This window comes from Pseudarthrobacter sp. DSP2-3-2b1 (assembly GCF_049895945.1).
Taxonomy (GTDB): domain Bacteria; phylum Actinomycetota; class Actinomycetes; order Actinomycetales; family Micrococcaceae; genus Arthrobacter.
The window spans coordinates 55,713-110,986 of the sequence record NZ_JAFCTI010000010.1 but is presented as its reverse complement, the minus strand read 5'-3'; the positions used below and the strand labels follow the sequence as shown (position 1 = coordinate 110,986).

The 55,274-nt window shown below is 64.9% G+C and carries 56 protein-coding genes and 3 tRNA genes (1 of these 59 only partly in view); 18 read left to right on the top strand and 41 right to left on the bottom strand.

Annotated elements, in window-relative coordinates; genetic code table 11:
• Positions 1–90: 90 nt before the first annotated feature.
• The 3 genes from ACP7AX_RS13535 to ACP7AX_RS13525 form a co-directional block, all read right to left on the bottom strand.
• A complete protein-coding gene (locus tag ACP7AX_RS13535) occupies positions 91–513 on the bottom strand; it encodes a DUF3151 family protein (protein ID WP_131684600.1) in 423 nt (140 codons plus the stop codon).
• 2 nt (positions 514–515) lie between these two features.
• On the bottom strand, positions 516–1,535 hold the full coding sequence (fbaA, locus tag ACP7AX_RS13530) for a class II fructose-bisphosphate aldolase (RefSeq protein ID WP_164202582.1): 1,020 nt from the start codon (positions 1,533–1,535) through the stop codon (positions 516–518).
• Between the two features lie 301 nt (positions 1,536–1,836).
• Complete coding sequence (locus tag ACP7AX_RS13525; RefSeq protein WP_426226968.1) at positions 1,837–2,523, bottom strand: TrmH family RNA methyltransferase; 687 nt, start codon at positions 2,521–2,523, stop codon at positions 1,837–1,839.
• Positions 2,524–2,575: 52 nt separating this feature from the next.
• Between ACP7AX_RS13525 and ACP7AX_RS13520 the strand changes: the two genes are divergently transcribed.
• The gene (locus ACP7AX_RS13520; protein ID WP_426226966.1) at positions 2,576–3,406 is read left to right on the top strand and encodes an HAD-IIA family hydrolase; all 831 of its coding nucleotides are present in this window, start codon (positions 2,576–2,578) and stop codon (positions 3,404–3,406) included.
• Here ACP7AX_RS13520 and ACP7AX_RS13515 read toward each other — a convergent pair.
• From ACP7AX_RS13515 to ACP7AX_RS13450, 14 genes are all read right to left on the bottom strand, one after another.
• Positions 3,403–4,449, bottom strand: coding sequence for an alpha/beta fold hydrolase (locus ACP7AX_RS13515; RefSeq protein WP_426226964.1), 1,047 nt, complete (start codon positions 4,447–4,449; stop codon positions 3,403–3,405). The two genes, ACP7AX_RS13520 and ACP7AX_RS13515, sit on opposite strands and share 4 nt — an antisense overlap.
• A gap of 105 nt (positions 4,450–4,554) precedes the next feature.
• Positions 4,555–5,175 (bottom strand): hypothetical protein, encoded by a 621-nt coding sequence (locus ACP7AX_RS13510; RefSeq protein ID WP_426226962.1) that lies wholly within the window; start codon positions 5,173–5,175, stop codon positions 4,555–4,557.
• Positions 5,176–5,266: 91 nt separating this feature from the next.
• Positions 5,267–6,025, bottom strand: a complete 759-nt coding sequence (locus tag ACP7AX_RS13505; RefSeq protein WP_426226960.1) for a GAF and ANTAR domain-containing protein — start codon at positions 6,023–6,025, stop codon at positions 5,267–5,269.
• Positions 6,026–6,132: 107 nt separating this feature from the next.
• The gene (gene pyrE, locus ACP7AX_RS13500; RefSeq protein ID WP_426226958.1) at positions 6,133–7,980 is read right to left on the bottom strand and encodes an orotate phosphoribosyltransferase; all 1,848 of its coding nucleotides are present in this window, start codon (positions 7,978–7,980) and stop codon (positions 6,133–6,135) included.
• A 77-nt stretch (positions 7,981–8,057) separates the two neighbouring features.
• The gene (locus ACP7AX_RS13495; protein ID WP_426227062.1) at positions 8,058–10,355 is read right to left on the bottom strand and encodes a gluconokinase, GntK/IdnK-type; all 2,298 of its coding nucleotides are present in this window, start codon (positions 10,353–10,355) and stop codon (positions 8,058–8,060) included.
• 76 nt (positions 10,356–10,431) lie between these two features.
• Positions 10,432–11,661: a D-mannonate dehydratase ManD gene (gene manD, locus ACP7AX_RS13490; protein WP_131684608.1), complete on the bottom strand. Its 1,230-nt coding sequence runs from the start codon at positions 11,659–11,661 to the stop codon at positions 10,432–10,434.
• A 35-nt stretch (positions 11,662–11,696) separates the two neighbouring features.
• Positions 11,697–13,103, bottom strand: coding sequence for a glucuronide transporter (gene uidB / locus ACP7AX_RS13485; protein ID WP_426226956.1), 1,407 nt, complete (start codon positions 13,101–13,103; stop codon positions 11,697–11,699).
• Between the two features lie 254 nt (positions 13,104–13,357).
• Positions 13,358–14,782 (bottom strand): mannitol dehydrogenase family protein, encoded by a 1,425-nt coding sequence (locus ACP7AX_RS13480; RefSeq protein ID WP_426226954.1) that lies wholly within the window; start codon positions 14,780–14,782, stop codon positions 13,358–13,360.
• Positions 14,779–16,185, bottom strand: coding sequence for a glucuronate isomerase (gene uxaC / locus ACP7AX_RS13475; protein WP_131684610.1), 1,407 nt, complete (start codon positions 16,183–16,185; stop codon positions 14,779–14,781). Before uxaC ends, ACP7AX_RS13480 begins: the two co-directional genes overlap by 4 nt.
• Positions 16,186–16,271: 86 nt before the next feature.
• Positions 16,272–17,327 carry a LacI family DNA-binding transcriptional regulator gene (locus tag ACP7AX_RS13470; RefSeq protein ID WP_426226951.1) on the bottom strand — a complete coding sequence of 352 codons (1,056 nt, stop codon included), beginning with the start codon at positions 17,325–17,327 and terminating at the stop codon, positions 16,272–16,274.
• Between the two features lie 25 nt (positions 17,328–17,352).
• On the bottom strand, positions 17,353–18,519 hold the full coding sequence (locus tag ACP7AX_RS13465; protein WP_426226949.1) for a Gfo/Idh/MocA family protein: 1,167 nt from the start codon (positions 18,517–18,519) through the stop codon (positions 17,353–17,355).
• 26 nt (positions 18,520–18,545) lie between these two features.
• Positions 18,546–19,415, bottom strand: coding sequence for a sugar phosphate isomerase/epimerase family protein (locus ACP7AX_RS13460; protein ID WP_426226947.1), 870 nt, complete (start codon positions 19,413–19,415; stop codon positions 18,546–18,548).
• Positions 19,416–19,463: 48 nt separating this feature from the next.
• Positions 19,464–20,477 carry a Gfo/Idh/MocA family protein gene (locus ACP7AX_RS13455; RefSeq protein WP_426226945.1) on the bottom strand — a complete coding sequence of 338 codons (1,014 nt, stop codon included), beginning with the start codon at positions 20,475–20,477 and terminating at the stop codon, positions 19,464–19,466.
• A complete protein-coding gene (locus ACP7AX_RS13450) occupies positions 20,474–21,331 on the bottom strand; it encodes a TIM barrel protein (RefSeq protein WP_131684618.1) in 858 nt (285 codons plus the stop codon). The genes ACP7AX_RS13455 and ACP7AX_RS13450 overlap by 4 nt, the downstream gene beginning before the upstream one ends.
• Positions 21,332–21,549: 218 nt before the next feature.
• Between ACP7AX_RS13450 and ACP7AX_RS13445 the strand changes: the two genes are divergently transcribed.
• Both ACP7AX_RS13445 and nadE read left to right on the top strand, forming a co-directional pair.
• Positions 21,550–22,563, top strand: a complete 1,014-nt coding sequence (locus ACP7AX_RS13445) for a LacI family DNA-binding transcriptional regulator (protein WP_426227060.1) — start codon at positions 21,550–21,552, stop codon at positions 22,561–22,563.
• 33 nt (positions 22,564–22,596) lie between these two features.
• Positions 22,597–23,418: an ammonia-dependent NAD(+) synthetase gene (gene nadE / locus ACP7AX_RS13440; RefSeq protein WP_131684619.1), complete on the top strand. Its 822-nt coding sequence runs from the start codon at positions 22,597–22,599 to the stop codon at positions 23,416–23,418.
• 42 nt (positions 23,419–23,460) lie between these two features.
• Here the strand turns inward: nadE and ACP7AX_RS13435 are convergent, their stop codons facing one another.
• The gene (locus tag ACP7AX_RS13435) at positions 23,461–24,375 is read right to left on the bottom strand and encodes an alcohol dehydrogenase catalytic domain-containing protein (protein ID WP_131684620.1); all 915 of its coding nucleotides are present in this window, start codon (positions 24,373–24,375) and stop codon (positions 23,461–23,463) included.
• Between the two features lie 120 nt (positions 24,376–24,495).
• Positions 24,496–25,281: an IclR family transcriptional regulator gene (locus ACP7AX_RS13430; RefSeq protein WP_426226942.1), complete on the bottom strand. Its 786-nt coding sequence runs from the start codon at positions 25,279–25,281 to the stop codon at positions 24,496–24,498.
• 208 nt (positions 25,282–25,489) lie between these two features.
• Here ACP7AX_RS13430 and ACP7AX_RS13425 point away from each other — a divergent pair, with 208 nt between their 5' ends.
• The 6 genes from ACP7AX_RS13425 (at position 25,490) to ACP7AX_RS13400 (ending at position 30,649) form a co-directional block, all read left to right on the top strand.
• A complete protein-coding gene (locus ACP7AX_RS13425) occupies positions 25,490–26,206 on the top strand; it encodes a CoA transferase subunit A (RefSeq protein ID WP_426226940.1) in 717 nt (238 codons plus the stop codon).
• A gap of 41 nt (positions 26,207–26,247) precedes the next feature.
• Positions 26,248–26,934: a 3-oxoacid CoA-transferase subunit B gene (locus ACP7AX_RS13420; protein WP_426226938.1), complete on the top strand. Its 687-nt coding sequence runs from the start codon at positions 26,248–26,250 to the stop codon at positions 26,932–26,934.
• Complete coding sequence (locus tag ACP7AX_RS13415) at positions 26,931–28,142, top strand: thiolase domain-containing protein (RefSeq protein ID WP_131684624.1); 1,212 nt, start codon at positions 26,931–26,933, stop codon at positions 28,140–28,142. The genes ACP7AX_RS13420 and ACP7AX_RS13415 overlap by 4 nt, the downstream gene beginning before the upstream one ends.
• A gap of 183 nt (positions 28,143–28,325) precedes the next feature.
• The gene (locus tag ACP7AX_RS13410; protein WP_426226936.1) at positions 28,326–28,499 is read left to right on the top strand and encodes a hypothetical protein; all 174 of its coding nucleotides are present in this window, start codon (positions 28,326–28,328) and stop codon (positions 28,497–28,499) included.
• Positions 28,500–28,648: 149 nt separating this feature from the next.
• Positions 28,649–29,653, top strand: coding sequence for an alpha/beta hydrolase (locus ACP7AX_RS13405; RefSeq protein WP_426226934.1), 1,005 nt, complete (start codon positions 28,649–28,651; stop codon positions 29,651–29,653).
• A 117-nt stretch (positions 29,654–29,770) separates the two neighbouring features.
• Positions 29,771–30,649 carry an alpha/beta fold hydrolase gene (locus tag ACP7AX_RS13400; RefSeq protein ID WP_426227058.1) on the top strand — a complete coding sequence of 293 codons (879 nt, stop codon included), beginning with the start codon at positions 29,771–29,773 and terminating at the stop codon, positions 30,647–30,649.
• A 43-nt stretch (positions 30,650–30,692) separates the two neighbouring features.
• Here ACP7AX_RS13400 and ACP7AX_RS13395 read toward each other — a convergent pair whose 3' ends face one another.
• On the bottom strand, positions 30,693–31,442 hold the full coding sequence (locus ACP7AX_RS13395) for a glycosyltransferase family A protein (protein WP_426226932.1): 750 nt from the start codon (positions 31,440–31,442) through the stop codon (positions 30,693–30,695).
• A 146-nt stretch (positions 31,443–31,588) separates the two neighbouring features.
• On the opposite strand from ACP7AX_RS13395, the gene ACP7AX_RS13390 reads away from it, so the two are divergent.
• Positions 31,589–31,792: a cold-shock protein gene (locus ACP7AX_RS13390; RefSeq protein WP_013599688.1), complete on the top strand. Its 204-nt coding sequence runs from the start codon at positions 31,589–31,591 to the stop codon at positions 31,790–31,792.
• Between the two features lie 91 nt (positions 31,793–31,883).
• On the opposite strand, the gene ACP7AX_RS13385 is transcribed toward ACP7AX_RS13390, so the two are convergent.
• The gene (locus ACP7AX_RS13385) at positions 31,884–33,017 is read right to left on the bottom strand and encodes an acyl-CoA dehydrogenase family protein (RefSeq protein ID WP_131684690.1); all 1,134 of its coding nucleotides are present in this window, start codon (positions 33,015–33,017) and stop codon (positions 31,884–31,886) included.
• 166 nt (positions 33,018–33,183) lie between these two features.
• Between ACP7AX_RS13385 and ACP7AX_RS13380 the strand changes: the two genes are divergently transcribed.
• On the top strand, positions 33,184–33,699 hold the full coding sequence (locus ACP7AX_RS13380; protein ID WP_131684626.1) for a MarR family transcriptional regulator: 516 nt from the start codon (positions 33,184–33,186) through the stop codon (positions 33,697–33,699).
• 9 nt (positions 33,700–33,708) lie between these two features.
• Here the strand turns inward: ACP7AX_RS13380 and ACP7AX_RS13375 are convergent, their stop codons facing one another.
• Positions 33,709–34,365 carry a VTT domain-containing protein gene (locus ACP7AX_RS13375; protein WP_131684691.1) on the bottom strand — a complete coding sequence of 219 codons (657 nt, stop codon included), beginning with the start codon at positions 34,363–34,365 and terminating at the stop codon, positions 33,709–33,711.
• A 61-nt stretch (positions 34,366–34,426) separates the two neighbouring features.
• Positions 34,427–35,008, bottom strand: a complete 582-nt coding sequence (locus tag ACP7AX_RS13370; RefSeq protein ID WP_131684627.1) for a helix-turn-helix domain-containing protein — start codon at positions 35,006–35,008, stop codon at positions 34,427–34,429.
• Positions 35,009–35,074: 66 nt separating this feature from the next.
• On the opposite strand from ACP7AX_RS13370, the gene ACP7AX_RS13365 reads away from it, so the two are divergent.
• Entirely contained in the window at positions 35,075–36,049 is a 975-nt protein-coding gene (locus ACP7AX_RS13365; protein ID WP_426226927.1) for an NAD(P)/FAD-dependent oxidoreductase, read from the top strand.
• A 15-nt stretch (positions 36,050–36,064) separates the two neighbouring features.
• On the opposite strand, the gene ACP7AX_RS13360 is transcribed toward ACP7AX_RS13365, so the two are convergent.
• From ACP7AX_RS13360 to ACP7AX_RS13345, 4 genes are read right to left on the bottom strand one after another with little or no spacing between them, the layout of a single operon-like run.
• The gene (locus ACP7AX_RS13360; RefSeq protein ID WP_426226925.1) at positions 36,065–36,841 is read right to left on the bottom strand and encodes an enoyl-CoA hydratase; all 777 of its coding nucleotides are present in this window, start codon (positions 36,839–36,841) and stop codon (positions 36,065–36,067) included.
• Positions 36,838–37,809 carry a 3-hydroxyisobutyrate dehydrogenase gene (mmsB, locus tag ACP7AX_RS13355; RefSeq protein WP_426226923.1) on the bottom strand — a complete coding sequence of 324 codons (972 nt, stop codon included), beginning with the start codon at positions 37,807–37,809 and terminating at the stop codon, positions 36,838–36,840. The genes ACP7AX_RS13360 and mmsB overlap by 4 nt, the downstream gene beginning before the upstream one ends.
• A complete protein-coding gene (locus ACP7AX_RS13350) occupies positions 37,802–38,893 on the bottom strand; it encodes an enoyl-CoA hydratase/isomerase family protein (RefSeq protein ID WP_426227055.1) in 1,092 nt (363 codons plus the stop codon). The genes mmsB and ACP7AX_RS13350 overlap by 8 nt, the downstream gene beginning before the upstream one ends.
• Before the next feature lie 29 nt (positions 38,894–38,922).
• A complete protein-coding gene (locus ACP7AX_RS13345; protein ID WP_131684631.1) occupies positions 38,923–40,422 on the bottom strand; it encodes a CoA-acylating methylmalonate-semialdehyde dehydrogenase in 1,500 nt (499 codons plus the stop codon).
• A 141-nt stretch (positions 40,423–40,563) separates the two neighbouring features.
• Between ACP7AX_RS13345 and ACP7AX_RS13340 the strand changes: the two genes are divergently transcribed.
• Positions 40,564–41,370, top strand: a complete 807-nt coding sequence (locus ACP7AX_RS13340; protein ID WP_131684632.1) for an exodeoxyribonuclease III — start codon at positions 40,564–40,566, stop codon at positions 41,368–41,370.
• A 34-nt stretch (positions 41,371–41,404) separates the two neighbouring features.
• Positions 41,405–42,406, top strand: a complete 1,002-nt coding sequence (locus ACP7AX_RS13335) for a hypothetical protein (RefSeq protein WP_426226920.1) — start codon at positions 41,405–41,407, stop codon at positions 42,404–42,406.
• A gap of 55 nt (positions 42,407–42,461) precedes the next feature.
• Here the strand turns inward: ACP7AX_RS13335 and ACP7AX_RS13330 are convergent, their stop codons facing one another.
• From ACP7AX_RS13330 to ACP7AX_RS13310, 5 genes are all read right to left on the bottom strand, one after another.
• Positions 42,462–43,526, bottom strand: coding sequence for a LacI family DNA-binding transcriptional regulator (locus ACP7AX_RS13330; protein ID WP_426226918.1), 1,065 nt, complete (start codon positions 43,524–43,526; stop codon positions 42,462–42,464).
• A gap of 146 nt (positions 43,527–43,672) precedes the next feature.
• Positions 43,673–43,924, bottom strand: a complete 252-nt coding sequence (locus ACP7AX_RS13325; RefSeq protein WP_131684635.1) for a hypothetical protein — start codon at positions 43,922–43,924, stop codon at positions 43,673–43,675.
• A complete protein-coding gene (locus tag ACP7AX_RS13320) occupies positions 43,921–44,817 on the bottom strand; it encodes a carbohydrate ABC transporter permease (RefSeq protein ID WP_426226915.1) in 897 nt (298 codons plus the stop codon). Before ACP7AX_RS13320 ends, ACP7AX_RS13325 begins: the two co-directional genes overlap by 4 nt.
• Positions 44,814–45,851, bottom strand: coding sequence for a carbohydrate ABC transporter permease (locus ACP7AX_RS13315; RefSeq protein ID WP_426226913.1), 1,038 nt, complete (start codon positions 45,849–45,851; stop codon positions 44,814–44,816). The genes ACP7AX_RS13320 and ACP7AX_RS13315 overlap by 4 nt, the downstream gene beginning before the upstream one ends.
• A 7-nt stretch (positions 45,852–45,858) precedes the next feature.
• Positions 45,859–47,145 carry an ABC transporter substrate-binding protein gene (locus ACP7AX_RS13310; RefSeq protein ID WP_426226911.1) on the bottom strand — a complete coding sequence of 429 codons (1,287 nt, stop codon included), beginning with the start codon at positions 47,143–47,145 and terminating at the stop codon, positions 45,859–45,861.
• A gap of 139 nt (positions 47,146–47,284) precedes the next feature.
• On the opposite strand from ACP7AX_RS13310, the gene ACP7AX_RS13305 reads away from it, so the two are divergent.
• Positions 47,285–49,120 (top strand): glycoside hydrolase family 13 protein, encoded by a 1,836-nt coding sequence (locus ACP7AX_RS13305; RefSeq protein ID WP_426226909.1) that lies wholly within the window; start codon positions 47,285–47,287, stop codon positions 49,118–49,120.
• Positions 49,121–49,167: 47 nt separating this feature from the next.
• Here ACP7AX_RS13305 and ACP7AX_RS13300 read toward each other — a convergent pair whose 3' ends face one another.
• The 8 genes from ACP7AX_RS13300 to ACP7AX_RS13265 all read right to left on the bottom strand — a co-directional run bounded on the left by ACP7AX_RS13300 (position 49,168) and on the right by ACP7AX_RS13265 (position 51,975).
• Positions 49,168–49,779 carry a hypothetical protein gene (locus ACP7AX_RS13300; protein ID WP_131684640.1) on the bottom strand — a complete coding sequence of 204 codons (612 nt, stop codon included), beginning with the start codon at positions 49,777–49,779 and terminating at the stop codon, positions 49,168–49,170.
• Positions 49,776–50,345, bottom strand: a complete 570-nt coding sequence (locus ACP7AX_RS13295; protein ID WP_426227053.1) for a hypothetical protein — start codon at positions 50,343–50,345, stop codon at positions 49,776–49,778. Before ACP7AX_RS13295 ends, ACP7AX_RS13300 begins: the two co-directional genes overlap by 4 nt.
• A 74-nt stretch (positions 50,346–50,419) precedes the next feature.
• Positions 50,420–50,800 carry a hypothetical protein gene (locus tag ACP7AX_RS13290; protein WP_426226907.1) on the bottom strand — a complete coding sequence of 127 codons (381 nt, stop codon included), beginning with the start codon at positions 50,798–50,800 and terminating at the stop codon, positions 50,420–50,422.
• Positions 50,797–50,988, bottom strand: coding sequence for a DUF2273 domain-containing protein (locus ACP7AX_RS13285; RefSeq protein WP_426226905.1), 192 nt, complete (start codon positions 50,986–50,988; stop codon positions 50,797–50,799). The genes ACP7AX_RS13290 and ACP7AX_RS13285 overlap by 4 nt, the downstream gene beginning before the upstream one ends.
• Positions 50,985–51,467 (bottom strand): Asp23/Gls24 family envelope stress response protein, encoded by a 483-nt coding sequence (locus ACP7AX_RS13280; protein ID WP_426226903.1) that lies wholly within the window; start codon positions 51,465–51,467, stop codon positions 50,985–50,987. The genes ACP7AX_RS13285 and ACP7AX_RS13280 overlap by 4 nt, the downstream gene beginning before the upstream one ends.
• A gap of 144 nt (positions 51,468–51,611) precedes the next feature.
• Positions 51,612–51,687 (bottom strand) — tRNA-Phe (locus ACP7AX_RS13275).
• Between the two features lie 49 nt (positions 51,688–51,736).
• Positions 51,737–51,810: transfer RNA gene (locus ACP7AX_RS13270), tRNA-Asp, on the bottom strand.
• Positions 51,811–51,902: 92 nt separating this feature from the next.
• Positions 51,903–51,975, bottom strand: a tRNA-Glu gene (locus tag ACP7AX_RS13265).
• Between the two features lie 167 nt (positions 51,976–52,142).
• On the opposite strand from ACP7AX_RS13265, the gene ACP7AX_RS13260 reads away from it, so the two are divergent.
• Positions 52,143–53,162 carry a PHP domain-containing protein gene (locus ACP7AX_RS13260; protein ID WP_426226901.1) on the top strand — a complete coding sequence of 340 codons (1,020 nt, stop codon included), beginning with the start codon at positions 52,143–52,145 and terminating at the stop codon, positions 53,160–53,162.
• A 5-nt stretch (positions 53,163–53,167) separates the two neighbouring features.
• Here the strand turns inward: ACP7AX_RS13260 and ACP7AX_RS13255 are convergent, their stop codons facing one another.
• Positions 53,168–53,860: a thioredoxin domain-containing protein gene (locus ACP7AX_RS13255; protein WP_131684645.1), complete on the bottom strand. Its 693-nt coding sequence runs from the start codon at positions 53,858–53,860 to the stop codon at positions 53,168–53,170.
• 125 nt (positions 53,861–53,985) lie between these two features.
• Between ACP7AX_RS13255 and ACP7AX_RS13250 the strand changes: the two genes are divergently transcribed.
• Both ACP7AX_RS13250 and ACP7AX_RS13245 read left to right on the top strand, forming a co-directional pair.
• Positions 53,986–54,960, top strand: a complete 975-nt coding sequence (locus tag ACP7AX_RS13250; protein ID WP_426226899.1) for a DMT family transporter — start codon at positions 53,986–53,988, stop codon at positions 54,958–54,960.
• Between the two features lie 40 nt (positions 54,961–55,000).
• A protein-coding gene (locus ACP7AX_RS13245; protein WP_131684647.1) for a metallopeptidase family protein crosses the window boundary here: on the top strand, positions 55,001–55,274 show its 5' portion. 155 nt of this gene lie beyond the right edge of the window; the window shows 274 of its 429 coding nt (coding positions 1–274); the start codon lies at positions 55,001–55,003; the stop codon falls past the right edge of the window.

Genomic DNA, 55,274 nt, shown 5'->3' with positions numbered 1-55,274 from the left:
TATTAACGGGGGCACAACCCCCCCAAACCCCCGCCGCCGGCGGTCAACTTTTTCTAATGGGGCCCCGCCCGCCGTCGTCATGCCCGATTTCTACTTGGCCTCGATGGCTGCTTTCGCGGACGGATCGGAGTCGTTCAGGAACTTCTCGATCCGTTCCGGCTCCTCCGCTTCGCCAATCGCCGCAGAAGCCCGGCCCAGGGAGTAGAGCGCCCGCAGGAAGCCGCGGTTGGGCTCGTGCTCCCACGGGATGGGCCCGGTGCCGCGCCAGCCGTTGCGGCGCAGTGAGTCGAGGCCGCGGTGGTAGCCGACGCGGGAGTAGGCGTAGGAGTCAATGACCCGGCCCTCGGCCCAGGCCTCTTCAGCCAGCACAGCCCACAGGAGTGAGGACGTCGGGTTCCTGGCCACGAGGTCCAGGGCCTCCTGGCCCGCTTCCAGCTGCTGGTAGACCTCGGTCTCGGCAGGCAGGAGCGTGGGCTCAGGGCCCATCAGGTTTTTCCGGAACTCGTCAGACATGCCTAGAACGTCTTTCCGGCCGAACCGAGCTGCTTGGTCGCCTCAACGACGCGGGCAGACAGGCCGGCTTCGGCGGAGGCGCCCCAGACGCGCGGATCGTAGAGCTTCTTGTTGCCCACTTCGCCGTCCACCTTCAGCACGCCGTCGTAGTTCCTGAACATGTGGTCCACCACGGGACGCGTGTAGGCGTACTGGGTGTCGGTGTCGATGTTCATCTTGATCACGCCGTAGGAGACGGCGTCGGCGATTTCCTGGTCCGAGGAGCCGGAGCCGCCGTGGAACACGAGGTCGAACGGGCTGTCCTTGCCGAGCTTGGCACCCACCTGGGCCTGGATGTCCTTGAGGATCTCCGGGCGGAGCTTCACGCCGCCGGGCTTGTACACACCATGCACGTTGCCGAAGGTCAAGGCCGTGATGTAGCGGCCGTTCTCGCCGGCACCGAGGGCTTCAATGGTGGCCAGGGCGTCTTCAACTGTGGTGTACAGCTTGTCGTTGATGGCGTTCTCGACGCCGTCCTCCTCGCCACCGACGATGCCGATTTCAACTTCGAGGATCATCTTCGCGGCTGCGGTGCGCTCCAACAGTTCGCGGGCGGTGCTCAGGTTTTCGTTCAGCGGCTCGTGCGAACCGTCCCACATGTGCGAGTTGAAGATCGGGTTGCGGCCGGCCTTGACCTCGGCTTCGGAGGCTGCCAGGAGCGGCAGGACAAAGCCGTCCAGCTTGTCCTTGGGGCAGTGGTCCGTGTGCAGGGCGATGTTGACGCCGTAGTTCTTGGCCACTTCCCGGGCGAACGCGGCGAAGCCCAATGAACCGGCAACCATGTCCTTGGTGGCTGCGCCGGACCAGTAGGCGGCGCCGCCGGTGGATACCTGGACGATGCCATCGGACTCGGCCTCAGCGAAACCGCGCAGGGCTGCGTTAAGCGTCTGCGAGGAGGTGACGTTTACGGCTGGAAATGCGTATCCGCCCGCCTTTGCGCGGTCGATCATCTCGGAGTAGATCTCTGGGGTTGCAATGGGCATGCTGACTCCTAAAGTGAATTTCGTCTGCGGGCCGATCAGGCCCTGGAGTGAACCTCGTCGGCTAGGAACCATCCTAGCCAGTTCTTTCCCGGCGCCGTGTTTCCGGTCACGCGGGCCGGTAATACTCCCGCCCGGAGGGGGATCCGGCAACACGCCCCCGGAACGCTCTCTCCCTTAAAGACGCTTAATTCCCAACCCTCCTCTCCCTTTCTTGAAGAAAGGGAGAGAGGGTTGGTCAAAAACCTGCGATAACTGAGAGAGCGTCGGAAGGGGGGTGGGAGAGGGGGCCGGTAATACTTGCTCAGACGTGCTGGTTGAACACATGCTGGCGGATCCAGGCGTGCATGGCGATGGCCGCAGCGGAGGCGGCGTTGATGGAGCGGGTGGAGCCGAACTGTTCGATGGAGAGGGTGGCCAGGGCGGCCTCGTGGACCTCCGGTGTCAGCCCCGGCCCCTCCTGGCCGAACACCAGCACGCAGTCCTTGGGGAGCTCGTAGGTTTCCAGCGGTACGGAGTCCGGGAAGATGTCGATGCCGATGATGGCCAGCCCCTCCCCCTGGGCCCAAGTAACAAACTCATCCACGGTGGGGTGGTAGCGGACGTGCTGGTAGCGGTCGGTGACCATTGCTCCGCGTCGGTTCCACCGGCGTCGCCCGATGATGTGGACTTCTTTGGCGAGGAAGGCGTTGGCGGTGCGCACCACCGTGCCGATGTTCATGTCGTGCTGCCAGTTTTCGATGGCGATGTGGAAGTTGTGCCGCTTGGAATCGAGGTCAGCCACGATTGCGTCGTGCTTCCAGTAGCGGTACTGGTCAACCACGTTCCGCCGGTCGCCGTCGGCCAGGAGCTCGGGGTCCCAGTGGTCACCTTCAGGCAGACCGCCCTCCCAGGGCCCGACGCCGACCTCCGCCTTGGGTTCCGACGGCGGCTCTGATGCCTCGCCGTTCGGTGGCTGCGGTTCGGCTGGGTTTCCGGGCGTTTCATTCACCCCTCAACACTAGACTGGAGCGTTGGAGCATCCATCACCGGCGGAGGTATATATGGCACAGGCAGACCAGGTTAAAGGATCACCCGCGGTTTACCGCAGCGGCCAGGAAATTGAATGCTGGCTCACAGACATGGACGGTGTGCTGGTCCACGAGAACCAGCCGGTCCCCGGCGCCGCTGACCTGATCCAGCGCTGGGTGGACACCTCAAAGCGCTTCCTGGTGCTGACGAACAACTCCATCTTCACCCCGCGCGATCTGGCCGCACGGCTGCGTGCCTCCGGGCTGGAGGTCCCGGAAGAGAACATCTGGACCTCCGCGCTCGCCACGGCACAGTTCCTCAAGGACCAGGTGCGGGGTTCCGGGTCCGGCAACCGCGCCTACACGATTGGGGAGGCGGGACTCACGACGGCGCTGCACGAGGCAGGCTTCATCCTCACCGACCAGGATCCGGACTTCGTGGTGCTCGGCGAAACCCGCACCTACTCTTTTGAAGCCATCACGATGGCCATCCGCCTGATCCTGGCGGGGGCCCGTTTCATCGCCACCAACCCGGACGCCACGGGCCCGTCCAAGGACGGCCCCATGCCGGCAACGGGGGCCATCGCCGCGCTCATCACCAAAGCCACCGGCCGGGAACCGTACGTCGTGGGCAAACCGAACCCCATGATGTTCCGTTCGGCGATGAACCAGATCGACGCGCACTCCGAAACCACCGCCATGATCGGCGACCGGATGGACACTGACATCGTCGCGGGGATGGAAGCGGGCCTGCACACGGTACTGGTGCTGACCGGCATTACCCAGCGCGAGGATATTGCATCCTTTCCGTTCCGGCCCAACCAGGTACTGAACTCCGTGGCTGACCTGAAGAACCAGATCTAGAAAACACTCACCCTGGAGCCTCCGCGGGGCAGCGGGAAGAACTCGTCCAGCAGCTGCTGCAGGACGGGCCGGTAGACGGTGGGATTCCAGCCGGGGCTGGCGTGCGCCGGCAAGGCACCCTCGGTCTGGAGATCTGTGGAAACCATGTTGGTCCGGAATGCCACGGCCCACGCCTCGAGCGCCGTCTGGTACCTGACGGTCCGGTCGCGGGGATTGCCGATGTACGCCATCTTGGTGCCTCCAAGCCGGTCCATGAACCGGAGCCCTTCGAAGTGGTAGATGTAGGCGGACTCGGTCTGGATCAGCACGCTCGACGGGGCGATGGGCGACAGCTGTTCCAGCGTCTGGTCAAGGATCTGCCGCCAGCTCCGCTCGTCCTTGTGGATCACGCGCTCCCCCAGTTCGTAGCCTCCGCGCACCACCGAGGGCACCCTGAAACCGCGCTCGTAGAGGAACACCACGCCGTCAAACCAGCTCTGGTCCAGAACGTCGTGCCTGCTGTAGGGGCTGGAGTCGAGAACGATAAACGCCACTTCGACGCCGTGGAGTTCGCGGAGCCGGGCCGCCACCTGGGTGGCCACCATGCCGCCGAAGCTGTGGCCGTAGAAGAACAGCTTGGTGAGCTTGTTGGCCCTGACGTGCTCGATCACTGCTATGACCAGTCCATCAATGTCCAGCCCCAGGTTGGAATAGCCGACGGCGGCGAGCCGGCCACGCTGGTTAAGCGCCCCCCGCAGGGCGTTCAGGATCCACTGCGCTTCTTCCCAGCTCGTCTTATAGCCGGGGAAAAGAAACCAGCTGGCATCCGGATAGTAGGCGTCCGCAAAGTCATCCGGAACCGGCAGGATCCTGTTCACACGCCGTTCCGCCTGGACCGTGCGGGTGACCAGCATGTCCCCCACCAACACTGCCGAAGCTCCCGCGCCCGCCAGGAAGCCCCGGCGGGAGAACCGCTTGAGGGAGGCAGCACTGGCCAGCAGCCGGGCAAGGTCGGGGCCCGGCTGTCCAGGACGTTCCTGCGGGTCTTCCCCCTTATACGGCACGTATCTACCGTAGTCACAGCGTCAGCCTGTCCTGCAACTTTCGGCTGCATTTGAGGGAGCGTACCCGCATGCTCAGGTTCCGAACGCCTCAGGTGGGCAGCGGAGTCAGCTGGCTATCTGACCCTCGCCGGCTGGCTCGTAGACGCTTTCGGCGGCTGGCCCGGCCGGGCCGCTCAAGAGTTTCCGGCGGGAAATTTCCTCCCCAACGTCTTTGTACCGGCCAAGCAGGTCCGGCCCCCCGAATGCCCCCGGGGTGTCCAGCTGCGCAAAAATCGAGTCGCTCGCAGTAAAAAGCTCATCGTCGGTATATCCCGTCAAGCCCTGCGCCAACAAGGCAGCGCCGCCGGAATTGAGCTGCGCAGCAGGGGGCCCATCTGTCAGGGCATCGGTCAATACGAGCAACTGCCCGCCGGACCCGTTTGCCTGCGCTGAGCCGTCCGCACTGCCACTGAGCACCAGCGAGACTCCGGCCCCGGCAACTCCGGTGAATGACGCCTGGTCCAGGGCATTGAGGACGATGCGCAGGCCGGCGAGCGCACCTGACTCCACGAGCGCGGCCCCGGAGAGATCCACACAAATATGGGACGGGATGCCCATGCCACGGATGCGGGTGATCAGGTGGACGAGCGAGGGGCGGGATGCGCCGTTGAGGCTTCCGCGGACGTCAATCCGGACAGTATCCGTGAGTGCGTCACGCGTGAGGAGGGCGTTCAATGAGCGGTCCATAGGTACTCCAATTAAGGGTGTCTATGGCCGACGGCTCAACCTCGTAGAGCCTATCCTCGGACCGGGGCCCGGCACAAGCGGCAAACAGGCGTCAGCCTGCCTGTGCTGCCCCCGGCTCCTGATAGTGGGTGCGGCTCGCATTCCCGCCCACAGACTCCACCAAGGACTTGGCGACATTGCGCAGCTTGGTGTTGCTGTTGCTCGAGGCTTCCGTGAGGATGCGGACAGCCGCGTCCTGGCTGCAGCGGTTTTGTGCCATCACGATGCCCACTGCGATGTCGATCGTGGTCCGGGATTCCAGGGTGGCCCGCAGGTTTGCTGCGCTGTCAGTGTGCAGCGAGAACCGGACCGCAAGGCGCAGGGCCTGAGAGATCTCCCGTGTGTAGCCTCGGGCTTTGGCGGCCGCACGTTCGTCGAATTTCTGCGGCACGTCGGAGTAGAGGTTGAGGGCGGCTTTCGCTTCCCCCTGGAGGTTGAACGGCAGCGACAATACCGAACGCAGGCCGTGGGCGGCCACGGCGTTGGCGTAGTCAGGGCCCCACCGGTCTTCCTCAAAGAGGTCCGGGACGTTGACTTCACGCTCCTCTTCGGCGGCAGTCAGGCAGGGGCCCTGGGACAGGGAGTACTGGATCTCGTCCACTTCGCGGGCCGAATCGCTGCTCCACCCGATGGTGGCTGCCTTGCGGTCCCGGAGGAGGGTGATGCCGCAGAGGGCGTCATCGCCGTCGCCCGCCATCTGGTGGGCTGAAAACCTGGCCAGTTCGTTCAGGAACTGCTCGAAATCCGCGCTGTCCATAATAAGGTTCTGAACCTGCTCGGTGGTGTTCAAAGGGAGGTCCGGTGGGAGCATGGCGCGTTCTCCAATGGCTGCAAAAGGGGGTTGAGCAATTTTAGGGTACCCTCCCTGCGCCCGTCCAACCGGACCCGGCTTTATCCCGGGGTCCGGCCGGCTCCTGATTAGGAGAGGCCCAGTTCGTCCTTGCCGAACGCGAAGAGGTACGGCACACCCGTCTCTGCCTCGATTTTTTCCTTTGCTCCCGTGTCGCGGTCCACGATCACAGCGACGGCCACCACGTTGCCGCCGGCCTTGCGGACGCCTTCGACGGCGGTCAGCGCGGACCCGCCGGTGGTGGACGTGTCCTCGAGGACCAGCACCTTGCGGCCGTCGACGGACGGACCCTCCACCTGGCGGCCCATGCCGTAGGACTTCTGCGCCTTGCGGACCACGAAGGCGTCCACGGTGCGGCCAGCGTCCACAGCTGCGTGCATCACGGCGGTGCCCACGGGGTCAGCACCCATGGTCAGTCCGCCGGCGCACTCAAAGTCAATACCGGCGTCGTCCACCAGCGAGAGCATGACCTGGCCCACCAGCTTGGAAGCCTCGTGATGCAGCGTGATGCGGCGGAGGTCGATGTAGTAGTCAGCCTCAGCACCGCTGGACAGAATCACCTTGCCGCGGACCACGGCGAGTTCCTTGATCAGTTCCAGCAGGCGGGCACGTGCGGCGGCAGCGTCAACTGCAGTGTCAGTGGGGGAAGTCATGGGGTCCAGTTTAGTGGCTCGGGCAAAAGCGGGCGCATGCTCGGGCCTGGGTCCGAATGCGATCAGCCGGGGCAGGAGCCGCCGGACCACGGGGGCGTGCCGGACAAAGAACAGCAGGACCGGTGGCGGCCCGGTCATCCTGCCGGCAAACAACGGGACGAACACTGCCCGGTGCATGATGCGCTGGACGGTCTGGAGCGCCACGGTGGGCATGCGCCGCCGCCGCTGGACCGCGGCCAGATCCTTGACCTTGGGCCTCCCCCGGAGCAATACCGGGGCCAGCTTGCCCGCCGCCGCTACCGCATCCTGGATGGCCAGGTTGATGCCCACGCCGCCCGCCGGCGACATGGCATGGGCGGCATCTCCGATGCACAAAAGCCCATCCACGTACCAATGCCGCAGCCGGTCCAGCCGGACGTCCAGCCAGTGGAGATCGTCGAGGGTCCGGATAGCGTCCACCCGGTCCGCCAGATCGGGGCGCAGGGCCGCCACGCGCTCGCGGAACAGTTCAAGCCCTTCTGCACGGATCCGCTGATCCGCTCCCTTGGGGCCGAGGTACCCCATCTGGTAGTAGTCGTCGCGGAACAGGGCAATCATCGCCTCCCGGTCCCCGAAGGCCGGCACGATGCCTGCCACTGCGCCCTTTTCTGAAGCGTGGCGCGGGAGCTTGAACCACCAGGTGTCGAAGGGAACCGGGTACTCCTTCGGTTGCAGGCCGGCGGCCCGGCGCAGGACCGAATGCCGCCCGTCCGTTGCCACCACGAGGTCCGCGTACAGCTCGCCGTCCTCACCCGCCGAATCGGCGCCACCAGAACCCGCGCGCCGCCGGTAGCGGACACCGGCGACCCGTCCGCCGTCGTAGATTAACGCCGTCGCCTCGTGCTCCATCAGGAGCGTGAAGGAGGGTTCCCGCGCGGCCTCCGTGGCCAGGAAATTCAGGAAGTCCCACTGCGGCATCATGGCGATGTAGTTGTACGGGGGCTTCAAAGACGTGAAATCGCCGAGGGTGACCAGGCCGGCGCCCGGGATGGGAAAGGCGACCCTGGTCAGCCGGCTCTGCGGAAGATTGCGGAATCCCTCGCCCAGGCCCAGCTCGTCAATCAGCCTGATAGTGGAGGCGTGCACAGTGTCGCCGCGGAAATCCCGGAGGAAATCGCCGTGTTTTTCCAGGACTGTGACCTGCACACCGGCACGGGCCAGGAGCAGGCCCAGCATCATGCCGGCCGGTCCGCCGCCAGCCACCAAACACCCTGTCAGCTCCATGCACCCACGCTACGCTGCACACACAAAGGCCGCACGCGCAATTAGTGCGCGTGCGGCCTGAGCGTGTCGAGCGCGTGCTACAGCCTGGTGTCGAAGGAATCGCAGAAAACGTTCTCGTTGAACGTTCCCTGGAACCCGGACTTGCCCATGATCTTCTCGATCGTGGCGCGGATGGCTTCCACGGACCCGGCATGGGCGTGGATGGCGGTCCTGACCATCGGCACATCGATCAGGTGGTTGGGCTGGTTCAGCGAGACAAACACGGTGGGAACCTCAGTGACGTACCAGGGAATTTCGGCCGCCATCGGGGTGGACCATTTGATCCGGATGGCCGCTTCCTGGGCGAAGCCCTTCACGTTCGCGAACACAAACGCGGCGTCGTACTTCTCCGCGTAGTCCCCCGTTGCTTCTTCGGAGATGACAGACATGAAGTTCACGCCCTCTTCCCCTGCGGCCTTGCGCTGCGCGGCTGTTTTGAAGACGTGCACGTCGAAGCCTGCCCGCTCCAGTTCCTCAGCCACCACGTCCAGGTAAGCCAACGGATCCGCCATGGTGAAGTCGGAGCCGCCGGAGATGCCATACAGCCGGATGCGCTTGTGCGTTTCCGGGGTGATGGGCAGGTTGTTGGCGGTGTCCTTGACCAGCGTGACGGTCTTGTCCGCAATCCCTGCCGCGATGGCACGGTGGGCGCCGCTGCCAATGGCGGCCAGCGCTTCAACCGGTGGAACCAGCTCGCTGCGTTCCTTCTTGTGCAGGCCCAGGCTCGCCTTGAGCGCCAGGATCCGGCGCAGGGCGTCGTTCAGGCGCTGTTCGGTGATGACACCGGACTTGTAGCCCTCCAGCATGTACGCGAAGTCCTCGGCCGCGTTGCGGAAGAACAGGAACATGTCGCACCCGGCGGCGATGGTGGCGGGGACAAGGTCCTTGCGCTTCATCGCCTGGGTCAGGCCGATCATCTGCGAGGCATCCGTGAGGATCAGCCCGTTGAAACCGAGCTCGCCGCGGAGCAGGTCCTGGAGGAGTTCCGGTGACAGTGTGGCGGGCATGATGTCCGCGTCCGACATTCCGGGGCGGAAGTGCCGGGAAAGCTCCGGCGCCCCGATGTGCCCGATCATGATGGACTGCACGCCGTGCCCGATCATTTCGCGGTAAACGTGGCCGTACGTCCGGTTCCACTCCTCATAGCCGAGGGTGTTGTAGGACGTGACCACGTGCTGGTCCCGTTCATCGATCCCGTCACCTGGGAAGTGCTTCATGGCGCAGGCAGTGGGAGCCTCGCTGATGCCGTCGAAGTACTCCTTGGCCCGCTCCACCACGATCTCCGGGGTGTTGCCGAAGGCCCGGGTGGAGATGACCGTGTTCCGCCAGTTGTAGTGGATGTCCACGATCGGCGCGAAGGCCCAGTTGCAGCCAAGTGCCGCTGTTTCGACGCCGGCCACCTGACCCATCTGGCGCGCAATGGACTTGTCCGGGTGCGAGCCGGCCTGCAGGTGTGTGGACACGAACGTGCCGTCGTCGCAGCTTCCGGCCCCACCCATTTCCGGGTTGGACGCCACCAGCAGCGGCACCTTGGACTTCGACTGGGCGTAGCGGATGTGCTCCTGCACGGCCGCCGAGGGTCCCGGACGGTAACGCATGCCGCCCACGTGGTAGTTCTCGAGCACACCGTCGAGGTACTCCGGGGAGTAGTCGTTGTTGTGGTTGATGAACAGCTGCCCGATCTTCTCCTCGAGGGTCATCGAAGCGATGGTGGCGTTGACCCACTCAACACCGGCGTCATCGAGGTTGAACGGAGCAGCCTGGAGGTCGACGTCGAACTGCCGGGGCTGGGTGCCCACTGGGCCGGCGGTGCTGATGCCACCCGAAGCGGCACCGGCGGAAGCCGGCGCGGCTGCGTTCGCGGCGGCGGCAATGCCGGCCAGCGCGTCAATAACCACCTGGTTCACGGGGGCGGCGATATCCACCACCACTCCAGCCTCGTCTGATTCCAGCGGCTCAAGCGTGGCCAGTTGGGAATCAAGCAGGGCGGGCGGCATGAAGTGTCCTGAGCGCCCTTCAGTCCGAGCCCTCAGCACCTCCTTGCTGCCGTGCAGGTGAAGAAAGACGGTGTCCGGTGCCTGGGCGCGGATGGCGTCGCGGTAACTGCGGCGAAGCGCCGAGCAAGCGAGCACCAGGCCGCCGTCGCCCGCAGCCGCAAGCCTGGAGCCCACGGTGGCAAGCCAGGGCCACCGGTCCTCGTCGGTCAGCGGCGTACCGGCTGCCATCTTGGCGACGTTCTCCACCGGGTGCAGCGAATCGCCGTCCAGGAACGGGACACCGAGTTCGCGTGCCACGAGGTCACCGATGGTGGTCTTGCCGCAGCCTGAGACGCCCATGACAATGACGCGGATTTTGGAACCGGCAGCAGTTTCTTCGTTGGCGGCTGATGGGTTGCTGGTCACCGGCAGTGCCTCACCAGTCATGGACGGTGCCGTCAACGAGGCGGTTGTAGGGCAGGTAGGCCTGCTGGTACGGGTAGGCCGCTGCGGCTTCCTCGTTGAATTCGACGCCGATGCCGGGCTTGTCGCCCGGGTGCAGGTAGCCGTCCACAAAGGTCATGGACTGCTCGAACACCGTGTTGGTGGCGTCGGAGTGCTGCATGTACTCCTGGATGCCGTAGTTGTGGATGGCCAGGCCAACGTGCAGCTGGGCGGCGAAGCCCACCGGGGAGATGTCCGTGGGGCCGTGGAAGCCGGACTTGATCTGGTACTGGGCGGCAAAATCCATGACCTTCTTCAGCGGGGAGATGCCGCCGAAGTGGGTGGAGGCTGCGCGGACGTAGTCGATCAGCTGTTCCTTGATGATGGTCTGGTAGTCGTACACCGTGTTGAAGATTTCACCGATGGCCAGCGGCGTGGTGGTGTGCTGGCGGACCAGGCGCAGGGCCTCCTGGTTTTCGGCCGGGGTGCAGTCCTCAAGCCAGAACAGATCGTACGGTTCCAGGGCTTTGCCGAGCTTGGCCGCCTGGATGGGGGTCATGCGGTGGTGTCCGTCGTGGAGCAGCGGCAGTTCCGGGCCGAACTCATTGCGCACGGCCTCGAACACGGTGGGCAGGTGGCGCAGGTACGCACGGGTGTCCCAGTCCTCTTCCACCGGGAACGCACCGCGGCCGGCGGGCTCGTAGTCGTAACGCTCACCCGAGGCCTGGGCCTGGGCGGCAACGCCGTAGACGGCCTTGATGCCGGGAACTGCGGTCTGGATGCGGACCGACTTGTAGCCAAGCTCAAGGTGCTCCCGGACCGAATCGAACAGCGACTCGATATCTGCGCCCGATGCGTGCCCGTAGGCCCGCAGGCCGTTGCGTGAAGCGCCGCCGAGGAGCTGGTAGACCGGCATGTTCGCCATCTTGCCCTTGATGTCCCAGAGCGCCATGTCGACGGCGGCGATGGCCGCCATGGTGACCGGCCCGCGGCGCCAGTACGAACTGCGGTAGAGGAACTGCCAGGTGTCCTCGATCTTGTGCGGATCCTTGCCGATCAGCAGCTGCGCAACGTGCTCCTTGAGGTACGCGGCGACAGCGAGTTCGCGGCCATTCAGGGTGGCGTCACCGATGCCGGTAACCCCGTCGTCCGTAGTGATGCGCAGGGTCACGAAGTTTCGGGACGGGCTTGTCACGAAAACTTCGGCGGCAATGATTTTCACGGCAGATCCTTTCAAGGACTTCAGGTCAGGTGATCTTAGTTGGAGTGTGATGCCAGGGGTTTGGGGGCGGCGGTGCCACCGTTGGCGTCCGCCGCGCCTCCTGCAGCAGCCGGGTTGGCCCGGCGTGCCCTGATCTCGCTGAGGATCTCCGCATGCTTGGCATCAGTCAACTTGTACTTGGACATGACCAATACCGCAAGGATCGTCAGGACGGCGGGGATGGCGCCGGCGGCGAACTGGATGGCGGACAAGGCCTCGGGCGTCTGGACTGCTCCGGACTTGTATCCGCCGAGCGCTAGGGCGTAAGCGGCCAGTGCGCCGCCGACTGCCTGTCCGGACTTGCGGGTGAAGGAGAACAGCGCGTAAGTGATTCCCTCGGTGCGGACGCCGGTCTTCCATTCGCCGTACTCCACGGTGTCTGCTTCCAGCGCCCACACCACAATGTTGACGGCGAGGACGCCTACGAGGCTGATGACCAGGCCGCTGAAGCCGATCCAGATCTGGCCGGCCGGGGCGAAGAAGATGATCACGCCGCCGGTAACAGTGATGAAGGAGGAATAGATGTAGACGCTCTTCTTCCCGATGCTCCGTACCAGCCGGGGCATGAAGGCAGCCAGGACGAAGGTCAGCGCCAGCTGAATGATGGACAGCACCGGGTAGAGGTCCAGCCGGCCGAGCACATCGCGCAGGTAGTACAGCTGCACCGAGGTCAGCGCGAGGTAGCCGGTGAGGAAGAAGAAGGAACTGAGGCATAGCATCATGAGCGGCTTGTTGGTCTTGAGGGTGTCCACGCTTTGCTTGAACGTCACGTTGGGGACGTCGCGGTGGACGCGTTCCTTGGCGGTCAGTGCCGTGAAGAAATAGAGAGCCGTACCGATCACCACAAAGATGAGGGTGATGGTGGTGAAGGTCGACTGGAGGTCCGCGCCCGGCTTGACCAGCGGGGCCACGAAGATACCCAGGCTGGAGCCCACCAGGAGTGCTCCCACCATGCGGGCCGAGCCCAGCTTGGCGCGCTCTCCCGGGTCCTGGGTCATGGCTCCGGCAAGCGATCCGTACGGAATGTTGACCAGGCTGTAGGCCAGGCCGAGGGCGGCGTAGGTGACATAGGCGTACAGCAGGGTTCCGGACTCGCCCAGCTGGGGGACGGAGAACGTTGCCACGCTCAGCAGGAGCAGCGGGATAGAGCCGAACATGATGAACGGGCGGAACTTGCCGAACCGCTTGCTGAATGTGCGGTCCACAATCCGGCCGGCGAAAACATCGGCGAAGGCGTCGAAAAGCCTGACCACCAGAAGCAGGGTTCCCGCCGCGGCAGCTGAAATTCCTGCCACATCCGTGTAATACACCAGCAGGAACATGGTGGCGGTGGTGAAAGCAAGGTTATTGGCGGCATCGCCGGCTCCATAGCCGACGATGCTGAGCTTGTTCAGCTTTTTCATAATTTGGGCTCCTTTACCCGCTGCCGCCCTGAAGGCCGGCGAACTATTGAAATGCTATGAACGGTGGATTCTGGCGATGCCGGGGCTGGTTTGTTCTCAGCCGGCGAGTGCCGCCACGTGTTTTCCGCTGTATGTAAGCCTAGTCACTTGGCAACGAAATGGCAAGCGGTTGCCACAAGTTTTTGTTGAAACTTCATGAAAAAGCGCTGCCCGGTCCGGGGTCACGGACCGGGCAGCGCCTGACAGTCTGCGGCCTACCGGACAGGGGCAGCCGCCACGAAATGCCCGAGCAGGCCAGACACCAACCCGACGACGCCGGCATCTGCAGCGGCGGCCGGATCCACCAGTTCCAGCAAAGCACGCACGCGCTCGGTTCCGGCCAGGCGGTTTGCCACGGCAACCTCAGTTGCCAGCGGATCCTGGAAATTCTCCGCCGCAGCGCTGAAGTCCATCCAGGCAGCAATCATGAGTGCCGCGGCCGCGCCGGACCGGCCTTGGGAGCGCTCGGCCAGCATCACTGGAACGGCCCGCATCCGCAGCTTGGTGCTGCCGTCCATGGCAATCTGTGCCAGGTGGTGGGCGATGCGGGCATTGCTGAAGCGGTCCAGCAGCGCCGCGCGGTAGGCGGGAATCTGCAGGTCCGCGCCCCCGGCCCCAGCACCGGACAGGTTCGCCTCGGCCTCGTCCCAAAAGCGTTCCACGGCGTCCAGGCAGACGGGGTCGGCCAGGGCCTCCGCCACCGTGGTGTGCCCGCGGAGCTGGCCTGCATAAGCCAGCAGGGAATGGGCGCCGTTGAGCAGCCACAGCTTGCGGTTCTCATAAGGCTCGATGTGGTCAACGAACACCGCGCCGGCGTCTTCCCAGCGCGGCCGCCCGGCGGGGAAGTCGCCGCTGAGCACCCAGTTGGCGAAGGGCTCGGCAACCACCGGTGAATTATCGCGGTACCCGCAGGCCTGCGCGACGGCGTCGATGTCGGCATCCGTGGTGCGCGGCGTGATGCGGTCCACGGACGTGCTGACAAAGCTGACATTCCCGGCAATCCAGGCGCCCAGGCCGGCGTCCCATGCCTGGGCCAACCCCGCCACCGCGTTGCGGGCCACGGTGCCGTTGTCCGAAAGGTTGTCGCAGCAGACCACGGCGAGCGGGCCTGCGTCCGATGCGCGGCGTGCGGCGAGGGCAAACACGAGCCTGCCCAGCGGCGTCGACGGCGCACTGCCGGATGTCAGCAGCGCAAGGTCGGCGGCGACGTCGGGCGCTGAGGCATCTAGCTGCCCATCAGCTCCGAGGCGGTACGCCGCCTCAGTGATGGTCAGGGTGACCACAGCGGTTGCCGGTGCTGAAACGAGCGCAGCGAGGCGCTGCACGTCCGCGCCGTCCACGGCCTCGGCAATACTGCCGACGACGGTGAACGAGTCCCCGCTGTCTGCCCGTTCCACGAGGGTGAAAAGGCCGTCCTGCTCGGCGAGGGCCAGGGCTGCGTCGGGGCGGCGGCCCGTGAAGGCTGCAATGCCCCAGTCAGCTGCGTCGGCGGCCTTCTGGGTGTACCAGGCCTGGTGTGAGCGGTGGAAGGCGCCCAGTCCGAGGTGCACGATCCGCACCGGGGGCTTCGGGGACGGATGCAGGGTCCGGTTCAGCTGCGGAAGTCCGGCCTTCTCAGCGCCTGCGTGTTCGGCGGTCACAGCTTGAAGACCCTTCGCGGGGATCCATCGACGATGTCGACGATCAGTTCATGGGCGCGGTCTTCGCTGACGCGGTGTTCCGCGACGAGCCGGGCCAGGAAGGAGGCTTCGATCCGGCGTGAAGCATCGTGACGGGCAGGGATGGAGCAGAACGCCCTGGTGTCGTCGATGAACCCGGAGGAACGCGAGAATCCGGCAGTTTCGGTCACGGCGGAACGGAAGCGCAGCATGGCGTCCGGTGCGTCCAGGAACCACCAGGGGGCGCCGAGGTAGACGGCCGGATAGAACCCTGCCAGCGGCGCGAGTTCGCGGGAGAACACGGTCTCATCAAGGGTGAACAGCACCAGGTGGAAGTCCTTGGCGGTGCCGAAGTCCTGCAGCAGGGGCCTGATGGCTTCGGTGTAGTTGATGGCGAACGGGATGTCGTGGCCGGTGTCTGCACCGTAAGCGTTGAACGTGGGCTCGTGGTGGTTGCGGTATGAGCCCGGGTGGATGGTCATGACCAGGCCGTCCTGTACGGACATCCGGGCCATCTGGTACATCATGTGGGCTTCAAAATCGTCGCGGTCCTGGGCTGTTGCCTGGCCGGAGCGGGCGCGCTCGAACAGCTTCTGCGCTTCGGCGTCGTCCAGCTTCAGCGTGGCCGGGGTTCGGACACCGTGGTCAGCGGAAACCGCGCCGCGGTCCACGAAGTGGCGGCGGCGGTTCTCCAGGGCGGTGATGTAGCCCTTGTAGCCCGCACCGCCATCACCGGCCGCGGCAATCAGGCGGTCAACGTTCTCAGACCAGGTGGGGTGCGCAATGTTCAGGTACGCGTCCGGGCGGAAGGTCGGCAGGACCCGGCCGCTGAACGTGGGGTCATCGGCGATTGCCTTGTGGCTGTCCAGGGTATCCAGGGGATCGTCGGTGGTTGCCAGGACCTCGATGTTGAAGTCCTTGAACAGCTGGCGTGGCCGGAAGCCGGGCTCGAGGAGCCTGGCGGAAATGGCGTCGTAGCTGGCGTCGGCTGTCTCGGCACTGATTTCCTGTTCCAGGCCGAAGACACTGTCGAACTGAGTGCGCAGCCAGTAGCCCGAGGCCGTCCCATCGAAAAGTGGCCAGGCCTTGCAGAATTCGCGCCAGACGCCACGGGAATCAGGCTGCGAGGAATTGGAACCACGCAGCTGGTCCAGGGGCACGCCGCTGGCGTGGATCAGGCGGGTGACGTAGTGGTCCGGGCTGACGAGCAGGGCGGCCGGATCCGGGAAGGGGGTGTTGTGTTCGATGACAGCAGCGTCAACGTGGCCATGCGGGGAAATGATGGGGAGGTCCTGGACACGTTGCAGGAGGTCGCGCGCGATGCTGCGCGTTCCTGGATCCGCGGGCAGGAGCCGGTCTGGGTTGGCAGCTATCGACTGTGACATAGCACAATGTTCGGGCTTGGAACCTGCATTTGTCAACCGGTTGCCATGAATTGCCAAATGACGGAAGGGACCGGCTGGCCTTGCCGTCAGGCTACGAATCTCCCGCTGGAGCCACGCAGCACCAGTTCGGTTTCCACGCGCAACGTGCCGGCCGCCTCACCGCTTCCGCCCAGCAGGTCCAGCAACCGGCCCGCGGCAGCCTCGCCGCACTCCCCCAGCGGTGAGCGCACCGTGGTGAGCGGCGGCGTGGTGAAGTCCGCGCCGAAGATGTCATCGAAGCCCACGATACTGATCTTGTCCGGCACCACGATTCCGGCAGCCTGGAGCTCCTGCATCAGTCCGATGGCCAGGAGGTCGTTGTAGGTCAGGACTGCCGTGGCACCGCTGGCGCGGACGTCCCGCGCCGTCTGCCGGCCGCCGTCGACCGTTGGCTTGGAAGATTCCAGGCGCACAGCCTCAAGCCGGGACCATTCACAGGCCGCCTGCACGCCTTCCCAGCGCCGCTCCGACATCCACGACTGCGGCGGCCCGGCGACGTACGCCACTTTGCGGTGCCCGTTCGCGGCCATGCTGCGGATGGCCTCGCCGATTCCCTTGTTGACGTCCGGAACCACGCACGGAATGCCCTCGACCTCACGGTTGATGACCACCACGGGTTTGGCCAGCGCAAGGGCACGGATGTGGTCATCGTCCATGCGAGGGCTCGCCAGGATGAGGCCGTCCACCGTGGCCATAAGCCTGCGGGCAGCCGTGAGTTCTGTTGCCGGGGATTCCGCCGACTCGGCCAGGACCAAGGTGTAATCCCGGCCGGTTGCAGTGGTCTCGGCGCCGCGGATGATGTCGAAAAATGTCGGGTTGGTGATGTCCGCGACGATCAGCCCGAACGTGTTGGTCCGCCCGGTGGGAAGGGCCCGGGCAAACGGGTTGACCTGGTAGTCCAGGCCGGCCGCGGCCTCCTCGATGAGCTTCTGCGTCTTGGCGCTGACCCGGCCCGGCTTGCTGAGGGCGCGGGAAACCGTGGAGGGATTGACGCCGGCCACCTTGGCGATGTCGTAGATCGTCGCATTGGACTTTCCGGCCCGGCCGGGCTTTTTGCCCGGACCGGAGGATGGGGCGGCGTGTGGCGCCGTGGGTTCAGTCACCGCCCCATCCTAGCGAGAAAGCGGGTCAGGAACGCTCTGCGAACTTGCCCTCTTCGGAGATGCGCTTGTTCAGTTCCGCCAGGAACTCGTCCTCATTGAAGTCCAGCCCCACTTCCTTGCCCGTCCAGCTGGAGAGGTGGATGGCGTTGGCCAGGCGGACGCCGTTGATACCGTCAGAGCCCGGGGCGAGCAGCGGGGTGCCGTCCAGGATGTTGGCGGCGAAGTTTTCCAGCACCCCTGAGTGCTGGCTGCCCCATGCGGACTCGAACTCGATGACCTCGGTGGTGTAGTACTGCTCCGGGTTCAGTTCGCCCATAAAGAGCTTCCGGACGTCGTCCATGTCCATGCCGTCGCTGAGTTCCCGTTCGGGCTTGTTCAGGCGGGTAACTGTGGCGGTTTTGCTGCCTTCCACCACGATCTTTCCCTGGTCGCCCAGGATTTCGAAGCGGTCCGTGCCGGTCAGATCGTGCGTGGCGGTGACAAACACACCGGTGACGCCGTCTCCGTAGTCCACCAGTGCCGTCACTTCGTCTTCAACGGCGATGTCACGGCGGAACCCGTAGGCTACCTTGGCGTAGACGGACTTGGGCACGCCGCAGATCCACTGCCACAGGTCCAGCTGGTGCGGTGCCTGGTTGACCAGGACGCCGCCGCCCTCGCCGCCCCACGTTGCTCGCCATTCGCTGGAGTTGTAGTAGCCCTGGGGCCGCCACCAGTTGGTGATGATCCAGTTGCTGCGGCGGATCTTGCCGATCTCGCCGTTATCCACAATCTCTTTGAGCTTCTGGTACAGCGGGTTGTTGCGCTGGTTGAACATGATGCCGAAGGTGAGCTCGGGTTTGCTGGCCGCGAACTCGTTCAGTGCCTTGACCTGCTTCGTGTACACACCGGCCGGCTTCTCGACGAGCGCGTGGATGTTGCGCTTGAGCGTCTCGATGCCCATCTCAGGGTGCAGGAAGTGCGGCACGCAGGTGACCACGGCATCGACGTCGCCGCTTTCCAGCATGGCGATGTAGTTGTCATGGAACGGGACGTCCGGGTAGGTACTGGCGGCGAGTTCCTTCTTGGCGGGATCGATGTCGCAGATGGCACCGATCTCCATGTTGGGGACCAGTCCCTCCGTAATGAACCTGGCGTAGGCACCGCCCTGCTGGCCCAGGCCGATGATGCCGAGGCGTACTTTCTTGCTCACGTTTTTATCCTTCTTGTTGGGTGCGGTTAGAAGCGGTCCGAGAAGCCCATGGCCACGAGGTTCTCGTGTGAGGTCTGCAGTGCTTCCCATACGGTGCGGCCATAAAGTTCGTCCTGCTCCACCAGCATGTACTGTGCGCCGGCTGCCTCTGCGGCGGCGATGATGGCAGGGAAATCGAGGTTCCCCTCGCCAACTTCGGCGAACTGGACCACGTTCTTGAATTCCTGCATGAAGCCGGCAAAGTCGCCGCTGCCCATCATCTCGAAAGCGGCTTCAGGCATGGTGCCGATCCGGTAGTCCTTGAGGTGGATCATGGCGGTGCGGTCGGCGTACTTTTCGATGGTGCGGACCGGATCGAGCCCGCCACGCTGGACCCAGTGAACATCGATTTCCATCCCCATGGCCGGGGAGTTCTCCGCGATGATGTCCAGCATGTACTTGCCGTCGAACTTCGCGAACTCGATGTGGTGGTTGTGGTAGTACAGGCTGATGCCGTGTTCCTGGAGGCGCTCGGCATAACCGTTGGTTTCCTTGGCGAAGTCGATCACCGCGTCAATGGACTTCATGGCCGGAAAAGGCAGCATCCCGATGCGCAGCAGCTTCGAATCCAGGCGCTGGGCATCGTCCACGATTTTGCTGAAATCGTTCCGGAGTGATTCGCCCGGGCGGCCTTCAGGCTTTTCCAGCATCACTGACAGGGCTGCGATGTCCATGCCGAGCTCAGCGCGGGAGCGGTCCAGCTCAATGACGTTTTCCGGAGTCATGGGGATCTGGGAGATTTCGACGGCGTTGTAACCGATCGCGCTGACCTTGCGGAGCGTTTCGAACGCCCCGATCTCCGCGAAGCTGTCCTTGAGCATCATTGCCTGAACGCCGATTGTGGCTGGGTTGGCCATGTTAGCCCTCCAATGTGATTGTTTGCGTGTTTACTGTGGTGCCGGTGCTCAAGACACCAGCCCCGTCATTTCGGGGTAGCTCTGGCGGTAAATTTCCTTGACGATCCCCAGGGATTTTTGTGCCTCAGCGGGATCGATCCAGAAGGGACCCTCTTCAGCGAGCCGCGCATAGAAGTCAGAGATCAGCAGTTCGTGCGAGACGCCCCAGTACGCTCTTCCGCCGGACTCCACCACCCGCTCCGGGACCACCTCAACCCGGCCATCGGCATAAGTGACTGTGAGGTCCCCCCGCAGGCTGAGGGTGGCTTTTTCGGTAACGATGTCCAGCGTGACGGGGGCATTCACGGCGTTGGCGAGTGTTGCATAGAACACGCTGCGGGCCCCGTTTGCATGCTCCGCGAAAAACTCCGCGGTGTCCTCCACCTCGATCGTCTCGCCAAGGAACCGGGTGGAAGCATTTCCCGAAAGCGAGGTGACGTCTCCCACCAGCCACTGCAGCAGATCGACCGTGTGGATGGCCTGGTTCATCATGAGCCCGCCACCGCCGCCCTCCCACGTGCCGCGCCACGGCCGGCTGCGGTAGTAGTCGGCGTCGCGGTGCCACAGCACGGTGGCCGAGGCACCCACCACAGCGCCCAGTTCACCTGAGGACAGCAGTGAGTGCATGGCTTGGGACGTGGCGTTGTAGCGGTTCTGGAAGCAGACGCCTATTTTGGCTGCGCTTCCTTTGGCTGCCTCCGCCAGGCGGTTCCCCTCCGCCAGGGTGTGCGCCAGGGGCTTTTCCACAATGACGTTGACGCCCGCGTCAAGGCAGTCCACCGCGATCGAGGCGTGCTTGTTGTGCGGCGTGGTGATGTGGACAACGTCCGGTCCGATGGCCTCGATGAGGCTGAGGTGATCAGAGAACCCCGGCACGCCATAGGCTGCGGTGGCGGCCGCCAGCCGGGCGGGGTCCGCATCGCACACTGCCGCCAGCCGCGCGCCGTCGAGCTTTGCGATGGCCTCAAAATGAACGGCCGAGACATCACCGCAGCCGATGACCGCGGCCTTGAGGACGGTCACGACAGCTCGATTCCGTTCTTGGCCGCCAGCGAGGCAAAGGCGCGGGCTGCGACGCCGAAGGCCACCGGGCCGGAGAAGCCGCCCAGTTCAAAAGCGCTGGCGAGGTGGGGTTCCAGCGAGGCGAAGCCTGAGTAGCCGTCAGCCTTCAGTGCCGCGATGGTGGCGTCCAGCTCGCCGTCCCCTTCGCCTGAGGGCACCACGGCGCCGGTGGCCATCACGGCGTCCTTGACCTGCAGGTATTCAAGGTACGGGCGGAGCATGGCGTAGCCGTCGGTGAAGGGACGGACGCCCACCTGGACAAAGTTGGCGTTGTCCCACGCGACGCGCAGCGCGGGAGAGCTTACGGATTCCATGATGTCCAGGACCCGCTGGGGCGTATCGCCGTAGATGTCCTTTTCGTTCTCATGCAGAAGTACGACGCCGGCGCTCTCGGCTTCAGCGGCAAGCGCCCGCATGCGCGTGATGACGTCCTCGCGGATGTCATCCGGGCTTTGCCCCTCGGCGGGGTAGAAGGAGAAGATCCGGATGTATTTGGTGTCCAGGCCCTTGGCCACGGAGATGATCTGGCGCAGGCGCTCCACCTCGTGCTCTACGGGCAGGTTGATGGAAACCTTGCCGATGGGGCTCGCCACGGCCGAGACCTTGAGGCCCTTCTCATCCAGAATGTCCTTCAGCTGGGAGACCTGTTCGGGCTGCAGTTCCGAGACATTCACGCCCCAGGCGCTGCGTACTTCGATGTGGCGGGCACCCAGAGCCAGCAGGACCGCGGCCTGGATGGCAGGATCAGGATCCACTTCATCGCCGAATCCTGAGAGCGGCCAGACGGTTTTTGTTGCGCTTACTGTTTCGGTCACGGGAATCTCCTAGGTTGTGCCCGCGACGGCACAGCCTAATTGCCGCTCCGGCGCGCGGGGTGATTTGGTTCACACGGTTCCTCGCTAAGTCTAGACACCCTGCCACACAATGACAACCGATTGCCAAATGTTGACATTCTGTGGCAATCTAAGAGACAAGGGCTGTGGCAACGGTCACAACACCCCATGTCATCCGTTCAGAGAGGAACGCCATGGCGATGCAAGCAGCCGGAACCGAGCGTCCTGCCACCATCCATGACATCGCTGCCATCTGCGGAGTGGCGGCGTCCACGGTTTCGCGCGCACTGTCCACCCCGGACCGCGTGAACATCCGCACCCGCGCCCGTATCGAAGCGGCAGCGGCCGAGCTGAACTACACACCAAACAGCCAGGCCAAAGCCTTGAGTTCAGGCCGCACCGGCGCGGTTGGCGTGCTTGTACCGGACATCACCAACCCGTTCTACTTTGACCTGATCAGGGGCACCCAGCTGCAGCTCAAAGCCGCGGGCTACACGCAGCTGCTCGTGGATACCGAGGAATCGGATGAGGTGGAAGCCAGCAGCATGGAGCAGCTGCGCAAGAGTGCGGACGGAATCATCGTGACTGCCTCCAGGCTCAGTGATGAGGCGCTGCTGGCCGCATCTGCCAAAGTACCCATCGTCACCATCAACCGCGACGTCGTGGGGGTGCCCGCCGTCGTCATTGATACACCGTCGGCCACCACCCAGGCACTGGACCATCTGGTTTCCCTGGGCCACACGCGCATTGCCTTTATGGCCGGTCCGCTCACGTCTCAGTCCAGCACGCTGCGCTGGAACGCTTTGGCGGCCGCCGCCGAGGACCGCGGGGTGGAGGTGCGGCGGCTGGGGCCGTTCGCACCAAAGACCCAATCGGGCGCCGCTGCGGCGGACGCGGCCGTCCATTCCGGCGTCACCGCCTGCATTGCGTTCAACGATCTCATCGCCATCGGTATGCTGCAGCGCCTGCGTGAGCGCGGAATCCGGGTTCCTGAAGATATGAGCGTTGTTGGCTGCGACGACATCTTCGGCGCCGATTTCTGCAATCCCCCGCTGACCACCATGGCGTCCCCGATCGAACAGGCCGGCCGGGTGGCGGTGTCCATGCTCCTCGCCCAGCTGAACCCCCCTGCCGGCGGCGGCAACCGCAGCCGTTCCCTGATGCCCACGCATCTCACGGTCCGCGGCTCCACGGGGCCGGTTCGACATAGTTGAGCGCTGTTGACACTGCTGGCTAGGCTGGGTCACATGCGCGAACTCCAAGCCACCATTATTGACGAAATGGGCGTTCAGCCCCGGATCGATCCTGCCGGAGAGGTCCGGAAGCGGGTTGATTTCCTCAAGGAGTACCTGAGGGCCACGCATACGAAGGGTTTTGTCCTGGGGATCTCCGGCGGCTTGGACTCATCACTGGCGGGCCGCCTCGCCCAGCTTGCGGTGGAGGAACTGGAAGCGGAAGGTGTGGAGGCCAACTTTGTTGCTGTCCGGCTCCCCTACGGTGTGCAGCATGACGAGGACGACGCACAGGCCGCTTTGGACTTCGTCCGGGCCAAGACGGAATGGACCTTCAACATCTCCGCTGCCGTGGACGGTTTTGAGGACGAGTTCGAGAAGACAGTGGGCTCGGAGATTTCCGATTTCCATAAGGGAAACACCAAGGCCCGCACCCGGATGATCGCCCAGTACGCGCTGGCCGGCGAACACAACTACCTGGTGATCGGTACGGATCACGGCGCCGAGTCCGTTACAGGCTTCTTCACGAAGTTCGGCGACGGCGGCGCGGACATCCTGCCGCTGTTCGGCCTGAACAAGCGGCAGAACCGCGCCTTGCTGGCCGAGCTGGGCGCCCCGGCCCGCGTGTGGGACAAGGTTCCCACGGCAGACCTTCTCGATGACCGGCCCGGACGCACCGACGAGGACGAGCTGGGCCTCACCTACGACCAGATAGACGATTACCTTGAAGGCCGCGAGGTCCCCGATGAGGTGGCAGAAAAGATCGAGGAAAAGTACGTCCGGACCCGGCACAAGCGCACCGTCCCTGTCACTATCTTCGACACGTGGTGGAAGTAGCAGCAGTGGGGCCGGGAACCCGCTGACCCTCGCGGAAAGGGCCTACGGAAAAAGCACGATCTTTCCACGGACGTGGCCGGTGCGGCTGGCTTCCAACGCCTCCGCGGCTTCAATCAGCGGGAAACGCTGGGAGATGGTGAAAGTCAGGAGTCCTTCGGCTGCCAGGGTGGCAGCTTCCCGGACCCGGCCGTCCAGAAGCCGGATTTTGGCAATCCCGGCTTCCTGTGAGTGCAGGCCAGATACGGTGATCACGGCCCGGCTGCGGTCCGGAAGCAGCTCCACAGTAGCCGCGACGGACTCCTCCTTGCCCACCGCGTCCAGCACAGCGGTGACCGGCCCCACTTCCTCAGTGACGGCCCTGACACGTTCAGCCAGGCCCGGCCCGTAGGTCACCGGAAACGCGCCCAGTTCCCGCAGGTAGTCCTGGTTATCCTCAGAGGCTGTCCCGATCACGCTGGCGCCGAAAGCCTGGGCGATCTGGACGGCGGCGGAACCCACTCCGCCGGCGGCCGCGTGGATCAGGACAACGTCATCGGGGCCGACCTTCAGCTGCTTCAGCGCCGAATATGCGGTTCCTCCCGCAACCGGGACGCAGGCCGCCTGCTCCAGGCTGACTCCCACCGGGACGGGAGTCAGCTGTTCGGCTGACACCACTGCCTCGGTCCGGTAGCCGCCGGTGAAGCCGCTCCAGATCACTTCATCACCTACGGCAAAGCCCTCGAAGGCGGGCCCCACCTCAGTCACCACGCCTGCTGCCTCGCTGCCGGGGACGGAAGGAAATTCCAGCGGCGCGACGTCCTTGAGCACTCCGGCCACGAGGTTCCAGTCAAAAGGATTGACACCCACGGCCCGGAGTTCCACCCTGACCTGCCCCGAACCGGGAGGAGGCAGCTCCTCGGGTCCTACCTGCAGCACGTTGGGCCCGCCGTATTCGGTGAAGTAGATCCTGGTGCTCATTCCTGCTCCCTTACTGCCGGCTCCATTGCCGGCGCGCCCCTGCAAGCGCCCCCTGCCAGCGCCCCTGCCGGCGCCCTCGGCGTCCGGCCCTACCGCAAGGGTAGGACCAGCCCCCGGGCTTCACAACAGGTCTTTGCCGGACCCCAGCTGCACCGTGATCCGGTGGGCCTCCTCCATCAGCAGCCGGCCCAGGACTTCCTGCCGTTCGGCGCGGAAGCGTGGTTCAATGCCGGTCAGGGACAGTGCCCACGCAGGCCTGCCCGCCTGATCAAAGACAGCGGCCCCCATCCCCCAGCTGCCCTCCAGGACAAGGCCGGGATTCACGGCATAGCCTGCCTGCCGGGTCCGGGCGAGGTTGGCGCGGACGACGTCCACCGTGTGCGCCGCCGCGAAGGGCCCGGCGTGCGCGTCCCAGTGTGCCAGCAGCTGTTCCTGCTCGTCCTCGGGGAGGAAAGCCATGATCGCTGTTCCGGCCGAGGCGACACCCAGCGGAAAACGGACGCCTTCGTGGAGCACAAAGGACCTGACCGGGAAGCTGCCCTCCTCCCGCAGCAGGCACACTGTCTCGGAGCCGCGGCGGATGGAGAAGAAGGCGCTTTCACCGGTTTCCTCAGCCAGTCTGCGCAAGCTTGGCCGGGCGATGTCCTCCAACGGGAACCGGGCAGAAGCCACCGACCCCATCAGCAGGATCTCCGGCCCCAAAACCCAGTTACCGGTGCGGGCATCATGGTCCAGCAGGCCCTCGGACGCCAACGAACTCAGAAGCCGGTGGACGGTTGGCCGGGTGAGGCCCGATTCCCGCACCACCTCCACCAGCGAACACCCCTCCGCCCTGTGCCCGACGATGCGCAGCAGACCGGCGATGCGGCTGACAACCTGGGCGCCCTGCACTGGAACCTGCGTCATTTCACTCCTCAATTCATACCAATCGTCCACATTGTGGATACCACATAGCCTATCGTCCACAGTGTAGAAATGGCGTCTTTTCAACGAAATATCTGGCCTTGACAGGCCACCACACAGCCACGTACGCTCCCAATTCAGGCCCTAAGTCCACAAAGTGGATTATCCCGGCAACAATACTGGAACCGCCAAGCTCAACGAGGAGACGCCAATGTCCAAACTGAAATCCGATGCCGCCGCTGCTTTGGCGGACGTGCTCCGGGATGGCATGACGCTCGCCGTTGGCGGTTTCGGCCTCAGCGGCATCCCCGCGGACCTGATCGAGGCCGTCCGCGATTCCGGCGTGCGGGACCTGACGGTTGCCTCCAACAACATGGGCGTGGACGGCAAGGGCCTCGGTGTCCTGATCGAGGCCGGGCAGGTCCGGAAGGTCATCGCGTCCTATGTGGGCGAGAACAAACTGTTCGCCGAGCAGTACCTCGCCGGCAAACTCGAAGTCGAGTTCACCCCGCAGGGCACCCTGGCTGAACGCCTCCGCGCCGGCGGCGCCGGCATCCCGGCGTTCTTCACCAAGACGGGCGTGGGAACGCTCGTGGCGGAAGGAAAGCCGCTGGCCGAGTTCGACGGCGAAACGTACGTGCAGGAGCGCGCCATCAGGGCCGACGTCGCGCTTGTCCACGCGCACACGGCAGACACCGACGGGAACCTCCTCTACCGCTACACGGCGCGGAACTTCAACCCGGTGGTGGCAACGGCAGGTGCGGTCACCATCGCTGAGGCCGAAGTCATTGTGGAGCCGGGCGCCCTTGATCCGAACCACATCGTCACCCCGGGCGTTTTCGTCCAGCGGCTGGTCCAGGCAAGCAACCGGATCAAGGACATTGAACAGCGCACCGTCCGCCCGCGCGCCGAACTCGCATCTGCCTGACCCCTGCATCTGCCCAGCGGCATCTACCTAAGGAGAACCCCATGGCCTGGACCAGGGATGAAATGGCTGCCATCGCAGCTGAAGAACTGAACGACGGCGATTACGTCAACCTCGGCATCGGCATCCCAACGCTGGTGGCCAACAACCTCCCGCGCGGCGTCCGCGTTGTCCTGCAGAGCGAAAACGGACTGCTCGGCATGGGCCCGTTCCCGTACGAGGGCGAGGAGGACGCGGACCTCATCAATGCCGGCAAGCAGACCGTCACCGTGCTCGACGGCGGATCCATCTTCGATTCCGCAACGTCCTTCGGCATGATCCGCGGCGGCCACGTCAAGGTGGCCATCCTCGGCGCCATGCAGGTTTCGGGCAATGGCGACCTCGCCAACTGGACCATCCCCGGCAAGATGGTCAAGGGCATGGGCGGCGCCATGGACCTCGTCGCCGGCACACCCCGCGTGGTGGTGCTGACCGAACACAACGCCAAGGACGGCACCGCCAAGATCGTCACTGAATGCACCCTGCCGCTCACCGGCCTGAGCTGCGTGGACCGGATCATCAGTGACCTCGCAGTTTTTGACCTGGTGAAAACGGACGACGGCGGGCGGCAGCTGACGCTGACGCGTCTGGCCCCGGGGGTTACCGTGGACGAACTCCGCGGGAAGACCGAGGCTGCGTTTACGGCCGCCCTGGAAGAGACCACTCCTGCACTGGAAGGGGCCACAGCGTGAGCCTGCGCGAACAGTTCGGCAAGGATGTCCTGCTCACCGGCTGGGGCCACAGCCGGTTCGGCAAACTGACCGACGAGACGCTCGAATCCTTGATCGTCCAGGTGTCCACCGAAGCCATCAGCAACGCCGGCATCGAGCCCGGCCAGATCGACGAGATTTATCTTGGCCAGTTCAATTCCGGCATGATGCCCCTGGCTTTCCCGTCCTCGCTCGCGCTGCAGGTGTCCCCGGATCTGGCTAACGTGGCCGCCACCCGGGTGGAGAACGCCTGCGCCTCCGGTTCGGCAGCTTTCCAGCAGGGCACCAAGTCCCTGCTGGCAGGCACTGCCAAAACGGTGCTGGTGATCGGGGCGGAAAAGATGACCCACGCCAGCGCCGACGTAGTAGGTGCAGCCCTGCTCGGCGCTGACTACGACATGGCCGGCCAGACCTCCACCACGGGCTTCACCGGGCTCTTTGCCGACGTCGCCAAGCACTACAGCAAGCGTTACGGCAGCGGTTCAGGGCAATCGGGTTCAGGGAAGCTGGGTGACGTCCTGGGCACCATCGCTGCGAAAAACCACCGCAACGGCGTGGACAACCCGTACGCCCAGCTCCGCAAGGACCTCGGTGAGGAGTTCTGCCGCACCGTCTCGGACAAAAACCCGATGGTGGCTGACCCGCTGCGCCGCACCGACTGCTCCCCCGTGTCCGACGGCGCCGCCGCGGTCGTGCTTTCCACCTCACCCACCGGCGGGGCCACCGCGCCGGTGCGGCTCGCCGGGTTCGGCCAGGCAAACGACTTCTTCCCGGCCGAACGCCGGGACCCCACCGCCTTCGCTGCCACCCGAGTGTCCTGGCAGCGCGCGCTGGCGATGGCAGGCGTCGGGCTGGAGGACCTGGACTTCGCCGAGGTGCACGACTGCTTCACCATCGCCGAACTGCTGATGTACGAGGCCATGGGCCTGACCGAACGGGGCCAGGGCGCCCGGGCGCTCGAGGAAGGCTGGGTCTTCAAGGACGGCAAACTGCCCGTCAACGTCTCCGGCGGCCTCAAGGCAAAGGGCCATCCCGTTGGCGCCACGGGAGTCTCGCAGCACGTCATCGCCGCGATGCAGCTCACCGGGACGGCCGGCGGCATGCAGCTGGGCCGCGCACGCCGGGCCGCCGTGCAGAACATGGGCGGCGTGGGAATCGCCAACTACGTCAGCGTCCTCGAAGCCCTCTAGGAGTAACGCGGCGGGACATACCCGCCCGGTCCGGACGGACTTTTGGGCCGGGTCTTACCCCGCGTTGGCTGCGCCTGCTGCTGCGCCTGACGTTGAGCGGCTACCCCTTAGTCAGTATCCCGGTTAGAATAGTAAGCATGCTGATGATTCATCTGCATGCTTACCAGGATTGAAGGAGCTCCAATGAATTTGGGCAACATCATCAGGAATGCCATGGGCCGGACCACGAGTGGGACGAAGGCCGGCGGAGCGGTGCGCCGCACCGGCGGGATGAACTCCGCGGGCCGCGCCAACACAGCGGGCAGGGCCGGCGGAACCCTCGCGAACCGTATCCGCGGGATGCTGAAGAGGCGCTGACCAGCCTCCATAATCCCAGGACGGGCCCCGGAGATCCTCCGGGGCCCGTCCTGTTGCCCGGTCCCTCCGGCGTCAGCGGGGGGCAAATTTCGTTCGAGGCGACATGCTGTGCCGGGAGTACGCTGAGAACATGATTTCCGCGGTTTGCCGTGAAAACCCACCCGGCTGACTCTGTTCTGGCCAGCAGGGTCCGGCGCTCCCTGCGCCGCGTGCCTGTATGGGCTTGGCGCCTGCTGATGCACAGCCTGAGTTCCAGCGAAAAGGCCCGCTTCAACAAAGACCCCATCACCGGCCTGGAATATACCTTCGACATCGACTTCGTCGGCGAGGGTCATCGCTACCAACTCCTTGATGTGATCGCGCCCTCCACCCCGGATGACGGATCCCCGGCCCTTCCCGTGTACGTCTACTTCCATGGCGGCGGCTGGACCTCCGGTGATAAAGCCGCCCTCACCAAATACTGCGCGAGCCAGGCCGAGGCCGGCATGGTGGTGGTCAACGTCAATTACCGGATGGCCCCCGAATTCCACATGGCCCATGTCCTCGACGATGCGAACGCGGCGCTGAACTGGGTGCAGCGGAACATCAGCCGGTTCGGCGGGGACCCCCACCGCCTCGTCCTGGGGGGCGACTCCGCCGGCGGCCAGATCGCGGCGCTGCTCACTGCTGCGACGCTCCGTCCGGAACTTGCAGGCCACTACGATCTCCGCCCCGCCGTCGGGGCTAAGGACATCAAGGGGCTGGTGCAGCACTGCAGCGTGGTGGACTTCTCCGTTTTCTTCGAGAAGGGCTTTGTCCTTAGCCTGAACTTCGTCCGGATGCTGATCCCGGGCCACGGGGACCGGGCCGGCCGGGCGCCCAAACCGGGACGGCATGCGCGGCTGCGCCGGGCCGCCCGGTTCCTCTCCCCGATCGAGTGGCTGGATTCCAGCCATCCGCCGGTCCTTGTCACCACGTCCGAACGCGACTACTTCTACACTGCCAACCTGAACTACATCAACCGCCTGCGCGAGCATTCCATACCGGTTGACGCGCTGGTCTACGACTGGGCCTCAAGCAACACCGAACACACGTGGCAGCAGAACTACCGCTATCCCGAGTCGCAGGAGGTCTACCGCCGGCTCCACGCCTTCGTGGACCGGGTGGCCGGGTAAAGCGCTCCTGCCGCGGCAACGTGCTCCTGCCGGGTTGGGGGCTATCTTTGATCCATGGCGTCGCACGAGCCGAACAAACGTCAGGACGGGCAAACCCCAGCGCCTTCAGCCGGGCCCATGGACGGGACCACCCGCGAAAAGGCGGAGGTCCGGGACTGGGACTGGGCTGTCCTGCCTGAGGGCTCGGTACGTTCCCGCTTTGCAGCACCCAGCGGCAGCCTCGCGATGGCAACCATGGGAAAGCCCCAGAACCCCCGCGTGGTGCTGGTGCCCGGAGTCACGGGTTCCAAGGAGGACTTCGCCATCATGATGCCGGACCTCGCGGAGGCCGGCTTCCAGGTGGTCAGCTACGACCTGGCAGGGCAATATGAATCCGCCGGCGCCGGGCCGGAAAACCTTGTCCCACCCCGGAACCACTACGACTATGAGCTCTTCGTAGACGATTTCCTGGCGGTCCTCGAATCCGGCGAAGGCCCGGCCCACGTTGTCGGGTACTCCTTCGCCGGCATAGTGGCGCAGATTGCGTACACCCGCCGGCCGGAGCTCTTCCGCAGCCTGACCCTCCTGAGCTGCCCGCCGGAGCCCGGGCAGGGCTTCAGGGGTGTGCGCAGGTTCGGCAGGTTCACCGGCTGGGCCAATGGCCGGGCAGGTGCTGCCCTGATGGTCTGGGGTATCCGCCGGAACTTCAACAGAATCACTCCGCACCGGCTGATATTCGTCAAGCACAGGTTCCGGTTCACGCGCCGCCAGTCTGTGCGCGACATCTATGAACTGATGAAGCGGACGCCGGACCTGCGGCAGGAGCTGGCCGCCGCCACGGTGCCGAAGTTGGTGGCTGTGGGTGAACACGATCTCTGGCCACTTGAACTGCATCAGCGTTTCGCCGGCTCCATCGGCGCCCGGGTCGCTGTCTACCGCGGAGGCCACAGCCCCTGCGAGACGTCACCGCATGAATTCGCCCGCGACCTCCTCGACCTCTACGCAGGGAACGCGTAGGCACTCAGGGCCGGCCCCGGTAGGGCCGGGTTCCGGTAGGCACTCAGGGCCGCCTGCCGTGTTCGCGTTCCCACCGCCGGCGCTCGGCGAGGCGCCGTAACGGCGGCTCGGCTGCGAATTCCATCCGGAATGTTTCCAGCGTCATCGCCATCCTGCTCCGCATTGACTGGAGATTTTTGAACGGCCTCGCCGAGACGCCCACCCGGAGCAAGGGATCGTAAGTGACGGTCATATCGGGACGCAGGTGGTACGAAATATCAAAGTCGTCATGGACCCGCGCATTGTCGCGGATGACGGTACCGCTGAGCCTCGCCCAGACCTCGGACCGGACGGCAAAGTTTGAGCCGAAGAGCGGGGTGTGGCCCATCAGCAGGCCGACGGCCCAGAAAAAACCACGCAGGTAGACGTGGCGGCCCAGCCAACACACCAGCCTGTTCGCACCGTAGAAATATGCCGGCCCGGACACTGCGGACAAGGGGCCGGTCCGGTCAAGGATAGCTTCAATCCGGTGCAGCCAATCCGTTGGCGGCCGCGAATCCGTGTCCAGCCGGGCGATGATCCCGGACTCCGCCGCGTCGAAACCTGCCGCCGTGGATGCGGCAATTCCAGGCAGGCTGACCGGGATCCTGCGCACGCCCGCTGCGTCACAGACGGCAGCGGTATGGTCGGTGCTGGAATTGTCTATCACGATTATTTCGTCAGCCGGACGGGTCTGTTTTTTCAGCATCGCAAGGCATGAAGCCAGCATGTCAGCATCGTTTCTGGACGGTATCACCACAGCGATTGATCCCATGTTGCCCAGACTATAGCGCCATATAGGGACAAATACCCTTGCAAGCAGGCCGCCAGCCCCGTACGTTTGGGAAAGCGGATGAAGTTCGCAGCACCGGGGGCCTTTGTGCCGGCGGAGCAACTCAGAGTCACACGAAGGAATGCAGCATGGCAACAGGCACAGTTAAATGGTTCAACGCCGAAAAGGGTTTTGGTTTCATTGCCCCTGACGACGGGTCAGCCGACGTTTTCGCACACTACTCGGCTATCGCCAGCAGCGGCTACCGCTCGCTGGATGAGAACCAGAAGGTCGAATTCGATGTGACCCAGGGCCCCAAGGGCCCGCAGGCAGAGAACATCCGTCCGCTCTAATAGCTCAAGGTAACCGCCCCGGCCTGGCCGGAGCACTACCGGACAAACCAAGAGTCCCGCTGAAACATTAGTTTCAGCGGGATTTTTGCGTCTACGCAAAGGCCGACTTTCCCGTCACCGCCCGGCCCACGATCAGTGAGTTGATCTCATAGCTGCCCTCGTAGGTGTACAGGATTTCCGCGTCCCCAAAAAGCTTGCCCATTTCGTAGTCCGTGCTGATTCCGTTCCCGCCCAGCAGCGATCTGCCCATTGCCACGGAGGCGCGGGCCAGCCGTGTGCAGGTGGCCTTGGCCATGGCAGCCTGCACCATGTCCAGTTTCCCGTCCTCCTGGATCCTGGCCAGCTGGGCCATCAGCGCCAGCGAGGCTGAGGCGTTGCCCAGTATTTCCGCGAGTTGCTGCTGGATCAGCTGGAACCGGGCGAGTTCCTTGCCGAACTGCTTGCGTACCAGCGAATAGGAACGGGCGACGTCGAACGCGGCCAGTTGGATGCCGGCGGCCTGCCAGCCCACCCAGGCACGGGAATCCCGCAGCAGTGCGTTTGCCTTGGAGAAATCCGTGGCGCCGGGGAGCAGATTGGACTCCGGAATCCTGACGTCCGTGAGGACAATGTCCGCATTCTGCATGATGCGGAGGCCGATTTTGTTGGCGATCTTCGTGGCCGAGTACCCTGGCCGGCCGGTCTCGACGATAAAGCCCTTGATCTGCCGATCGGCGGTGTCGCGGGCCCACACCAGGGCAAAGTCGGCGATGGTGCCGGCGCCGATCCAGCGTTTGGCACCGTTGATGACCCACTCCCCGTTGTCCAGCCGCGCGGAAGTCTCCAGGCCGCCGGCGATATCGGAGCCGTGGTCCGGTTCCGTCAGGGCGAAGGCCCCCAGCTGGCTGAAGTCCAGGAGCCCGGGCAGCCAGCGGCGCTTCTGCTCGTCAGAGCCGAGCTCGTTGATCATGCCGACGATCAGTTCGTTGTGGATTCCCACGAGGGCGGAGAGCGAAACGTCTGCCCGGGCAACCTCTGTGTACATCAATCCCTTGAACAGCTTGGAGCTGCCGTCCGTCTGCAGCCCGCCGAGGCCCTGCCGGCCCATCTCCTTGAGCAGCCCGAAGGGAAACTCCTCCCGGTTCCAATACTCGATGGATGCCTCCCGCACGGACGACTGCAGGAACGCGCGGACGCCGAGATACCGCTCCCGCTCGGACGCGGGCAGGAGGTCAACGACGTACATCAGGTCGGCGTCCGGGAAGGGGACTGTTCCCTGTTCTTCGCTCCCACGTCCTTGTGGCTGCACGGGCGTTCATCCCTTCAGTCGTCCAAAACCATTGGATGTCCTAGTATATTGCACAGGATCAGAAAGAAAGTGGGATGCATCACATGGCGGAAGACGGACGAGGATGACCACACCACTCCCCCGTGATCCCATCGCGGATGCCCGGCGCAATTGGGAGGCCCACGGGTGGGCCGACGTGGCCGCGCCGATGGCCGCCATCACGGCCATCATGCGTACCCAGCAGATCCTGCTCGCCCGCGTGGAAGGCATTCTCAAACCACGGGGACTGACGTTCGCACGCTACGAATTGCTGGCCCTGCTCAGTTTTGCCCGCAGCGGGGCGCTGCCCATGAACAAGGCGAGTGCCCTGCTCCAGGTCCATCCGACGTCGGTGACCAACGCCGTCGACCGGCTCGAAAAGGCGGGGCTGGTCTCGCGCGCGCCGCATCCCACTGACGGCCGCACCACGCTTATCGAAATCACCGCGGAAGGCCGGACGCTCGCCAAGAGCGCCACGGCGGCGCTGAATACCGAGGTCTTCAGCCAGTCAGGGTTCAGCCCGGAGGACGTGGACCACCTGATCAGCATCCTGGGCAGGTTCCGCCGGAATGCCGGGGACTTCTCCGATCAAGGCCTGTGACAGGCCAGGTCAGCGCTTGCCCGCCCCTCTGCGGCGTACGCTCCTGACGACGAGCCAGAGCACCGACAGGCCCAGCGCCAAATAGACCGCGTAGTTGAGGAAGCGGGAATACTGCTCAATCACCTGATACTGGGTGCCCAGTGCGTAGCCCAGGCCGATGAGGGCTCCGTTCCACAGCCCGCTTCCGCCGAGCGTGTAGAGGCTGAACGTGCCAAGGTGCATGCTGGACGCGCCAGCGGGCAATGAAATCAGGCTGCGCACGCCGGGCAGCAGCCGGCCGAAGAAGATCGATGACCGGCCGTGACGGCGGAACCAGCCGGCGGCGTGATCAAAGTCCTCCCGGTCCACCAGCGGAAGCCTGGACAGGCCCCGGATGGACCGCTCCAAACCGAGCCTGGCACCGAGCCAGTACAGGAGGAGCGCCCCCAAATAGGCGCCAAGCGTGCTGGTGATGAAGATCAGGACCAGGTTCAGCGCCCCCTGCTTCGCCAGGTAACCGGCCAGCGGCAGGATCACTTCACTGGGGATGGGCGGCAGGACGGTCTCTGCGAGGGTGAACAGCCCCACACCCCATTCGCCAAGGGTTTCAATGCCCCGCGCGGCAACGCCCACCAGGCCGGTCAGGTTCTCTGTTGAGCCGGAGGCGGCCTCGGACGTTTTCCACATAGACATTCCCCATTCCACAAAGTATCCAGCCGAGCCCCTGGCAGCCTGCGCCCCTACGAGTCTAGGAGGACCCCGGCCTGGACCTCACATGCATGCGTTCGCCCTGGGTGCCGAAAAGGCTGAGGAACTCCACAGCGCCGGTATCCGCCCGGCCAAACCAATGCGGAACGCGGGTATCGAATTCAACGGCTTCGCCGGGCGAGATCACCAGGTCCTTGCTCCCCAGGACCATCCTGAGCCGGCCGTTGAGCACGTACAGCCATTCGTACCCCTCGTGGACCTGCGGGTTCGGCTCGTCGGGCTGGCCGGCCGGCAGGATGTGCTTGTAGGCCTGGATTCCGCCCGGCCGCCTGGTCAGCGGAATGATGGTCATCCCGTGGCGGACCATCGGGCGCAGGTGCAGGCGGGGATCCCCGGTTTCCGGCGCTCCCACGAGTTCATCCAGCGGGACCCGGTGGGCTTTGGCGAGGGGCAGCAGCAACTCGAGGTTGGGGCGACGCTGGCCCGATTCCAGCCTGGACAGGGTGCTCACCGAGATTCCGGTGGCCTCGGCGAGGGCAGCCAAAGTCGTGTTGCTGCCCAGGCGCAGGGCCTTCAGGCGTGGTCCTACGGCGGCGAGGACATCGTCCATCTGCTGATCCATTCCCCTAGTTTGCCATTCCGGCAACATTCCTTGCCAGTTATTGCGCTCACGGCACACCATGGAGACATGAACATACATGACAACAACACATACGACGTCCTGGTGATCGGCGGCGGTGCCGCAGGCCTGAGTGCCGCCCAGATGCTGGGGCGGACCCGCCGTTCCGTACTGGTGGTGGACAGCGGCGAGCCCCGGAATGCCCCCGCCCAGGGTGTTCACGGATTCCTGTCGCGCGATGGCGTCAGCCCCGCCGAGCTCCTGGAGATCGGCCGGGCCGAAGCCGCGCGCTACGGTGTCCGGACGGTCCAGGGCGAAGCCGTTACCGCTGCAGGCAGCATTGCTGAAGGCTTTACCGTGACACTGGCGGACGGACGTGCCCTGCACGGCAGCCGCCTCCTGATCACCACCGGGCTGGTGGACGATCTGCCCGCCATTCCCGGGCTCCGCGAGCGCTGGGGCAAGGACGTGCTGCACTGCCCCTTCTGCCACGGCTGGGAAGTTCAGGACCAAGCCATCGGGGTCCTCGGAAAGGGGCCCTGGTCCGTGCACCAGGCACTGCTGTTCCGCCAGTGGAGCGCCAACATCACGCTGTTCCTAAACGATCTGGTGCAGCCCTCCGACGAAGAACGGGAGCAGTTGGCCGCCCGCGGGGTCAAGGTGGTGGCCGGCGCGGTCGAATCGCTGCGTGTGGAAGAGGACCGGCTGCGCGGGGTCGCTTTGGCCGGCGGTCCGGAGGTGGCTGTGGATGCCGTGGTGGTGGGACCGCAGGTCCGGGCGCGGCCGGACGCATTCGCCGGCCTGGGCCTGCAACCGGAACCGCACCCCATGGGCATCGGCGACTTCCTGGCCACGGACGCCGACGGCGCCACTGACGTCCCGGGAGTCTGGGCGGCAGGCAACGTGACGGACATGCGCGCGCAGGTCATGGCGTCGGCAGCGGCCGGCTCGTGGGCCGCCGTCGTGATTAATAACAGCCTGATGGCCGATGAGATGGCGGCAGACCTCGCCGCCTACCGCGAATCCCTGGCGGTTGCTCCGTAGGGAGCAACGACGGGGTCAGCGGTGGTTGAACTCCGGCTGGCGCTTCTCCGTGAAGGCGGCCATGCCTTCCTTCTGGTCTTCGGTGGCGAAGAGTGAGTGGAAGAGCCGCCGCTCAAAGACGACCCCCTGGGCCAGGCCCACCTCGAAGGCGGTGTTCACGGCTTCCTTCGCCAGCATGGCCACCGGCTTGGATTTGGAGGCGATGACTGCGGCGGCTTTCAGTGCCTCGTCCACGACGTCCGCCGCGGGCACCACACGCGAGACCAGCCCGGCGCGTTCGGCCTCGTCAGCGCCAATGAAACGCCCCGTGAGGATCATGTCCATGGCCTTCGCTTTGCCCACGGCACGGGTCAGCCGCTGCGAGCCGCCCATGCCGGGGAGGACGCCGAGGTTGATTTCCGGCTGGCCGAATTTGGCGTTGTCGCCGGCGATGATGAAATCGCACATCATGGCCAGTTCGCAGCCGCCGCCCAGTGCGAAGCCGGACACTGCGGCGATGGTGGGGATGCGGAGCCGGGTGAAGTCCTCCCAGCCCCGGAACCAGTCGGCGGCGTACATGTCCATGTAGCCCTGTGCGGCCATCTCCTTGATGTCCGCCCCGGCGGCGAATGCCTTGGCTGAACCGGTGATCACCACCGCCCCCACTGCCGGGTCTGCGTCCATGGCGGACACTGCGGCGACGAGTTGGACCATGGTGGCGTGGTCCAGGGCGTTGAGCGCCTCCGGCCGGTTGAGCGTGACCAGGCCTACCCGGCCGCGCTGCTCCACCAGGATGTTCGTGTACTCCGTCATGCCTGACTCCCGTCATTGTGCGACTTCGCGCGGATTTCGGTGATGATTCCGGAGAAGTCACGGTCTGCGCCGCCTTCAGCCGCAAACGTATCGTAGATCTCAGACGCGAGCGGCCCCACCCGGGCTGCCACGCCCGTGCTCTGGAGGGCATTAAGCGCGAGCCGCAGGTCCTTGGCCATCAGCGCGCCGGCAAAACCCGGCTGGTAGTCACGGTTGGCGGGGCTCGTGGGGACCGGCCCTGGAACGGGACAGTTGGTGGTCAGCGCCCAGCACTGCCCGGAAGCGTTGGAAGCGACGTCGAACAGCGCCTGGTGGGTCAGGCCCAGCTTCTCGCCGAGCACGAACGCCTCACTCACCGCGATCATGGAAACACCGAGGATGAGGTTGTTGCAGATTTTCGCCGCCTGGCCACCGCCGTGCCCGCCGCAGTGCACCACCCGCCTGCCCATCACCTCGAGCATGGGCCGCACCGCTTCGAAGTCCTCCGGCTCGCCGCCCACCATAAACGTGAGGGTGCCGGCTTCAGCGCCCACCACACCGCCGGAAACGGGCGCGTCCACGGACCGGTGGCCTGCCTCGATGGCCAGTGCCGCGGCTTCCCTGGCCTCGTCCACGTTAATGGTGGAACAGTCCAGGAACATGGTTGCCGGAGCAGCGGTTTCCAACAGCCCCGGTTTCCCTTCGGCGCCGCGGTAGGCGTCCAGCACGTGCTGGCCGCTGGGGAACATGGTGAGCACTACAGCCGCGCCGGCCACAGCGTCCGCGGCGCTCCCGCTGATGGGCACGCCGTGGGCACGTGCGGCTTCCAAAGCCGCGGGAACAACGTCGTAACCCGCCACGGGATAGCCGGCCCTGACCAGGTTCACCGCCATCGGCCCGCCCATGTGGCCCAGGCCCAGGAAGGCGACAGTTGGCTTCCCGGATCCGCTACTGGAATTTTCGGGCACGGCAACAGGGTTTTCAGACATGGTCCGTCTCCTTTGGCTGAAGCGTGAGCTCCCGGTCTCCGAGCCGCTCGAAGAACCGGTCAACATCTGCCGGCCGCACCTCATGCAGGGTGGCCGGTTTCCAGAGCGGCGTGCGGTCCTTGTCCACCACCTGCGCCCGGATCCCTTCGCGGAAATCCGGCGCGGCCAGGAACCGCAGCCCCACCCGGTATTCCTGAGCCAGGGCCTCGTCCAGGGTGAGGCTCCTTGCCCTCCGCAGGGACTCCAGTGCCACTTTCACGGCGGTGGGCGATTTGGCTTCGATGGTGTCCGCTGCCTCGTGGGCTGCTTCTGCCGCCGGCCCGTCAAAGGCGCGCAGCCTGCTCACAATGTCCTCCGCGTCGTCGCTGGCATAGGCTTCATCGATCCAGCCGCGCTGCCCCGCCAGTGAGGCGGGCGGAGCAGCGCGGGCAACACGTACGACGGCGGCTTCCGCGCTTTCGTTTTCGAGCGCCGCTGCCAGCTCCGCGAGGCTGTCCGCCGGCACGTAGTGGTCCGCCAGCCCCAGGAAAAGCGCGTCCGCCCCGGTGAGGTGTGCCCCGGTGAGCGCCGCATGGGTGCCCGACTCCCCCGGTGACCTGGCCAGCAAAAAGGTACCGCCGACGTCGGGCACAAAGCCTATGGTGGTTTCCGGCATCCCCGTCCGCGTCCGCTCGGTGACCACCCGGTACGAACCGTGCGCCGAAATTCCGACGCCTCCGCCAAGCACCAGCCCGTCCATCAGGGCCACATAGGGCTTGGGGTAGCTTGCGATCAGGGAGTTCAGGTGGTATTCGGTGGCCCAGAAGTCGGCCGTCTGGGTTCCTCCGGTGAGCAGGTCCCGGTAGATCGCCACAATGTCGCCGCCGGCGCAGAGGCCCCGCTCTCCGGCGCCGTGCACCAGGACGGTGGCCACGCCGTCGTCGTCCGCCCAGGCGGTGAGCTGCTCCAGCATGGCGGTGACCATCCCGGCGGTCAGCGCGTTAACCGCCTTGGGCCGGTTAAGGGTGATGATGCCGAGGTGGCCGCGGCGGGCGAAGAGGATCTCCGGCTCAAGTGCTTCCGTGGCGCCTTTTCCCTCGGGCATGAGTGTTTTTTCCGGTGGCAGCCCCGTCATCAGCTTCCTTCCGGCATCACGAAGCTGGAGCCCTGGCGGATCCCGGAGGGCCAGCGCGTGGTGACTGTTTTGGTCTTGGTGTAGAAGCGGAACGCATCCGCGCCGTGCTGGTTCAGGTCACCAAAGCCGGACGCCTTCCAGCCGCCGAAGGTGTAGTACGCGATCGGCACAGGGATGGGGACGTTGATTCCCACCATGCCCACTTCCACCCGGCTGGCGAAGTCGCGGGCAGCATCGCCGTCGCGCGTGAAGATGGCCACGCCGTTTCCGAATTCGTGCTCGCTGCACAGGCGGAGGGCCTCATCGTAGTCAGCAGCGCGGAGGATGCTCAGGACCGGGCCGAAGATTTCCTCCTGGTAGATCTTCATGTCCTTGGTGACGTGGTCGAAGAGTGTGGGGCCTACCCAGAAGCCGTCGTCGTAGCCTTCCACTGTGAGTCCGCGCCCGTCCGCCAGCAGGGTGGCGCCCTGGTCCACGCCGGACTGGATGTAACCCTCGATCCGTTCCTTGGCGCTGGGGGCCACCACGGGCCCGAAGTCTGAATCCTTGGCCAGGCTGTGGCCCACCTTGAGCCCCTTGATGCGGTCCTGGAGTTTTCCGGCCAGCCGGTTGGCGGTGTCCTCCCCCACCGGGACGGCCACGGAGATGGCCATGCAGCGTTCACCGGCGGAACCGTACCCGGCTCCGATCAGGGCATCGGCGGCCATGTCCAGATCGGCGTCCGGCATGATCACCATGTGGTTCTTGGCCCCGCCGAAGCACTGGGCACGCTTGCCGTTGGCTGCCGCAGTGGCATAGATGTACTGGGCGATAGGTGTTGAGCCCACAAACCCGATGGCCTTGACGCGCGGGTCCTCAAGCAGCGCATCCACCGCTTCCTTGTCACCGTTGACCACGTTGAAGACGCCGTCCGGGACGCCTGCTTCGGAGTACAGCTCGGCCAGCCGCAGGGGGACCGAGGGATCCCGTTCGGAGGGCTTGAGGATGAAGGCGTTGCCTGCCGCCAGGGCCGGGCCGGACTTCCAGAGCGGGATCATGGCCGGGAAGTTGAAGGGCGTGATGCCGGCAACGACGCCAAGCGGCTGCCGGAGGGAGTGGATATCGATTCCCGGGCCGGCGTCTGTGGAAAACTCACCTTTGAGCAGGTGCGGGGCGCCGGCTGCGAACTCCACCACCTCGATGCCGCGCTGGATATCGCCCTTGGAATCCGCGAACGTCTTGCCGTGCTCGGAGGACAGCAATGTGGCGAGCTCGTCCAGGTTCTGGTTGACCAGATCGACGAATTTCAGCAGGATCCGGCCGCGGCGCTGCGGGTTCATGGCACCCCACTCAAGCTGGGCCTTCTCCGCGGCGGCCACTGCGTTCTGGACTTCCTCCCGGCTGGCCAGCGGCACCCTGGCCTGGATCTGGCCCGTGCAGGGATCAAAAACATCGCTGTAACGGCCTGAGTTCCCCTCGACTCTCTGGCCGCCGACGTAATGGGACAGTTCGCGCACCATGGCTGAATGCTCCTTCGCATGTGATCCAGATCATCTGTGCAAGCGAATATACTCGGACTTCCTACTAAATTCCAGACGTCCTGGGCTGCCGGCATCCGCCGTCGGCTATGCCGGGCGCCCAAGTTCGGTAAGTTAGGGACTGTGAAGATTGCTACCTGGAATGTGAACTCCCTCCGTGCCCGCGCCGACCGCGTGGAGGCATGGCTGCAGCGCAGCGACTGCGACGTCCTGGCCATCCAGGAGACCAAGTGCAAGGACGAGAACTTTCCCTGGGAACTGTTCGAGCGGATGGGCTACGAAGTGGCGCATTTCGGCGTGGACCAGTGGAACGGTGTGGCCATTGCTTCCCGTGTGGGGCTCGAGGACGTGGAGCGGACCTTCCTGGACCAGCCCACGTTCGGCAAAGCCGGCAAGGATCCCGTTCAGGAGGCCCGCGCCATAGCTGCCACCTGCGCCGGCGTCCGGATCTGGAGCCTCTACGTGCCCAACGGCCGCTCCCTCGACGACGAGCACATGCCGTACAAGATTAAATGGCTCGGCTCCCTCAAGGATCACGCTCAAAGCCTCCTCGCCGCTGATCCGTCGGCCCAGGTGGCACTGATGGGCGATTGGAACATCGCGCCGCTGGACGAGGACGTCTGGGACATCAACCTGTTCCTGACCCAGGGCTACACCCACGTCAGCCCGCCTGAACGCGCAGCATTCCACGCCTTTGAAGAGGCCGGCTTCACGGACGTGGCACGCCAGTACACCCCCGGGCCCGGCGTCTACACGTACTGGGACTACACCCAGCTCCGCTTCCCGAAGAAGGAGGGGATGCGGATCGACTTCGTCCTTGGCTCACCCGCCCTTGCCGCCCGCGTCACCGGCGCCTCCATCGACCGCGAGGAACGCAAAGGCAAAGGCGCCTCTGACCATGCCCCCGTGCTGGTGGACCTGGCCGACTGATGGTCGCGGCGTGGGCTCAGGAAGGGAGACTGCAGTGACCGGAAACCTCTACCGGGGCCAGGCCGGCCTGCCGTTCTCTTCCACGCTGCGGGTCTACGAACCGTTGGACGCTTTCCCGGAGGGACAACGCGAGGCAATCCGGGCCGCCGGTGCGCGGACTGTGTCCCGGGCCGCCGTAGAAAACGCCGAACTGCTTGCCTCGCTGGGGCGGATCACACGCTCCGGCGGGGACCCGTTCCCCACCGGGCGCACGGACCTGGTGCGCATCACCACGGTGCCCGGCGTGCCGCCCCGGGGCAAAACCCAAACCGGAACGCCCGACGCCGGTGCTGACGCGCCCTCTGGTGCGGGAACCCACCAGGGTGCCGGCTCCCACCGCGGTGCCGTTTCCGGTTCCGAAGCGACCGCTGCCGCGACCGGAGCCGAATCCGGGGACGCGCCGATCCTGTTGTACTGCCCCAGCCAACTGGTGCTCCGCGCCGGCCTCGCCGCGAACGCGCTGATGGAAGGCATCCACGGACCGCTGGCTGAGATGCTGATTCCTGAAGAGCAGCGGGACAAACACCAGGAACGGATCGATCAGGTCAAAGCCCGCGACGGCTCCATCCGCGTGCACACGCGCGCCTCCACCTGGGGCATTCCGTTCAGCTGGTTCTCGCTGTTCATGGAAGACGACCGCAAGGATGTGGTGGAATCCGGCGGCCGTATCCTGACCGTCCGGGTCTGGGCCCCGATCACCGAGGCGATCGAGCGGGCGCGCTATGCCGTGGCGCATCTGGCCCTGGCCGCGCCGGACTTGGACATGCTGGACGACCTCGCCCAGCTGACCGAGTGGCTGGAGCAGTTCCACGTCCAGTCCATGGTGGAACTGGACTACGGTGCAGTCGCGGACAAGGTGTATCCGGACGAGTCGCCAATGGACATCAGGCTGGGCATCGAATGCCTGGCTGAAGGGGACATGACCGGTGCCGCTGCGGCCTACCGCCGGCTGGCCTCGCGCTGGATCCCCATCAGGCAGCTGGCCCGCGCCTCCTGACCAGGACGGCTCCGGACGGCCCATACAGCCGGGGCGTTGCCCCGTGAACAGGCAGCTAGGCTGCCGTTCCCCCGGAAGGGGGTGCCGCCGTCGTGCGTCTCACGATGAGCTGGTGCCCGGCGACGGCGGAATGGACTGCGCCGCTGATACCGTCGAGCTCGTCGAGGAGCATCTTGGTGGCCAGCTCCGCCTGCTCGTCCGGCCGCTGGCCAACCGTGGTCAGTCCTACGGCTTCGGCGAAATCGTGGTTGTCTATCCCCACGACGGAGAGGTCCTCGGGCACGCGCACTCCCACCCGTGCGGCTTCGAAAATGACACCCATGGCCATCTCGTCGGAGGCGCAAAAAATGGCGGTGGGCTTGGGATCCGGCAAGGCCCACAAGCGCCGGAACGCCACCTGGCCGCTGGTCACCGTAAAGTCCCCCACCTCGTCCCACTCCGGGCGGATGGGCAGTCCCGCCGCCGCCATCACGTCCTTAAAGGCCAGGATCCGCACACGGGGGACATCGAAATTGAGGTCGGTTTCGTCGTCGCCATGCAGGAGTGCGATGTCCCGGTGGCCGAGGTCGATCAGGTGCCGGACGGCTGTGGACGCGGCGGCGTAATCATCAATGCCGATATAGGCGCACTCCTCCACGTGGCCGCCCACCACCACCAAGGGGATATCGAGCTTCTGCAGGTGATCCAGCTCTTCGTGGGTGAGCGCCATACAGAGCACCAGCAGCGCATCAATCTGTTTGTAGACCATGGTTTTACTGAAGAGCCGTTCCCGGTGGCTGCCGTGACCGCCCAGGTTGAACAGGGAAAGGTTGTAGTTGCGCGCATGGAGTTCACGGTCCGCGCCCTCGATGGCCTTGGAAAAAAACCAACGGCTCACGAAGGGCGCCAGCACGCCAATGGTCTTGGTCCGTCCGGTCGCCAGCCCCGAGGCTGACGAGGAAGCAACGTAGCCAAGGGCGCCCGCCACCTCCAGGATTTTCTCCCGGGTGGCGGGCGAAACCCTGGGCAGCCCCCGCACGGCCCGCGACACTGTGGCAGTGGACACTCCGGCGGCCGCGGCCACATCTTCAATACTGACGCCGCTGTGGCCGCCCCGTTGCGACCTTTCAATGCGTGCCACCGTGTCCCCCTGTTCAACTACGTGCGGGCAACCGCGTGATGCCTTGCGATTCCACCGCGCCATCGTATATTTCAGTGCCGGCCCGCTTCGAAGTGTTACGAACAAAGCCGGGGCGGCCGGCCCGCGGCGCGGAGAACCGTGGAGGGCTACCTCCGGTCCGGCAGGCGGCGCCGCAGCCGCACCATTCCGTAAAGGGCCAGGAGCGTGGCCAGCAGGCCCAACGCCCACCACAACGCGAACTGGCCGGTTACTTCCATCCACACCGTGACAACCAGCAGGACCAGCGCCCAGAATCCAAGAAACCCCATGATGATGTCGAAGTCCTCGCCGGAGCGAACCAGCCGGCGTTCGTTTCCCGCCCCCTTGGACTGAGGGGGACGGGAAACGCCCTTTGTCACTTGACTGCACCCGCCGTCAGGCCGGCCACAATCTTGCGCTGGAAGACCAACACCAGGATCACCAGCGGAATGGTGACGATGGTTCCGGCTGCCATGATGGCCGTGTATGGGATCTGGTTGGGCTGTGCGCCGGCAAAGTTGGCGATGGCCACTGTAACCGGTTGGGTGGCGTCACTGGAGAGCTGGCTGGCGATCAGGAACTCGTTCCACGAGGAGATGAACGCCAGGATGGCCGTGGTGAAGATGGCCGGAGCCGCCAGCGGCATGATGACCTTCCGGAACGCCTGCCCCTGCGTGCAGCCGTCCACGCGTGCTGATTCCTCGAGCTCCCACGGCATTTCGCGGAAGAAAGAAGTAAGCGTGTAGACGGTCAGCGGCAACACGAACGAGATGCTCGGGATGATCAGCGCCTGGTAAGTGCCCATCCAGCCGATGTTGGTGAACAGCTGGAAGAGCGGGGTGATGAGGGCAACGCCGGGGAACATGGAAGCTCCCAGGATGAAGCCCAGCACCAGGAACTTGAACCGGAAGTTCAACCGCGCCAACGCATATGCTGCGAACACGCCGATCAACAGGGACACTGCCGTCACAACGATGCCGATGAAGACGCTGTTCAGCAGCGCCTGGCCGAACCTGTTGCCGAAGGACGTATCAAATGCGGTGATGAAGTTGTCCATCGTCACGTGGGTGGGCAGGACCGAGGTGTCGTAGGTGAAGCCCACCTCGCGGAACGCCGTGACCACCATCCAGTACGCCGGGGCCAGGCACCAGACCAGGATGACCGCAGCACTGATATACGTCCTGGCCTGCGCCCACTTCTCGCGGTTCTGGGCCGTTTTGCGGCCCGCGTCCTGCCGTGCGCGCAGCTCCGTGGAGGCTGTTGACGTTGTCATTTCTTCCCCTTACCTGAGGCGCCGCTTTGTTCCACAACGTTGGCGCCGAGGAACCGCACAAAGATGAATGCGACCAAGAAGATGATGATGAAGGTGATGGTTGATAGCGCCGCCGCCGCGTTGAACCCTTGTCTGATCTGGTTGATCACCAGGATCGAGAGCGTGGTGGTGTTGTTCGCACCGCCGGTGAGGATGTACGGAAGGTCGAACATGCGCAGCGCATCCAGGGTACGGAACAGGATGGCCACCATAAGCGCCGGCTTCACCAGCGGCAAAGTGATCATCCGGAACCGCTGCCAGGCAGTGGCACCGTCAACCTTGGCTGCCTCATAGACCTCGGCCGGGATCATCTGCAGCCCGGCGAGAATCAGGAGGGCCATAAACGGTGTGGTCTTCCAGGTATCGGCGATGATGACAGCCCATTTGGCCGGCCACTCACTGCCCGTCCACAGGATGGAAACGTTGAACAGCTTGTTGATGATGCCGTTGAAGTCGAACATGAAGAGCCACAGCTGGGCGGTAACGGCCGTGGGGATGGCCCAGGGAACCAGGACAGCGGCGCGGACGATGCTGCGGCCCTTGAAGGTGCGGGCCATAATCATGGCCATCCAGAAGCCGAGGATCGTCTCGAAGAGAACCGTGACAGCGGTGAACAGGAAGGTGGTTCCCGTCGCATTCCAGAACTGGCCGCCAAGTGTTCCCGGCGGGCAGGCTACAGTGCCGCCACCTGGGGCGGCACACTGCTGGCCGAGCCAATTCACATAGTTCTGAATACCTGCGGGGCCGCCTTCCGTAAAGAGGCCGGTGACCGGATCCAGGCCGGCGTCCTTCTGGAAGGACATGATGATCGCGCTGATGATCGGATAAACAATGACGATGCCGAGCGCAATGATGGTGGGTGCCAGCAGCCAGGAAGCCCACTTACCCTGGCTGAGGATCTGGTTGTCCTCCCCCACACCCTTGGGTGCGTGGTGGACCGGGGTCCCGCCCGACGCCGGCTTTGTTGCCGGCGTCGGGCCCAATTCGGTTGCCATGGCTAGGCTACGATCCTGCGCCGGCGGACTCGATGGACTTCTGCATGTCAGCTAAGGCCTGCTCGGCAGACTTTTCGCCCTTCAGTGCAGCGTAGGCATTCTCCTGAACCGCCTTGGTCACGGCCGGGTAGAACGGCGTCACAGGCCGCGGAACAGCGTTGGACAGTGACTCCTTCAGGACTGTCAGGTACGGCAGTTTGGTGGTCAGTTCGGTGTCATCGTAGAGCGCAGCCAGAACCGGTGCCAGGGAGGCCTGGTTCGCGAAGAACTTCTGCTGCTCTTCTTCGGTGATGAACTTCAGGAAGTCCAGGGCAGTGGCCTTGTTCTTGGAGTAGACGCTGATCGCTGCGCTGTGGCCGCCAAGTGAGGAAGCACCGGGGCCGTCCACGCCGGGAAGAACGGCCATGCCGAACTTGTCCTTGACTGCCGAGGATCCCTCGGTGGTGATCAGGCTGTAAATGTACGGCCAGTTGCGGTGGAAGAGCAGGTTGCCGGACTGGAACGCGCGGCGGCTTTCCTCTTCCTGGAAGGTGATGGCTTCCTGCGGGATGTTGCCATCGGCATAGGCCTTGACCAGGTTCTCAAGTCCTGCCTTGGCCTCCGGGGTGTTCAGGCTGGGCTTGCCATCTTTGTCCAGGACCGATCCACCGGCGGAGTTGATGGCTTCAGCGGCGTTGACGGTCAAACCTTCATACTGCTTGTACTGGCCGGAGTAGCAGCCGATGTTGTTGGCCTTGGCGATGGAGCACATGCCCATCATTTCGTCCCACGTCTTGGGCGGTGTGGGAACAAGGTCCTTGCGGTAGTAGAGGATGCCACCATCGGAATCCTTGGGTGCGGCGTAGAGCGTTCCCTTGTAGGACGCTGCTTCGACCGGAGCCTCAAGCATCTTTGAGGTGTCGATGGCCATCTTGTCCTTGAGCGGCTGCAGCCAGCCCTTGGCCGCGAACTCTGCGGTCCAGATAACGTCAACGCTGACAACGTCGTAATCGGACTGCTTGGCCTGGAAGTGCTGGACCAGGTCGTCGTGCTGCTGGTCGGCCTTGTCGGTCTGCTCTTTGAACGTGACCTGCTCGTCAGGGTGGGCGGCATTCCACTTTTCAATGAACGGCCGGACAACGTTGTTGTTGTCCTTGCCCTGTACATAGGTGATGGGCCCTCGGCCGTCGAGGTTGGCTTCGGCATCGGTGCCGCCGCCTCCGGTGGTCCCGCCGCCCCCGCCGGCACAGGCGGATAGCGTCAGGGCCAGGATGCCGGCAGTTGCTGCCGGGAGTAAGAATTTACGGGATTTCATTGCTTGAGGCTCCTCGCTGAGTGACAAGTAAGTCGAACAGTGTGGTTGTTGGTGACCTTGATGTGGTGACCATCACACTAGTAAGGTTGCTGGCGGTTATGCAAGCGTTTACATCAAAAAGTTACCGGAGAGGAACCAAATGCACCACTCGACCGTTCCCACCCCTGGTTCCACGCTCAATTCGTGGTGGGCCAGCGCTGTTGTCTATCAGATTTACCCACGCTCCTTCGCGGACGCCAATGGTGATGGAATGGGTGATCTTCAGGGAATTGCAGCCCGATTGCCCTATCTTCAGTCGCTGGGAGTGGACGCCATCTGGCTGTCTCCGTTCTATAAGTCACCCCAGGCCGACGGTGGCTATGACGTGGCGGATTACCGCCAGGTGGATCCACTTTTCGGAACGCTGGCAGACTTCGATGCTTTGTTGCAGGATGCTCACCGCCGCGGCCTGAAGGTCATCGTGGATCTTGTCCCCAACCACACTTCGGACGAGCACGTCTGGTTTCAACAGGCGCTGGCGGCCGCCCCCGGAACCCCGGAGCGTGACCGCTACATGTTCCGGCCGGGCAAGGATGAAGCGGCTGGTTCCGGCGACGGCAACCTGGCACCGAACAACTGGAAATCCATCTTCGGCGGACCGGCCTGGACCCGTGTCACCGAGCAGGACGGCAAACCCGGAGAGTGGTACCTCCACCTTTTCGACACCAAACAACCCGACCTGAATTGGGAAAACGCCGAGGTGCAGGAAGAAATGCGCGCCGTGATCCGCTTCTGGCTGGACCGCGGGGTGGATGGATTCCGGGTGGATGTTGCCCATGGCATGGTCAAGGAGGCTGGCCTGCCCGATTGGGAGGGCGTGGCTGCCATGGTGGAAGGCACTGCTGACTCGACGGCCAAACCGCACATCCCGCCTGGTGACGCTCCCGGCGCGCACACCGACTCCCAGGAGCCGCACCGCGCCGTGTCTCCGCAGTACCCGCCATCGCCCTTCTTTGACCAGGACGGTGTGCATGAGATCTACCGGGACTGGCACAAAGTACTGGAACAGTACGACGGCGACCGCATGATGGTTGCCGAGGCCTGGGTTGAACCCGCCGAACGGTTGGCGCGGTATGTCCGCAAGGACGAAATGCAACAGGCCTTCAACTTCGACTTCCTCCTGGCCGGCTGGGACGCCGGGCGGATGGCAGAAGCGATCGAAGACTCACTGAGAGCCGCCGCCTCCGTAGGGGCTCCATCCACCTGGGTGCTGAGCAACCATGACACCGTCAGGCACACCACCCGGTTCGGGCTGAAGGATCCCACCACCTTCCCAAAGGGCATTGGCGCCAACGACGAGCAGCCTGATGCGGCCCTGGGTCTGGCACGGGCCCGCGCCGCCATGCTGATGTCCCTTGCACTGCCGGGCTCGGCCTACATCTACCAGGGCGAGGAACTCGGCCTTCCGGAGCACACCACGCTTCCGGACGACGCGCGGCAGGATCCCACGTTTTTCCGCACCAACGGCGCCGAGATCGGCCGCGACGGCTGCCGCGTTCCGCTGCCGTGGAAGGCCACGGAGCTCGGTTTCGGCTTTGCCGAAGCTTTCACTCAGGAAGAGAACGACGGCGGCCCGGCGGGGTTGGCCCCCGGCCAACCGGCAGCGCCCTGGCTGCCCCAGCCCGAATCGTTCCGGGACCTTGCCGCGGACAGGCAGGACGGCGTCGAAGGATCCACCCTGGAGCTCTACCGTTCTGCGCTGGCGTTCCGTGCAGCCCAAGGGCTGGGATCGGGAACGTTCCGGTGGGCCGATCTCCATCAGCCAAATCGCGGCATATTGGCGTTCCATAACCGCGAAGTGCTGGTACTCAGCAATGTGGGCCTCGCCGCAGTCCCGGTGCCCGCGGGCTATTCAGTGGCAATAACCAGCACCGGCGTGTCAGCTGGCTCCGTCACCGAGGTATTACCGAACTCGACGGTCTACCTGACCCTTTGAGTCCATCGTGACGCCGCGGGCAGTCAGCGCACGCGGCGTCACGGAAGTCAGCGGACCCGTTCGGCGCGGCTGAACCGTGTCCTGGCGCCGGCACCGATGTGGATGAGCACCGGAGTCCGTTTCCCCACCACCTCATCCAAGGCGTCCACGAGGGCCGAGACTTCGGCCGCCAGAAGGTGCGGGGCCACCCCTTGACGCGGCTGCAGCCGGATCTTAAGGGCCGGCTGGCCGTGGACGCGGTACGTGGCCACTGTGGCACCAGCGAGGTCCGGCCTCCCGGCGAGGGCATGCTTCAGCGCCTGTTCAGCCACTCCCCCGGCGATCCGAACGTCGCCGGCCACGGTTCCGGGATCGAACTCGGCGGCCAGCACATCACTTCGGCCTTTGCCTTGCTGCGCTATCCAGGCAACCATGAGTCCGATCAGCACCAGCAGGGCGATGGCCATGACGATCCACAGCCAGCTTTCGGGACGGCCGGGAAACCGGGTGCTGCTGAAGGCCTGGTTGAGGCCGTCCCAGGCCGATCGCGACCACGCGTGCCACCACGGCCCCACCGAGGGCACGGCGGCAAGCGCAACCAGCAGGGTGCCCACGGCGAGCAGGATCAGTCCGAGGATCCCGATCAGGATGCGGTTGAGTACTGATGGAGTGCTGTTCATGCCCCGATCACCCCTGCGGCGGCGATGTTGACGCGGACCTCCGGCAACGGAAAGAGGGACATCTCCCGGAGCTCTTCCTGGACTGCGGCCAGCACAGCTGCTTCGGCCACGGGAACTCCCGAGGTGGGGCGGACATTGACCATGACCTGGCGCTGGGAGACCACCACCATCACCTGTTCAGGAGTGACGTTGGCTGCGAGCCGGGCGCTGCGGGCCAGGGCGGACGCGATGACCTCGTCATCCACCACCACGGCAGCCGAGGTCCCCATGCCGTCCAGAACATGGCGGGCGCGCCTGCCGGGCAGGACAGCGTTGAGCAGGAAGAAAAGTCCTGCCATGGCCACCACGGCGCCGCTGGCACCGAGCAGCAGTGGTGGGATGCCGGCCGGGAGGGCAACAATGCGCTCTGCCGCCAGCTGGGGTTCGATCAGCCACGCCGGCTGCCCGATGGCGTGCACTCCGGACTCCAGAAGACCGTACGCTGCCGCTGCCATCACCAGGACCGCAGCCACCGTTGCCACTGCTGCCCGGGAGGAATGGGTCTCCCTGTACAGGATCTTCCGCATATCCGGCTGACGTTCCGCGGGTGCCGGGTTGGCTTCCGCGGGGTCCACCAGCTTCCCATCGATTGAACCCGGGCTCATAGGACCCTGCCTCCCTCGATTGGTTTGACTCCGCTGATCCGGATGTCCACGCGGCTCAGACCGGCCCCACTCAGGGCCGTTACGGTCGTCAGGATTTGGGCTTTGGCAGCGATGGTGCGGTCCAGGATTGACCCCCCGAAGGCGGCCACCCGGCCAGCGTCCCGGACCACTAAAGGCAGTGGCGGGATCCTGATGGGCGAGACGAGGGACAGAGCCAGCAGCCCGGCGTCGTCCGTCCAGGCCGCCCGGACATCCTGGGTGTCCACACCCAGGGCCTCCGCAGCCGCCGCCTTGGCGAGGCTGGTCAGTGCCTGCGTGCTGATGCGGTTGTGGCCGCTAAGGACCTGACCCTGCAGGGAGGGTGCGGAGGCGGTCATGAGGATGAGCGCCGGCCGATGATGGCATCGAAAACGCCACGAAGATCCAATTTCCCTTCCGCAGCGCGGCCCAGGAGGGCACCGATGGCCATAAAGAGGAGGGCCACAAGGAAGCCCCACAAGCCGAACTGGAAGGCCATAAACGCCACGAAGGCGCCCACGGCGATGCCTACGACGGTCAGATTCACAGCAAGGCCTCCCTCTCTGTGCCGGCAGGCGGGGCTGCCTTTGGCGGCGGCGCCACGAACACATCCGTTATTTCGACGTTGACTTCGATGACCTGCAGGCCCACCAGTTCTTCGACGGCCCGGTAGACGGCGGCCCTGACCTGGTTGGCGAGCGAATGCAGAGGGGTGCCGTAGGTGGCAACCAGGCTGATATCAACGGCAACCTGCGTCTCCCCCACCTCGGCACGGACTCCGGCTGCATGGTCGGAACTGCCGACGGCGTCGCGGATGGCACCGAGTGCCCGGGACGGCACCGAGCCCAAGGAGTAGACGCCCGGTATGGAACGGGCCGCAATGCCCGCGACTTTCGCCACAGCGGTTTCGGCGATCACTGTGCGGCCGAGCCCGGGAACGGTTTCGGGCACCGGGCTGGAAGCATGCTGGCCGGCAGCCGGCTGGCGCTCGAGGCCGGCACCGGGTTGCGGGTTCTGGTATTCCATCGGGCACTCCCCCTTCTGTTGATCCCAACCCTATCCTCTAGGTCCGTCACGGCGTTGGAATCCGCTGGGTGCAGGGCGGGTTAAGTTGGGTGAAGGCGGGTTAAAGAAGAAAAGCACCAGTTCCGAAGAACTGATGCTTCCCAGTGGTGGCTCCGACCGGCGTCGATCCGGTGACCTTTCGATTTTCAGTCGAACGCTCTACCAACTGAGCTACAGAGCCTAGGTGACTAGTCACCATGAGAGCCGGAAATCTCTTCCGGCAATCAGAGCGACCCTGACGGGACTTGAACCCGCGACCTCCGCCGTGACAGGGCGGCGCGCTAACCAACTGCGCTACAGGGCCTTGCTTTTCTTGCTTCCGCCGTATCACTACCGCGTTTTTTCAAGGCTTCCAGCCTACCAGACAATTTCTGCCCGCCTGACCAGTTCCTTGCGTACCCCCAACGGGATTCGAACCCGTGCCGCCGCCGTGAAAGGGCGGTGTCCTAGGCCGCTAGACGATGGGGGCCAGAACCCGTTCGGCACAAAATAAAAGGCTTCAAGCCGAGGCTCTCAGTCTTTTCGTTTGCAGTTGCTCCGAACTGGACTCTAAAACTATAGGGCCTTGGCAGGAATTATCCAAAATCGGGCCGCAGGTACGTGAACAGGGGGGCAAAGACAGGCGAAGATGGACAGATGGATGCTGCCGCTGCACTCAACGAGATTGCCTTCTGGCTGGAGCGCGGACGCGCCGCCACCTTCAAGGTCCAGGCTTTCCGGAAGGCTGCCGGGATCATCGGCGGGCTTGATCCTTCGGAGGTCGAGGCCAGGGCGCGTGACGGCAGGCTGAAAAGCATGAAGGGGATCGGCGACAGGACGTATCAGGTGGTCCGCCAAGCGGTGGACGGCGGGGTGCCCGATTACCTCGCGGACCTGCGCGAGCGCAGTGCCGGGCCACTCACCACTGACGGCACCGCGCTGTACGCAGAACTTCGCGGCGATCTCCACAGCCACAGCGACTGGTCCGACGGCGGCTCCCCCATCCCGTTGATGGCCGACGCCGCGCAGCTTCTGGGCCGCGAATACCTTGCCCTCACGGACCACTCCCCCAACCTGACGATCGCCAACGGCCTGACCGCCGAGCGGCTGACGGAACAGCTGGACGTGGTAGCGGAGATAAACGGCAGCAACGCAAACGGCTTCCGGCTCCTGACCGGGATCGAAGTGGACATTCTCGAGTCCGGTGAGCTGGACCAGACGCCGGACATGCTGGACCGGCTGGACATTGTGGTCTCCAGCGTCCACTCCAAACTGCGGGCGGACCGCGGCACCATGACCCGGCGCATGCTCGGCGGCATCCGCGATCCGCACACCAACGTGCTGGGCCACTGCACCGGGCGCCTCGTGGAAGGATCGCGCGGCACAAGGCCGCAATCGGAATTCGACGCCGGAAAGGTGTTCGCCGCGTGCGCCGAAAACAACGTGGCCGTTGAGATCAACTCCCGCCCTGAAAGGCAGGACCCGCCGGACGACCTGATTCAGCTGGCCCTGGACGCGGGGTGCCTGTTCTCCATCGACAGCGACGCCCACGCGCCGGGGCAGCTCGACTTCCTTCAGTACGGCGCGGCCCGCGCGGCCAAGAACAACGTCCCCGCAGAGCGGATCATCACCACCTGGCCGCTGGACCGGCTGTTGGAGTGGTCCAAAAAAGGCTGACCGTTCTACTTCACGGCGTCCAGGAGCTTCTGCCGGAAGTCCTGCTTTGTAGTCAGGGTCAGCTTCTCGCCGTTGAGGAAGAACGTCGGCGTGCCTGTCACGCCCAGGGCTGTGCCGTCGGCGATGTCCGCCCGGATGCGTTCCTTCGTCTTCTCGTCGGCAACGGCTGCATCGAACGCCGCCAGGTCAAGGCCAAGTTCTTCGGCGAAGGTCCGGAACAGCGGCCCCTGCGATTCCGCCTTCCCATGCCATTGCTCCTGGGTCTCAAACATCCTCGCGGACATGGCCTCAAACCTGCCCTGCTGGGCCGCGGCTTCAACGGCGAGCGCGGCCGGGCCGGAGTTTGGGTGTGAGGACAACGGGAAGTAGCGGTTGACGAACGTGACCCTGTCGCCGAACTCCTGCTTCAGCTCCTCCACGAACGGGTGGATCGAGCGGCAGGCTTCGCATTCGAAGTCCAGGAACTCCACGAGCTGTGCTTTTTCAACGGCGGGGGAGGTCAGCCTGTGGCTGTCCGTGCGGACAAGCTGTTCCGCACCGGCCAGCGGCGGCTCCTGGGACGGTTTGGCCGATGTCAGCGCAAAGTACCAGGCGGCCCCGCTGGCCACGAGGACGGCCAGCAGGATCCAGATGACAAAGCGTACGCGCCTGGCTGTGCCCTGTGGTGAACCTGGGGAAGAAGTTAAAGCTGAGGCCATGAAACGCATCCTAGCCGAGGCCTGGAACCGCCGGGATCCCGGGCTCGCCCATTTTGGCAGGAACTCGACTAGAGGTGGCCGATTTCCGCCAGCCTGTACCGCCTTCGCGGGGCTAGATTGGCAGCATGGCTTCGACCCCCCGCGCTTCCACCGCCCGCGCCCACACCGCCGCACCGCCCACCCTTCCCGCACCGGACGGACGGATCAGCACCCTCGGCGTTGCCGCCGTTCTGGTCACCGTGGTGCTCTGGGCATCGGCGTTCGTTGGGATCAGGGCCATCGGGCCGACTTTCTCCCCCGGGTCCCTGACCCTGGGCAGGTTGGCGGTCGCCGCCGTCGTACTTGGTGCCCTGGTACTGCCACAACTGTTCAAAAGCCGGCTGCTGCCTCGGGGCCGCGAGTGGTGGCCGATTCTTGGGTACGGCGTGATGTGGTTCGGCGGCTACAACGTTGCCTTGAACGCCGCGGAACACCTGCTCGACGCCGGGACCGCCGCCTTGCTGATCAACGTCAATCCCATCCTGGTGGCGATCATGGCCGGCTTTTTCCTCAAGGAAGGCTTTCCCCGGTGGCTGCTCATCGGCAGCCTGGTGGCGTTCGGCGGGGTTGCGCTGATCGCACTCGGTTCCGGTTCCGGCTCCGGTGAACGTTCGACGGCGGATGTGGCCGGCGTGCTGCTCTGCCTCCTTGCCGCCGTGCTCGCCGCCGTCAGTGTCATCATCCAGAAGCCGGTGCTGCGGAAGTTCCCGGCTGGGCAGGCCACGTGGTTCGGGATCATGGTGGGTGCGCTCTGCTGCCTGCCCTTCACCGGGCAACTGGTTTCCGAACTGCAGTCCGCGCCGCTGCCCGCAACTTTGGGCTTGGTGTATCTGGGCGTTTTTCCCACGGCGATCGCCTTCACCACCTGGGCCTACGCGCTGTCTTTGATCGACGCCGGCAAACTGGCGGCCACCACCTATCTGGTCCCTGGCACCACCATCCTCATTTCCTGGCTGCTGCTCAGTGAGGTCCCCTCCGTCTGGGGCCTGGTGGGTGGAGTGGTCTGCCTGGTGGGAGTGGGACTGACCCGGCGCAAGGTCAGGGCGCCCGTGCGTCCTTGAGCACAGGCGGCAGATCAGCAGTTCGCGCTACAGTCAGGGCATGCCCGCCAACCTGCCGCCCGGACTGCCGATCATCCCGGAGGGGCCCCATGAGCCGCTTCCCTTCGAGATGTCGGCCGACGACTTTGAATCCGCCGTCACCGACGCCCTGGGCCGCATCCCCGCCAAGCTTGCGGCCGCGATGGACAACGTGGCGGTGTTTGTCGAGGACGATTACGTCCCCTCACCCGGCGAAGACCCGGATACCGTCCTGCTGGGACTGTATGAGGGCGTCCCGCTCACCGAACGGGATTCCTGGTGGGACGCCGGATCGC

Bases quoted from the DNA above. Each gene is read 5' to 3' on its own strand.
- ACP7AX_RS13320 (WP_426226915.1), bottom strand. From the start codon at position 44,817: ATGACAACGTCAACAGCCTCCACGGAGCTGCGCGCACGGCAGGACGCG.
- ACP7AX_RS13375 (WP_131684691.1), bottom strand. From the start codon at position 34,365: ATGTGGAAAACGTCCGAGGCCGCCTCCGGCTCAACAGAGAACCTGACC.
- ACP7AX_RS13430 (WP_426226942.1), bottom strand. From the start codon at position 25,281: ATGACGCAGGTTCCAGTGCAGGGCGCCCAGGTTGTCAGCCGCATCGCC.
- ACP7AX_RS13365 (WP_426226927.1), top strand. From the start codon at position 35,075: ATGAACATACATGACAACAACACATACGACGTCCTGGTGATCGGCGGC.
- ACP7AX_RS13300 (WP_131684640.1), bottom strand. From the start codon at position 49,779: ATGAACAGCACTCCATCAGTACTCAACCGCATCCTGATCGGGATCCTC.
- uxaC (WP_131684610.1), bottom strand. From the start codon at position 16,185: ATGTCACAGTCGATAGCTGCCAACCCAGACCGGCTCCTGCCCGCGGAT.
- ACP7AX_RS13395 (WP_426226932.1), bottom strand. From the start codon at position 31,442: ATGGGATCAATCGCTGTGGTGATACCGTCCAGAAACGATGCTGACATG.
- uidB (WP_426226956.1), bottom strand. From the start codon at position 13,103: ATGAAAAAGCTGAACAAGCTCAGCATCGTCGGCTATGGAGCCGGCGAT.
- ACP7AX_RS13425 (WP_426226940.1), top strand. From the start codon at position 25,490: ATGTCCAAACTGAAATCCGATGCCGCCGCTGCTTTGGCGGACGTGCTC.
- ACP7AX_RS13305 (WP_426226909.1), top strand. From the start codon at position 47,285: ATGCACCACTCGACCGTTCCCACCCCTGGTTCCACGCTCAATTCGTGG.
- ACP7AX_RS13385 (WP_131684690.1), bottom strand. From the start codon at position 33,017: ATGTACGTCGTTGACCTCCTGCCCGCGTCCGAGCGGGAGCGGTATCTC.
- pyrE (WP_426226958.1), bottom strand. From the start codon at position 7,980: ATGGAGCTGACAGGGTGTTTGGTGGCTGGCGGCGGACCGGCCGGCATG.
- ACP7AX_RS13315 (WP_426226913.1), bottom strand. From the start codon at position 45,851: ATGGCAACCGAATTGGGCCCGACGCCGGCAACAAAGCCGGCGTCGGGC.
- ACP7AX_RS13295 (WP_426227053.1), bottom strand. From the start codon at position 50,345: ATGCGGAAGATCCTGTACAGGGAGACCCATTCCTCCCGGGCAGCAGTG.
- ACP7AX_RS13510 (WP_426226962.1), bottom strand. From the start codon at position 5,175: ATGGACCGCTCATTGAACGCCCTCCTCACGCGTGACGCACTCACGGAT.
- ACP7AX_RS13250 (WP_426226899.1), top strand. From the start codon at position 53,986: ATGGCTTCGACCCCCCGCGCTTCCACCGCCCGCGCCCACACCGCCGCA.
- ACP7AX_RS13505 (WP_426226960.1), bottom strand. From the start codon at position 6,025: ATGCTCCCACCGGACCTCCCTTTGAACACCACCGAGCAGGTTCAGAAC.
- ACP7AX_RS13445 (WP_426227060.1), top strand. From the start codon at position 21,550: ATGCAAGCAGCCGGAACCGAGCGTCCTGCCACCATCCATGACATCGCT.
- ACP7AX_RS13255 (WP_131684645.1), bottom strand. From the start codon at position 53,860: ATGGCCTCAGCTTTAACTTCTTCCCCAGGTTCACCACAGGGCACAGCC.
- nadE (WP_131684619.1), top strand. From the start codon at position 22,597: ATGCGCGAACTCCAAGCCACCATTATTGACGAAATGGGCGTTCAGCCC.
- ACP7AX_RS13290 (WP_426226907.1), bottom strand. From the start codon at position 50,800: ATGACCGCCTCCGCACCCTCCCTGCAGGGTCAGGTCCTTAGCGGCCAC.
- ACP7AX_RS13310 (WP_426226911.1), bottom strand. From the start codon at position 47,145: ATGAAATCCCGTAAATTCTTACTCCCGGCAGCAACTGCCGGCATCCTG.
- ACP7AX_RS13280 (WP_426226903.1), bottom strand. From the start codon at position 51,467: ATGGAATACCAGAACCCGCAACCCGGTGCCGGCCTCGAGCGCCAGCCG.
- ACP7AX_RS13345 (WP_131684631.1), bottom strand. From the start codon at position 40,422: ATGGTGCGCGAACTGTCCCATTACGTCGGCGGCCAGAGAGTCGAGGGG.
- ACP7AX_RS13420 (WP_426226938.1), top strand. From the start codon at position 26,248: ATGGCCTGGACCAGGGATGAAATGGCTGCCATCGCAGCTGAAGAACTG.
- ACP7AX_RS13410 (WP_426226936.1), top strand. From the start codon at position 28,326: ATGAATTTGGGCAACATCATCAGGAATGCCATGGGCCGGACCACGAGT.
- ACP7AX_RS13360 (WP_426226925.1), bottom strand. From the start codon at position 36,841: ATGACGGAGTACACGAACATCCTGGTGGAGCAGCGCGGCCGGGTAGGC.
- ACP7AX_RS13495 (WP_426227062.1), bottom strand. From the start codon at position 10,355: ATGGGCGTCTCAGGCTGCGGCAAGACCACCATCGGTGACCTCGTGGCA.
- ACP7AX_RS13460 (WP_426226947.1), bottom strand. From the start codon at position 19,415: ATGGCCAACCCAGCCACAATCGGCGTTCAGGCAATGATGCTCAAGGAC.
- ACP7AX_RS13400 (WP_426227058.1), top strand. From the start codon at position 29,771: ATGGACGGGACCACCCGCGAAAAGGCGGAGGTCCGGGACTGGGACTGG.
- ACP7AX_RS13520 (WP_426226966.1), top strand. From the start codon at position 2,576: ATGGCACAGGCAGACCAGGTTAAAGGATCACCCGCGGTTTACCGCAGC.
- ACP7AX_RS13370 (WP_131684627.1), bottom strand. From the start codon at position 35,008: ATGGATCAGCAGATGGACGATGTCCTCGCCGCCGTAGGACCACGCCTG.
- fbaA (WP_164202582.1), bottom strand. From the start codon at position 1,535: ATGCCCATTGCAACCCCAGAGATCTACTCCGAGATGATCGACCGCGCA.
- ACP7AX_RS13380 (WP_131684626.1), top strand. From the start codon at position 33,184: ATGACCACACCACTCCCCCGTGATCCCATCGCGGATGCCCGGCGCAAT.
- ACP7AX_RS13260 (WP_426226901.1), top strand. From the start codon at position 52,143: ATGGATGCTGCCGCTGCACTCAACGAGATTGCCTTCTGGCTGGAGCGC.
- ACP7AX_RS13435 (WP_131684620.1), bottom strand. From the start codon at position 24,375: ATGAGCACCAGGATCTACTTCACCGAATACGGCGGGCCCAACGTGCTG.
- ACP7AX_RS13350 (WP_426227055.1), bottom strand. From the start codon at position 38,893: ATGCCCGAGGGAAAAGGCGCCACGGAAGCACTTGAGCCGGAGATCCTC.
- ACP7AX_RS13390 (WP_013599688.1), top strand. From the start codon at position 31,589: ATGGCAACAGGCACAGTTAAATGGTTCAACGCCGAAAAGGGTTTTGGT.
- mmsB (WP_426226923.1), bottom strand. From the start codon at position 37,809: ATGTCTGAAAACCCTGTTGCCGTGCCCGAAAATTCCAGTAGCGGATCC.
- ACP7AX_RS13535 (WP_131684600.1), bottom strand. From the start codon at position 513: ATGTCTGACGAGTTCCGGAAAAACCTGATGGGCCCTGAGCCCACGCTC.